Origin of the sequence: Streptomyces turgidiscabies Car8 (genome assembly GCF_000331005.1) — a bacterium.
GTDB lineage: Bacteria > Actinomycetota > Actinomycetes > Streptomycetales > Streptomycetaceae > Streptomyces > Streptomyces turgidiscabies.
Window position 1 is genome coordinate 1 of sequence record NZ_AEJB01000104.1, and the last position, 57,483, is coordinate 57,483.

A 57,483-nucleotide genomic window follows, 5' to 3' on the forward strand; every position below is an offset into this window, starting at 1 on the left:
AGGTCACGGTCCGGGAACCGCTCCACCACGCCAGCCGCCTGCCTGGATACACCGACGGACTGCTGGACGGCGACGCCCCCACGACCGCTTCCGCACCTGGACACCTGCCGAGCTGGTCCGACGGGTCGCCGAGGACGGGGACCGGCACCGCCTCTGCTGTTCCCTCCGGGCACCGATCACCACTACTCCGATACGGACCACATCGTGCTCGGGATGATCGTCGACAAGGCCACCAGCCGTTCGTACCGCACCGAAATCGACCAGCGCATCATTCGGGGCCCCTCGGACTCCGGAACACCCGCCTGCCGGGCTCCTCTCCCTTCAACGCCGGTCCCCACTCCCACGGCTACGAACCAATGAGCAGAGGTGACGGGCCACTTCTCCCGGTCGACTACACCACCGTCAACATGTCCGTTGGCGGCGCCGCCGGTGAGATCATCTCCACCACCGCCGACCTCGACCACTTCTTCCGCGCCCTGCTCAGCGGCGGCCTCCTGCGCCCGGCCGAACTGCGCGAGACGACCGCCGACACCAGCGGCGACGGCTGGGGCCTCGGCTTGGAGACGGCCGCGCTCCCTTGCGGCACAATCGTGGGCCACGGCGGCGGCACGCCCGGCTACCGCACCATCTCCTTCCACACACCCGACGGCTCCCGCCAAGCCACGGTGGACTGGACCGACTGGGGCACCGACGCAGACGCCGGCCCTGCGGCCCTCTCCCTGATGACCGTCGCCCTTTACCCCTTGTAGCCACAACGACCGAGCGTCCCGCACTCCGGAACGAGGTGGCAGTTGGAAATGGCGGAGCCGGACCAGACCAGCTGAGAATTCGCTCTGCCTGACATCTCAGTTGTTCTGGTCGCTGCAGGTCACATTTCCAGTCTCGAAGCCGGATCACTTCAGACGGGACAGCCGGCCGGTAGATGGTGGGCGACGGCCACGCGTTGACCGCCCGCGTCCAGATCACCAACGGCCACTGTTCTGCCAGGTATCCCGCCTGAACAGTCCGGCGGGGGCGATCATCACGCTCGAAGGCGCTCACGGCGCTGTACGACGCCTCCAGAGACCGACGGTATCGCTGGTCTCCCTTTGCCCGTAACCGATGCGACAAAGCACCTCGGCCCTCGACCCACCACAGCCAAGAAGGTGCCGGTCGACCGCCTCAGCGACGGACGCGGTAGCGGATGTGAGTGGCCTCCGGCGTGTCGATCACCCGGATGATCTCCAACTCGATCTGCGACGGCAAGACGTCGAACAGGCGACGGCCATCACCGAGCAGTACCGGGATCTGATGGATCTGCACCTCATCCAGCACCCCGGCCTCAAGCGCCCGTTGCGCCGTGTACGCGCCACGCACCTGTACGTCCTTGTCCCCGGCGGCGGCCTTTGCCTGTGCCATCGCACTTTCGATCCCGTCGGTCACGTAGGTCACCAACGGATAGCCCCAACGGGCGGCGGGGCCGGGCGGGCGGTGGCTGGGCACGAAGATCGGGAGACCACCGTGATCACCGCCCCAGTGATCCATGAGCTCGGCAGTGCGTCGCCCCGCGAGCACCGCACCGGCTGTGTTCCATTCGTCCTGGAATTGCGAGGCCGGTCCGGACAGCAGGCCGGACCCGTCCTCCGGACCGGCCCACTTGTGCAGTCGTTCGCCATCGTCGCCGCCGAGAAAATCGTTTGGATCGGCGATATATCCGTCGAGTGACATCGACATGTCGAGCACTGATGCGGACACTTCGACCTCCTGTGGGTTCGACCCGGAGTGGTTCAACTGTGCGGTAGACCCGGCATGGCGGCATTACTCATCGGGCATCGGCCCGCGCTGTGCGGCGTCTGTTGCGCGGCCTGTCGATGGGGCTGGTCCACGCCGAGACCGCCGAGCTCTACAACGCCGCGGTGTCGGGCCGGAAGCCGGAGCTGCCCCCACAGCTGGAGCAGTACCGCGACTACGCCCGCCGCCGGCGTCAGCTGGCGAACGGCGACCACAAGCATCCCGTCGGCGGTGAGCGGGCCGACCGGTTCTGGGTCGACTACCTCGGCGACGCGCCCTCGACGGCGGTCAGCTCCCGGGTCTGTCGGCGTTCGGCGGACGGCAAACCCACAACGAGCGTCGGCCGCAACCTGCTACCAGGTTTCGGCCGACCGTTTCCCGGGCGGATCCGCCGGCGATGGACGGTTTTGCGCCAACCGGGCCGGAAGGCGGGAGGGTGGGTTGCTCGTCGGGGGACACGGGGCCATGGCTCCGGCTTGTCGGCCCAGGACGATCCGCTCGGCATCAGTCGCTTAGGCTGGTTTCCTGTTGCCGACAAGGAGGCGCAGGGTGCGGCAGCGTGTGCTCGCCGTCCGTCCGAGGGAGGCGTTCGAGTGACAGTTGGCGGCCGGTCGACCAAGCGGCTCCAACGGGGAACTCTCTCCCAGGGGCTCATCGTGGGAACCGCGCTGCGGATCCTCGACGAGGACGGGCCGGACGGGCTGACCTTCCAGCGGCTCGGCAAGGAACTGTCCGCCTCCGCGACCGCGGTCTACCGGTACTTCGCGAGTCGCGACCACATCATGGTCGCCGTCGCGGAGGAGCTGGACAGGATCTCCCTCGAGGGGTACGAGCCGCACGAGTCGTGGACCGAGTCGCTTCGGGACCTGGCGATCCGGGCCTGGAACACCGCGCTGGACCACCCGGCCGCCGCCGCGCTCTGTATGGGCAGAGTCACCCGGGGCGTTCATGAACTGCGGGCCGTCGACGCCCTCCTCGAAGCGTTCCACCGCGGCGGCTGGCGCAGCCGGGCGGCCGTCCTGTGCTACCAGGCGTACTCGAACTTCATCCTCGCCATGGCGAGCAACAACGCCTGGCGGCTCGTCAGCGAGCGGTTCGGCGCGGAGACGAACTGGGTGCAGGAGTACCACCCGGCGGATCCTGACGCGTACCCCTACGCCGAGGCGGCGAAGGAGCACCTGCGCACCGTCGACATGACCGACGTATTCCGCCGGCAGGTCGACATCCTCCTCGCGGCCCTTGAGGCAGAGGCGGCAACGCTCCCGCGCGACTGACACGCGTCAGTCCTCGCGGTCGCCGTCCAGCATTGATCCCGCGGCCGAAAGCGGCGGTGAACCTGGCACGCGGAAAGATAGTTAACGCTATTGACTACGTCGTTCACTTGGCGGCATCCTCTCCCTACCGAGTGCTCCACTGCTCGTTCACATGCGGCGTCCTTCGAGTGCCGCGCGCACCGCCTCCGCCCCGAACTGCTCGCGCTCGTCCCGTCAGATTCCGTGCGACCTGCGTAGAGCGTGACACCCCTCTCCAGGAGCACCCATGCGCCAGACCCGTACCCGCGCGGTCCCCGTGACCGCAGCCGTCGCCATGACGGCCGTACTCGCCGGCTGTACGACCACCGGGGCGACGTCCGCAGACCCGGGCACCGGCGGTACCGCCGGTGCCACGAAGATCCGCACGACGATCGACGTGCCGGCCAGTTTCGACCCGGCCAAGGCGTTGTCCCTGCCGGACTACCTGCTCGCCCGCGACAGCTACGACACCCTCGTACGCAAGGACGACGGAGGGCTCGTCGGCGGGCTCGCCACCGAGTGGAAGAACACGCCGACCTCGGCCGCCTTCACCCTGCGCGCCGACGCGACCTGTGCCGACGGGACGCCGATCACGCCGACGGTCGTCAAGGCATCCCTCGACCGCTTCGTCGACCCGAAGACGGCGGCGCCCGATCTCCCTACGGTCTTCGGCCCCGGCAACACGGTGAAAGTGAGCGCCGACGACGCTGCCAGGACGGTGAAGATCACGCTCGCCAGGCCGTGGGGCGACATGGTCACCGGCCTGTCGGTCGCGAGCACGGGCATCGTCTGCCCGGCGGGACTCAAGGACCTCAAGGCCCTCGCCGCGGGTAAGGCCAAGGGTTCCCAGTCCGGGCCGTACCTTCTTCAGAAGTCCCAGTCGGGTGTCTCGTACTCCTACGCGCTTCGCCCGGAGTACAAGGCATGGCCGGCCTGGCGCACGAAGATCCCCGGCAAGGCCGCCGCGACGATGGAGTACCTGGTCTCGCCCGACCCCACGGCGACCGGCAACCTCGTGACGAGCGGCCAGCTCGACATCGGCAAGATCGACGCCTCGGGCATCCCGCGCTTCGACGGCGTGGCCGGCTACTCCGTGAGCGTCAGCCGGTTCTCCGACTTCTACCTGCTCTTCAACGAGCGACCCGGCACGGTCTTCGCCGATGTCGCCACCCGCCGGGCGGTCGCCCAGGCCGTCGACCGCGCCGCCTTCACCAAGGTCGTCTCGAAGGAGACCGGCGAGCCGTCGACGATGTTCGTGCAGAAGGGCATCCCCTGCAACGATCCCGGCTCCTCCTTCCTCGTGGGGACCGACAAAGCCGCTGCGGGAGCCGTGCTCAAGGGCAAGAAGATCCGTCTCGTCGGCCCCCAGGTCGTCGGCCCGGCCGGCGCCGGGAACCAGTACATCCAGGAGGCGCTGCGGGCCGCGGGCGCGGACGTCACCCTCGCCAACGTCGACGTCGGCACCTGGGTCGGGACCGTGTTCGGCAAGCCCGACGCCTGGGACCTCACGGTCTTCGCCGACCTCAACTTCCTCGGCAGCCTCGCCAACCCGCTCGGCCACTTCGTGGGTCCGACCGTCCAGGAAGGCGGCGGCAACCTCGGCGCGGTCAAGAACCCCGTGGTGAACAAGGCCTTGGCCCAGGGCGCCGAGGCGACGACCGAAGCGGCCCGCTGCACCGCCTACCAGAAGGCCGCCAAGGCACTGATCTCGCAGGCGGACGCGGTGCCGCTGGTCAACGACCCGTTCATCTACGCGCTGCGCAAGGGATTCAGCGCACAGATGCTCGGCGGCTCGCTCGACGACCCCATCCTGCGCGTCACCGGCTGACAGAGAGACAGAGAGACAGAGAGACAAACGGGCAGGCCGTCCGTTCGCGGCGGTAACCCGTGCGGTCGGACCCACGCGGTCCCGCACGGAGGAACTCCCGCTCCGCTCCGACGTCCTGCACCGATACCTCGCACCGTTCCGACAGGAGCCCCCTGGTGATCGACCCATTCAGCACCGCCCAGCAGATCGCCGACCTCATACGCACGAAAGAGGTCAGCCCGGTGGAGGTGGTCGAGACCTACCTCGACCGCATCGAGCGCATAAATCCCGCCGTCAACGCCGTCGTCTGGCTCGACGCCGACGCCGTACGCGCGGCGGCCGTCCGGGCCGAGCAGGCGGTGCTGCGCGGCGATCCGCTCGGCCCGCTGCACGGCGTCCCCGTCCCCATCAAGGACCTCAACTCGGTCGCGGGACAACCCAACACGATGTCCTCGCTGGCGGTCCGGGATATCCCGCAGACGGTCACGGACCCCGACATCCAACTCCTCCTCGATGCCGGCGCGATCCCCCTCGGCCGGACCAACTCGCCGGAGTTCGGCGCGCTGACCGTCTCCGAGAACGCCCGGCACGGCAAGACGCGCAACCCGTGGAACCTGGCGCACACCTCCGGCGGGTCGAGCGGCGGCGCGTCGGCGGCCGTCGCGGCCGGGCTCGCACCGGTGGCGCATGCCTCCGACGGCGGCGGATCGATCCGGGTCCCGGCGTCCGTCACCGGCCTCGTGGGCCTCAAACCGAGCCGGGGACGCGTGCCCGCGCTCGTCCGGGGCTGGGAGCACTCGACGACCGAAGGCGCGATCACCCGCACCGTGCGCGACGCGGCCCTGATGCTCGACGTCATGGGCCGCGCCGACCGGCTCGCCTGGTACAGCGCGCCCGAACCGGGCCGCCCGTACATCGAGGAGATCGGCGCCGATGCCGGGCGGCTGCGGATCGGTCTGCTTCTCGACGCGCCGACCGGGCTGCCGGTCGACGAGGAGTGCCGCACGGCGGCGCTCAAGGCCGCACAGGCACTGCGTGACCTGGGGCACGACGTCGTCGAGGCCCGCCCCAAGATGTTCTCCTACGAGGCGATCATGGGCTTCACCTGGACGATCATCAGTGCCTCCACCTACGCCATCGAGGTCGACGACCCCGGCGCGGTGGACCCCTACATCCGGCGCCGCCGAGAGACGGCCCTGGAGGTCAGCGCGGGTGAGTACGCCCGGACCGCGGCGCGCCTGCAGGCCGAGTCGCGCGACGTGGTCGCCCAGTGGGGCCGGGACTTCGACGTTCTCCTCACACCAACCACGGCCGTCGTGGCGCCGCCGGTCGGCCCCGTGTACGACGAGGCGAACTCCGACCCGGACGGCCCGCGGGTCACCGAGACCCGGATGGTCTCGTTCACCGCGTTCGTCAACATCGCCGGGCTGCCCGCGATCTCGCTGCCCGTCCACACGACCGCGGACGGACTGCCGGTGGGCGCGCAACTCATCGGCGCGCCCTACGACGAGGCCACGCTGCTGCGTCTGTCGGCCCAGCTCGAACCCCGGTTCCGCTGGCACGAGCGGCACCCGGACGACGCGGCACTCGCGGGGGCGTTGTGAGCGCCGGGGCCGCGGTCCCGACCGGACCGCTGACGGCCGCACCCGCCCGGCCCGCCTCCCGGCTGCGGCTGGGCGGCGGCTGGGCCGGGTTCGCCGTCCGACGGGCGGGCGGCCTGCTGATGTCCATGCTGCTGCTCGTCCTCGTGACGTTCCTCATCGTGCCCCTGCTGCCCGGGGACCCGGCCCGCGCGATCGCCGGCACCAACTCGTCCCCGGCGACCCTCGCGGCGATACGCGAACGGCTGGGCCTCGACGAGCCGATGGCGACGCGGTTCGTCCACTACCTCGGCGACATCGGGTCCGGACAGCTCGGCACCTCGTTCCGGTTCAACACCCCGGTCGCGGACATCGTCTCGACCCGGCTGCCGTACACGGTCCAGCTCGTCATCCCGGCCGTCCTGCTCTCCCTGGTCATCGCCGTCCCGCTGGGCATGGCCGTCGGCGTCCTCACCCGTGACGGACGCCGCCGCCGGCTCGGCGTCGTCTTCGGCACGGTCGCCGGGCTTCTGGCGTCGGCACCGGTCTACGTCCTCGCGACCCTGCTCATCGTCGTCTTCTCGATCAGCCTCGGGCTGCTGCCGTCCGGCGGCGCCACGACACCGAGCGCGCTCGTCCTGCCGATAGCCGCGCTCTGCACGGGCCCGGCCTTCGCCATCGCCCGGGTCGTCCGGCAGGAGACGGCCTCCGTGCTCGCCCAGGACTACATGAGGACCGCCCGCGGCCACCGCCTGGGATCCGTACGTCTCCACCTCCGCCACGCGCTGCCCAACCTCGTGACGAGTGTCCTCACCCTGAGCGGTCTCGTCCTCACCTCCCTGCTCGGCGGGACGATCATCCTGGAGAACGTCTTCACCTACCCAGGACTGGGCACCGAGGTCGTCCAGGCGATCATCTACAAGGACTATCCGGTGATCCAGGGCATCATCCTCGTCGTCGGCATGCTCGCCCTGCTCGTCAACCTCCTCGTCGACGTCGTCCTCGGGATCGTCGACCCCCGAACCCTCGAGGGAGGTCGGCGTGGCCACTGAAACGACCGTACGCAGATGGCGCCGCAACCCGTCGCTGCTGGCCGGCGCCGTGATCCTCGGACTGCTCCTCGTCGTGGCCCTCGTGGCCCCGCTGCTGCTGAGCGGCTCCGCCGAGACCCTCACCGACGACACCCGGCTGGGGCCCGGTGCCGGGCATCTCCTCGGCACCGACGCCTTCGGCCGTGACGTCCTCGCCCGGGCGCTCGTCGCGACCCGGCTCACCCTCCTCATGGCCGCCGCCGCCACCGCCGTCTCGTTCGTCGTCGGCGTAGCGATCGGCGCGCTGGTCCACCTGGCACCCGGGTGGCTGCGCGAGACCTGTCTGCGGCTCATCGACTCGGCGGTGGCCTTCCCCTCGCTCGTGCTCGCCCTCGTCATCGCGGCGGTGCTCGGCCCGGGCACGGTGTCCGCGATCACCGCGATCGCCGTCGCCGGTGTCCCCGGGTTCGCGCGATTGACGGCGAATCTCGCCGCGACCGTCGCGGACAAGGACTACGTGCTCACCGCGCGCCTGCTCGGCGTTCCCGGACTGCGCATCCTGGGCCGCCATGTCCTGCCGAACATCAGCGGGCCGCTGCTGGTGCTCCTCAGCTCGAGCTTCACCCTGTCCCTGCTCGACATCAGCAGCCTGTCGTTCGTCGGCCTCGGCGTGCAGAGCCCGCAGTACGACTGGGGCCGGCTGCTCAACGAGGCGCTGCCGTCGATCTTCGCCCAGCCGTCGGTCGTCCTCGCCCCGTCGATCATGCTCATCGTCACCGGTGTGGGCGCCATGCTCCTCGGAGACGGCGTGGCCTCGCTCGTCGACCCGCGAACCCGCGGCGCGGCGCCCGCACCGGCCAAGACGGAGGATGCGGCGGGACCGGCGCCCGAGGCGCTTCAGGCGGCGGGCGGCGCCGGGACAGCGCCCGGCACGGAGCGGGACGGTCTGCTGACCGTCGCAGGGCTGACCGTGCGGGCCGGCGAGCGCACCCTCGTCGACGACGTGTCGTTCTCCATCGGCGCCGGTCAGATCATCGGCCTCGTCGGGGAGTCGGGCTCCGGCAAGTCCACCATCGCCATGGCGGTCGCGGGCCTGCTCCCCCAGAACGTACGGGCGAACGCGTCGTGCCTCACCCTCGGCGACCTCGACCTGCTCGGGACACCGCCGGAGCGACGCCTCGCGACCGAGATCGGCATCGTCTACCAGGACCCGATCGGCACGTTCAACCCCGCGCTGAGGCTCGGCACCCAGCTCACCGAGGTGGCCCGGGTGCATGTCGGGACGCCCCGGCGGCAGGCCGCGCGGGACATGGTCGGCGCCCTGGCCGACATCCACGTCACCGAGCCGGAGCGGCGGCTGCGCCAGCACCCGCACGAGCTCAGCGGCGGCATGCTCCAGCGCGCCTCGATCGCCTCCGCGATGACGACGAAACCGCGGCTGCTCATCGCCGACGAACCGACGACAGCCCTCGACGTCACCGTCCAGGCGGAGGTGCTGCGGCAGTTCCGGCGCATCAACCGCGAGCACGGCACGGCGATGCTGTTCATTTCGCACGACATCGGTGTGGTCGGAGTGCTCTGTGACACCGTCCTGGTGCTCCACGAGGGCCGGGTCGTCGACCGGACGACGGGCGACGACCTGCGCCGGGGGACGGTCACCCACCCCTACACCCGCGCGTTGCTCGCGGCGACGCCCGCCGCGGTCGAGGCCGGGGGAACCCTCAGCGCGGTCCGGTGGACGGCCGACGCGCACGCGGCGCGGCCGAGCGGGTCGCCGTCGGACGACCTTGCCGGAAAAGACGCGGACCGCTCCCCGGCCGCCGAAGGGAGCCGCTGATGTCTGCCACCGCGACCACACCGGACCCGCAGGCGGCCAACTCGCTGCTGCGCGTGGAGGATCTCACCGTCGAGCTCGGCCACGGCGTCGCGGCCCGCAGGGTGCTCAAGGGAGTTTCCTTCGACATTCCCCGGGGCAGCACCCTCGCACTCGTCGGCGAGTCCGGGTCGGGCAAGACGACGCTCGCACGGACACTCGTCGGCGTCCACCGGCCGTCGAGCGGTCGGATCCTCGTGGACGGCGCCCCGCTGCGCACCTCGCGCGGACGGGCGGGAGCCGCGACGGTTCAGATGATTCCGCAGGACCCGTACTCCTCGTTCGACCCCCGGCGCACCGTCGCCCAGTCGCTCGCCGAGGCACTCGATCCGATCCGGGCCAGGGTCGAACCGGTCCGGACCCGGATCGCCGAGCTGCTCGTCCAGGTGAGCCTCGACCCTGACACCATGGACCGCTACCCGCACGAGTTCTCCGGCGGCCAACGCCAGCGGCTGGCGATCGCACGGGCCCTCGCCCCGCGTCCCCGGTTCGTCATCGCCGACGAGATCACCTCGGCCCTCGACCTGACGACCCAGGCCGAGATCCTCAACCTGCTCGCCGATCTACGCCGCCGGCTCTCGCTGACGATGCTGTTCATCTCGCACGACCTGGCCGTCGTCCGGCATGTCAGCGACACGGTCGCGGTCCTGCTGCACGGGGACCTCGTCGAGCTCGGCCCGACCGGAGCCACCTTCGCGAAGCCGAACCACCCGTACACCGCGCGACTCCTCGCGTCCGTCCCGGGCGCCCCGGGGTTCAGCCTCGACCAGGAGCCCGCCACGAGGTGAACCGCCCGTACGCGGCGCGGCTTCTGGCCCACCGATCAGCCCGCCGACCGGCCCGTGCCGGTCGGCGGGCCCATCGGTGTCTGCGCATCCGAAAATTAGAGCGACGTTCAAATTCAAGGATCGATTTGCCGATCCAGCACTTTAACCACAGGTATTTCACCTTTAGAGTGACGCTCTAACGTGAGCGAAGCGAGGAGGTGCCCGCGCCATGAGACTGACTCCCACGGAGCGTGACCGGCTGCTGCTCTTCGGGGCCGCCGAGCTGGCCCGCGCCCGCCGCGCCCGCGGTCTGCGGCTCAACGTGCCGGAGGCGACCGCACTGATCGCGGACACCGTCTGCGAGGCCGCTCGCGACGGTGCCCGGCTCGCGGAGGCCCTCGAGCGCGCCAGATCCGTGCTCGGCCCGGACGACGTGCTGCCGGGTGTCGCGGACATCGTCACCGAGGTGCAGGTCGAGGCGGTCTTCGACGACGGTTCCCGGCTCGCCGTCGTGAGCGACCCGATCGCCGGGAGCCTCGGTGAGCGGGCTCCGGGCGCGCTGCTGCCCGGTCCCGAGCACGCGGAGCCCGAGGCGGCCGTCCGGCTCACGGTCACCAACACCGCCACCGTGCCGGTCTCCGTCACCTCCCACTTCCACTTCTTCGAGACCAACCCGCGGCTCGACTTCGCACGGGAAAGGGCCTACGGGATGCGGCTCGCCGTACCTGCCGGATCATCCGTGCGGATCGGGCCGGGGGAGAGCCTCACGGTCGGGCTGGTGCCCATCGGGGGCGACCGGATCGCCATAGGGTTCGCCGGTCTGGTCGACGGAGCCCTGGACGCACCCGGCGCCCGCGAGGAGGCACTGCGCCGCGCCGCCGCCTGCGGCTACCTCGGCGTACCGGAGACACCTGATCAGGAGGTCGGGCGATGAGCCGCCCAGGAGGCCACCCCGTCGAGGCCCGCGGCCTCAGCCCGTACGAGTACGCCGCCACCCACGGCCCACGTGCGGGCGACCGGATCCGGCTGGGCGACTCCGGCCTGACGATCCGCGTCGAGTCCGACTCCCAGCGCTACGGCGACGAGTTCCTCGCCGGGTTCGGCAAGACCGCCCGGGACGGACTGCACCTCAAGGCGGCCGCCGTCCGGGAGACCTGTGATGTGGTCATCAGCAACGTCGTCGTGATCGACGCGGCCCTGGGAATCCGCAAGGTCTCCATCGGCATCAGGGAAGGCCGGATCTGCTCGGTCGGGCGAGCCGGGAACCCCGACACCCTCGACGGGGTCGACGTCGTCGTGGGCACCGGGACCTCGATCGTGTCCGGCGAGGGGCTCATCGCCACCGCCGGAGCCGTCGACACCCACGTCCACCTGCTGTCGCCTCGGATCATGGAAGCCTCGCTCGCCTCCGGCGTCACCACCATCATCGGGCAGGAGTTCGGGCCCGTGTGGGGCGTCGGGGTCAACTCGCCGTGGGCGCTGCGGCACGCGTTCAACGCCTTCGACGCCTGGCCGGTCAACATCGGCTTCCTCGGACGCGGTTCCTCATCCTCCCCGGCGCCCTTGGTGGAGGCACTCGCCGAGGGCGGCGCGTCCGGCTTCAAGGTGCACGAGGACATGGGCGCCCACACGCGCGCCCTGGACACCGCCTTGCGTGTCGCCGAGGAACACGACGTCCAAGTGGCCCTGCACAGCGACGGGTTGAACGAATGCCTGTCGGTCGAGGACACCCTGCGCGTGCTGGAGGGCCGGACCATCCACGCCTTCCACATCGAGGGCTGCGGCGGCGGACATGTCCCGAACGTACTGAAGATGGCAGGCGTCCCGAACGTCATCGGCTCCTCCACCAACCCCACCCTCCCCTTCGGCCGGGACGCCGTCGCCGAGCACTACGACATGATCGTCTCCGCTCACGGCCTCAGGACCGACCTGCCCGGCGACGCCGCCATGGCCCGCGACCGCATCCGCGCCGGGACCATGGGCGCCGAGGACGTGCTGCACGACCTGGGCGCGATCGGCATCACGTCGTCGGACGCGCAGGGGATGGGGCGGGCCGGCGAGACCGTCCGCCGTACGTTCGCGATGGCCGGGAAGATGAAGGCCGAGCTCGGCGCACCCGACGACCACGACAACGAGCGCGTCCTGCGCTACCTGGCCAAGCTGACGATCAACCCGGCCATCGCGCACGGCCTCGCCCACGAGGTGGGGTCGATCGAGACCGGCAAGCTCGCCGACATCGTGCTGTGGCGGCCGGAGTACTTCGGCGCCAAACCGCAGCTCGTGCTCAAGGCCGGCTTCCCGGCGTACGGCGTCGTCGGCGACCCCAACGCGGCCACCGACACCTGCGAACCCCTCGTCCTCGGCCCGCAGTTCGGGGCCCACGGCGCCACGCCCGCCGACATCTCGGTCGCCTTCGTCGCCCAGGCGGCCCTCGACCAGGGAGGCGACACGATGCCGACCCGGCGCCGCAGGGTCGCCGTACGGGGCACGCGCGGCATCGGGCCGACCGACCTGCGCCTCAACTCCCGTACCGGAGCGGTCGATGTGGACCAGCTCACCGGGCTGGTCACGCTCGACGGAGAGCCGCTGCACTCCGAACCGGCCGAGTCCGTCTCCCTTAACCGCCTGTATTTCCTCTGAACGTCACAGCCTCCAAGGATGACTCATGTCTGCTGCCGCCGACGGCTTCCGCATGCCCGCCGAGTGGACCCCGCACGAGCGCACCTGGATGGCGTGGCCGGGCCCGAACCCGACCTTCGACGAGCCCGAGGACCTCACCGCCGCGCGCGTCGCCTGGGCCTCGGTCGCCCGTACGGTGCGCCGCTTCGAGCCGGTGACGGTGGTGTGCGGCCCCGGACAGTCGGCCGAGGCGCGCGCTCTGCTCGGGCCGGGCGTCGACACGGTCGAGCGGGACCTGGACGACGCATGGATGCGCGACATCGGGCCCACCTTCCTCACCAACGACGCCGGTGAACTCGCCGCCGTCGACTGGACGTTCAACGGCTGGGGCGCCCAGGACTGGGCGCGCTGGGAGCACGACGCGAAGATCGCCGGGTACGTCTCCGGCCTCGCGGGCTCGGTGACGACGTACACCTCGCAACTCGTCAACGAGGGCGGTGCCATCCACGTCGACGGCGAGGGCACGGTCCTGCTGACGGAGACGGTCCAGCTCGGGCCGGAACGCAACCCGGGGTGGACCCGCGAGCGGGTGGAGGCCGAGATCCACGCCCACCTCGGCACCCGCAAGGCGATCTGGCTGCCGCGCGGCCTCACCGCCGACTACCCCCCGAACGGCTTCGGCACCCTCGGCCATGTGGACATCGTCGCCGCGTTCGGCCGCCCCGGTGTGGTGATGGCCCATGTGCAGCCGGACCCGGCCCACCCCGACCACGAGGTGACGCGGGAGGCCGTCGGGCTGCTGAAGGCGCAGACCGACGCGAACGGCCGTCGCCTGGAGGTCGTCGAGGTGCCCGCCCCGACCGTCCTGGAGGCCGACGGCCACTGGGCCGACTACTCCTACATCAACCACTATCTCTGCAACGGCGGCGTCGTCCTGTGCGGCTTCGACGACCCCCGGGACGAGATCGCGGCCGGCATCTTCCGCGGGCTGTTCCCGCGGCGGACGGTGACATTGGTGGACGCGCGGCCGATCTTCGCGGGCGGCGGCGGCATCCACTGCATCACGCAGCAGCAGCCGAGGGCCGTGGTCGGGTAGAACTGACGGGTGAATGTGCTGATCTGCGTCACCCGCGGAACATGGCTGCCCCGGCCGCTGCGGCTCCTGCCCGAGGTACCGACCTGCCCGGAGCACGACGGCCGCAAGTACCCCGACGGCGCCATGGGTGACTTCGACGGGGACGACCGCGGCCCGCTCCGCGCCGGTCCCGCCTCGCGGGAGTTCGGCTGCTGCGGTGCACCGGGGCCTACGGCATGACCGCCCCGGGAGCCCGCCGTCGCACCCCCGCTCCGCCCCGCGAGGACGTGCTCGCCGCCGCCATGGCCATGGTCGCCGAGCACGGTCTGGAGAAACTCACCATGGCGGCGCTCGGCCGTGAGGTCGGGATGAGCAGCGGCCATCTCCTCTACTACTTCCACTCCAAGGACGAACTGCTGCTCCAGGCCCTGGAGTGGAGCGAGGGCCGGCTCGGCGTCGAGCGCAGCCGGCTGCTGACCCGCACCACGTCCGCCCGAGAGCGGCTGGACGCGTACGTCGACCTGTATGTGCCCGACGGCCACCGGGACCCGCACTGGACGCTGTGGCTGGAGGTCTGGAACCGCTCACAGAACGCCGACGACGCGGCCCGCGACCGCCAGGCAGCGATCGAGGGCGCCTGGCATCGTGACCTGGTGGCACTGCTGGCGGAGGGGGTGTCGAGGGGAGAGTTCCCGCCGGTCGACCCGGACCGTTTCGGCGCCAGGCTGCGGGCGCTGCTCGACGGGTTCTCCATCCAGGTGGTGATCGGGCTGCGCGGCACGGACCGGGAACAAGTCATCTGCCACGTACGGGAGTTCCTGGACGACAGCCTCCTCGCGGCCTGCTGAGCCCACGTCCAGGTTGTGGGCAGTACCGAGGGTGACCCTGTCGCGCATGGTGCGTCTGCCTCGCAGGAACCTCCGGCATCGCGGCCGAACCACGCCTTTCCCGCGATCTACATGATCAGCGTCACGTGGTTCCCCACCCGTACGGTCACACTTCCCCGTAGGGATGGTGGTGATGAGCGGATGCCAACAGCAGGGGAAGACCCAACCCCGGGCCTCTCCCTGCCGTTCACATGTCGACAGGCGGCCGTTGGTAGCCCAATTGTTCGGCGTCACGCGAACCTTCCCAGACCTCGACGGTGGCACGGCAATCGCCTGCGGGAGTTCGGCGTTCGGGCAGGACGACGGCGAGCCGCCGGGCGGAGTGGGCCAGGCCGGCGGCTCTGACGGAGGCGTTACCCGCACGGTGATGGCGAACCGCGCGCCGAGCGCCCGGGGCAGGAGTTGACGCCATCGGCGCTGCGGCACGCAGAGTCAGCGCGCATCGCCATGAGTCCACTATGAGTTCACTGGCGGCGCAGGCGAGGGCGGTGCGGATGGTCTTCTGCTCCTGGGGATCAAGGGCGCACAGGTTCACATCCTGTCGTCCCGACGGTGCTCGACGATCCCTGGAAACCACCGAGAGCCTGTGGGGGGCTTTTGGCATGCGCGGGTTCACCCGGTCACCCATGTGAGGCCGTCGTCCGAGGCCGTGAGGCCGCCGGGGTGCAGCGGGGTCTCCTTCTCCAGTGGGCCGCCGAAGACACCCCGTTCCTGAAGGATCGTGCCCTCCTGGAAGACCTGGCGGATCGAGGGGGCCTCGAAGAGCGGATTGCGCAGGCCGTCGGAGTCCGGGAGCCTGCCGACCGCGTGGTCGAGTTCCGAGGCGGTGGCAGTCAGGCGGGCACCCGCCTGCCCTGGCCCGGTGAGGGACGTGTCGCCGGAGGCCAGTCCGCCCACCAGTTCGACGAACGCCTCCATTTCCGTCGCGTCGACGTGGGTGACCTTGCGGGCTTTCCAGAAGTACGACCGTTCGTCCTGGTGCATGTCGTAGAAGGAGACCAGGAACTCGTGGAACAGGCCGTACTCGTGACGGTAGCGCGCTTCGAACTCGTCGAAGAGGCGTTCCTCGTCAAGGGATTCGGCCAGACCGCTGTTGATGGAGCGGGCCGCGAGCAGGGCCCCGTACGTGGCGAGGTGCACTCCGGAGGACAGAACAGGGTCGACGAAGCACGCCGCGTCGCCGACCAGCACCATGCCGGGCCGCCACAGGCGCGACTTCCAGTACGACCAGTCCTTGCGGACCCGCACCTGGTCGTACGGCGCCTCGGTGGCCTGCGCCACTCCGTCCAGGAGACCCCGGACCTCCGGGCAGGAGTCGATCAGCCCGCGCCAGGCCGTCACAGGATCCCGCTGGATCGCGGCGGCGTTGTCCCGGCCGACCACCGCCCCGACGCTGGTGAGATCGTCGCGGAGGGGGATGTACCAGAGCCAGCCCTCGTCGAATGCGGCGCAGAAGATATTGCCGTCATTGGGCTTCGGGAGCCGCTCGCCGCCGGCGAAGTAGCCGAACACCGCGATGTTCCGGAAGAAGTCGGAGTACGTCCGCCTGCCGCCGACCTCGCCGTGGATCCGGCTGCCGTTGCCGGACGCGTCCACGACGTAACGGGCCCGGGCCTCGCGGTACTCCCCGGCGGGCCCCGTCCAATGGACGCCCCGGACGCGCTCCTCGTCGCCGAGCACGCCCTTGACCCGGCAGCCCTCCCGGACGTCGACGCCGACCCGGCGGGCGTTGTCCAGGAGGATCGCGTCGAACCGGGACCGCTCGACCTGGTAGGCGAAGGAGGTCGGGTCGGCCAGCCGGGGTGACAGGGCGAAGGAGAACTGCCAGGGGTCCGGGTTCCGGCCCCAGCGGAAGGTCCCGCCGCGCTTCGTCTTGAAACCGGCTCGTGCGACCTCCTCCTCGACGCCCAGGATGCGGCACACGCCGTGCACGGTGGAAGGGAGCAGCGACTCGCCGATCTGGTACCGCGGGAACGTCTGCTGCTCCAGCAGGAGGACGCGGTGACCCCGCAGGGCGACGGCCGTCGCGGCGGTCGACCCGGCCGGTCCGCCGCCCACGACGATCACGTCGAACTCCTCGGTCTCCTTGGTCTGCACTGACTTCACTGGCCCCACCGTCTTCCCTGACTTCCCTGACTTCCCTGTCTCACGGTCGGGGGTCACCGCTCTCCTTCCGCTGCTGTGTTCGGTGTCGGCGCGGCGCCGATACCGCCGAGGGAACCGATCCAGGCGCGGACGGCCGCCACTGTGGTGGGGGTGTGTTCCCGCATGAACGAGAAGTGGTCGCCGGGGACGTCGACCCGGGTGTGCGGCAGCGGCCAGGAGGTGCGCCACTCGTCCGGGGCCGCGTCCGCCGCCATCGCGGGCGTCGGCCGGGTGGCCCGGATCAGTAGAGTGGGGGTGGCGACCGGCTCCGGCTCCCAGTCCTGGAACATCCGGGTGTACGCGCCCAGCGCGGCCACCCCGGTGTCCTCGTCCCCCGTGAACCGGGTTCCGCCCAGGAGCGGCGCGATCGCGGCGGGCAGGGACAGCAGCCACGACTTGTCGCTGTTGCCGCCGTTGACGAGGTACGTGTCGAGCAGCACTTGTCCGACGGGCGGGTTCCCCATGGCTTCGAGCCGTCGGGTCAGCGCATGGGCGACCGCGCCTCCCGTGCTCACGCCGACGATCACGAAGGGCCGATCGCCGACGTGCGCTCGCAACGTCTCCGCATGTGTCCGGGCGAGCGTGTCCCGGTCGGCCGGCACGGCATGGCCCGCACCGATACCGGGGTGCGGGAGTTCGAGGACTTCCAGTTCACCCTGGAAGTGGGAGTGGAATCCGGCGAATTCACCACCGGGGGCGGCGAAGGGCGGGTGGAAGCCGTTGAGGAAGACGAGTACCGGGCCGGTCTGGGGACCGTCGGCGCGCCGCAGCGGGGGCAGGGCGTGCTCCCGGCCGGCTTCGGGGCCGAAGGTCGGCAGTGCCCAGGAAGCGGTGACCAGCATGTGCATCGCCGCGACCACCTGCCCGGCCTCGCAGACCCGCCGGTAGAGCGAGGAGAGCGTCTGCACGGGCCGGTCCCCCGCGGAAGCACGTGCCGGCTCCGGTGCGTCTGTGTCGTCGGGCAGGTCGTCTGCGACATCGGGCAGGTCGTCCAGTAGGCCGAGTACATGACGGGCCAGATCCTGGGCCGTCGGGTGCTCGAACACCACGGCGGCGGACAGCCTCAGCCGCAGGGCCATGCTCAGCCGGTTGCGGACCTGGACCGCCATCAGGGAGTCGAAGCCCAGCTCGGCGAAGGACTTGCCGGCCGGCAGCGCGTCGGCGTCCGGGTAGCCGAGAACCGTGGCCACGTCGGCGCGCATCAACTCCGCCAGGGCGTCCTCCCGTCGGCCGGCGGCCAGCCCGGCCAGCACCTTGCGCCAGGCGCCCGGCTCCCAGAGCTGCTCCGCGCCGGGCGAGGAGCTGTCACCGGCACCGTCCCCGGTCCCGGCGGCCGGCCTGCGGGGCGGCACGAGCCCGCGAAGCGGCGGCGGCAGAAGCCCCTGTGCGGACCCGAGCGCCGCCCGGTCCAGCAGTACCGGCGCCAGCACGGGTTCGCCCGTGCGCAGCGCCGCGTCGAAGAGGGCCAGGCCCTGCTCCACGGAGAGCGCCCGGAGCACCTCACCGGCCGACCGGTGCGGGACCCTTGCGACCCCATCGGTCCCCCCGGCCATCCCGGCCCCGTGGTCCCACGGTCCCCAGGCCAAGGACACTGCGGGCAGCCCCAGTTGGGAACGGTGTCGGGCCAGTGCGTCCAGGAAGGCGTTCGCCGCCGCGTAGTTGCCCTGCCCGGCGCGGCCCAGCAGACCGGACACCGAGGAGAACAGGACGAACGCCGACAGGTCCAGGTCCCGGGTCAGCTCGTGCAGATGCCAGGCCGCGTCAGCTTTCGGCCGCAGCACGGCCGCCATCCGCCCAGGTGTCAGCGCGGCGAGGACACCGTCGTCCAGCACCCCCGCCGCATGCACCACGGCGGTCAGTGCGGGCGAGCACCCCTTGATCACCTCGGCCAGCGTGGCGCGGTCGGCCGTGTCGCAGGCCACGATCCGTACCTCGGCGCCCAACTCCTCCAGCATGGCTCGCAGTTCCCCGGCATTCGGCGCCTGGGGTCCCTGTCGGCCGATGAGCAGCAGGTGACGTACGCCATGGGCGGTCACGAGATGGCGGGCGATCTCCGAGCCGAGCGCGCCGGTTCCGCCGGTGATCAGGACTGTGCCGTCGGGCCCGAAGCTGCCGCTCCCGGCGGTGGCTTCACCAGCGGCGACCAGTCGTGGGACCGTCAAGTGGCCGTTCCGTACGGCGAGTTGGTCCTCGTCGCTCGCCGCCGCAGCGGGGAGCAGCCGCAGTGACTCCGACCGCTCGTCCACATCGACGAGGACGACACGTCCTGGCAGCTCCGTCTGCGCGGCACGCACCAGCCCCCACACGGCGGCCCCGGCCGGGTCCGGCGCGGAGGCGGTCGCGTTCCGTGTCAGCACGACCAGGCGGGAGCCCGCCGTCCGAGGGTCGTCCTGCCAGTCCTGGAGGGTACGCAGCACCCTGCCGGTCAGCCGGTGCACGGCGGCGAGCGGATCGGCATCCGCCCACGGACCACCGTCGACGGCAGTGACGACCACGGTGTCCGGTTCGGGCGCGTCGGTTCCCACCAGACCGGGGAGCGCCCCGCGCAGGTCCAGCCCGTCCGGCCCGACCAGCGCCCAGCGTCCGCCGGTCACGGGCCGCCGCTCGCCCTGCGGCTCCTCGACGCCGGTCCACTCGGGGCGCAACAGGACCCGGCGCACGGTGTCGGCCGTCGATTCGACCGTCTCGGCGGGGAGTTCACGCGTGGTCATGGACTCCACGTGAGCCACCGGGCGCCCCGACAGGTCGGTCAGAGTGAGGGTGACCGAGTCCGTCCCGCTCGGGACGATCCGTACGCGTACCTCCGACGCGCCCGTCGCGTACAGACGTACACCGCTCCACGCGAACGGCACCCGGACCGTGCCGGAGCCAGGGACCGGGCCCGTCAGCAGCGGGGCGTGCAGGGCCGCGTCCAGCAGCGCCGGATGGATACCGAACCGGTCGGCGTGTGCCGACTCCGCGTCGGGCAGGCGGACGTCCGCGAACATCTCCTCGCCGCGCCGCCAGACCGCCCGTACGCCCCGGAACGCCGGGCCGTAGGAGAGGCCGGCCTCCGCGAGGCTGCCGTACGCTTCGGCGAGGTCGACCTCGGTCGCGTCCTGCGGCGGCCACACCGCAGGTTCCGTCTCGGGCCGGGTGGTGTCCGTGCGGCTCAGGGTGCCTGTGGCGTGCCGGGTCCAGTCGGGCCCGGGGCCGTCCGTGGCGGGCCGGGCATGGATGTCGACCGGGCGCATGCCGGAGTCGTCCGCCGGGCCCACGACGACCCGGACGTGAACGCCCGTGGCCCGGGGCAGGACCAGCGGCGCCAGGACCACGAGTTCGCCGAGCGTGCCGAAGCCGACCTCGTCACCCGCCCGTACGGCCATCTCCACGAGCCCTGTCGCGGGGACCAGCACCCTGCCACCGATCACATGGTCGGCGAGCCACGGGTGTGCGGTGGTGGAGAGCAGACTGGAGAACACCGTCCGGCCGGTGTCCGGCACGGTGAACGCCGGTCCCAGCAGCGGGTGTTGGTGCGGGTCCGTGGGGGCGGGGAGAGCGCTTGGCGCGGCCAGCCAGTACCGCTGGCGTTGGAAGGCGTATGTCGGCAGATCCTCCAGGTGCCGTGCATCGCTGCCCGTGAACACTGCGGACCAGTCGACGGGCGTTCCGCGCACATGGAGGCGGGCCACGGCGGCCGGCAGGCTCTTCGGTTCGGAATCGCCGCCACGAAGGGCGGCGACACACACGGGGGCGGGGCCCTCGCCGTCCGGGCCGCTCAGACAGTCCTCGGCGGCGGCGGTGAGCGCCGCCCCCGGGCCGACCTCCAGGAACGCCGACACCCCGTTGTTCCCGAGCCACCGCACGGCGTCGGCGAACCGCACCGGCAGCCGGGCGTGCCGTACCCAGTACTCCGGCGAGCACAGTTCCCCGGCCTCGGCCGGGCGGCCCGACACAGCTGAGACGACCGGGATCCGTGGCGGCCGGAACGTCAGCCCCTCGGCGACCCGGCGGAAGTCGTCGAGCATCGGTTCCACGAGCGGCGAGTGGAAGGCGTGAGCGACCCGCAGCCGAACGGTCCTGCGACCTCGCGCCTCGAATCCGGCCGACACGGCCAGCACCGCGTCCTCTGCTCCCGAAATCACCACCGAGCGCGGTCCGTTGAGCGAGGCGATAGTCACCTGGCCGTCGAACGCGGGGAGTTCGGCGAGTACCTCCTCCTCCGTCGCGTGCAGCGACACCATCGCCCCACCGCCCGGCAGGGCGTGCATCAACCGGCCCCGGGCCGCCACGAGTTCCGCCGCGTCGGCAAGGTCCAGCACCCCGGCGACATGGGCGGCCGCCAGTTCCCCCACGGAGTGCCCGGCTACGAAGTCGGGGCGCACTCCCCAGGAGTCCAACAGCCGGAACAGCGCCACCTCGAAGGCGAACAGACCGGCCTGGGTGAAGTCCGTACGGTTGAGAAGGGTGGCCTCCGGCGTGCCCGGCATCGCGGACAGCACCGGGTCGAGAGGGTGCTCCAGACGGGCGTCCAGGGCCCGGCATACCTCCTCGAACGCCGAGTCGAAGACGGGGAAGGCCTTACGCAACTCCGCACCCATACGGGCACGTTGAGAGCCCTGGCCGGTGAACAGGAAGGCCGTGCGGACGCCGGGATCGGCGACGGCGCGATCCGTTCCCTTCCCGTCGGCGAGCGCGTCGAGGGCGGTCAGCATCCGCCCCCGGTCGTCGGCCGCGACCATCGCCCGGTGGGCGAGCGGGGACCTCGACACGGCCAGGGAGACACCGACGTCGGTGGGCGAGAGGTCAGGCCGGGACGCCAGATGGACGGCGACACGCCGGGCCTGGGAACGCAGAGCGGCCTCGTCGGCGCCGGACAGCAGCCAGGGCACCGGGACCTGTGGGCCGCGCGGTCCGGTGTCGGGTTGCCGAGGGGGCTCCTCCAGGATCACATGGGCGTTGGTCCCGCTGATGCCGAACGCGGACACCCCGGCTCGGCGTGGCCGGGGGTCCGTCACCGGCCAGGGGCGGGACTCGGCCAGCAGCTCCACCCGGCCCGCCGACCAGTCGACATGGGGGCTGGGTTCGTGCGCGTACAGCGAGCGCGGGAGCCGCTCGTGGCGCATGGCCTGCACCATCTTGATGACCCCGGCGACACCGGCGGCGGCCTGGGTGTGCCCCAGGTTGGACTTGACCGAGCCGAGCCACAGCGGCGGCCGGTCCTCGGCCCGCCCCTGTCCGTAGGTGGCCAGCAGGGCGCTCGCCTCGACGGGGTCACCCAGCGTGGTGCCCGTACCGTGCGCCTCCACCACGTCCACGTCGGCGGCGCCGAGCCCGGCGTCGGTCAACGCGCGGGTGATCAGGCGCTGTTGGGCCTGTCCGTTCGGCGCCGTCAGGCCGTTGGACGCGCCGTCGGAGTTGACTGCCGAACCACGCAGCACCGCCAGGACGGGGTGTCCGTTGCGGCGGGCGTCGGACAACCGCTCCAGCAGCACAAGGCCCACGCCCTCGCCCCAGCCGGTGCCGTCCGCCGAGGCCGAGAACGACTTGCAGCGGCCGTCGGGCGACAGCGCGCGGTGCCGGCTGAAAGCCGCGAACGCCTTGGGCGTCGCCATCACGGTGACACCCCCGGCCAACGCCAGGGAACACTCGCCGGAGCGCAGCGCCCGCGCCGCCCAGTGCAGGGCCACCAGCGAGGACGAGCACGCGGTGTCGAGCGTGATCGACGGCCCGCGCAGGCCGTACACGTAACTGATCCGGCCGGAGGCCACACTGCCCGCCGATCCCAGGGCCAGATGGGCCTCCAGGTCGTGCCTGTCCAGGCGCGTGGAGTAGTCGCCGTGCATCACGCCGACGAACACACCCGTGTCGCTCTCGCGCAGCGCCGCCTGGGGGATGCCCGCCCGCTCCCAGACCTCCCACGAGGTCTCCAGCAACAGCCGCTGCTGCGGGTCCATGGCCAGCGCCTCCCGTGGCGAGATCCCGAACAGGGCCGCGTCGAACTCGGCGGCCCGGTGCAGGAATCCGCCGCTGCGGGTGTACGACGTGCCGACGCGGTCCGGGTCCGGGTCGTAGAGGGCGGCCAGGTCCCAGCCCCGGTCGGTGGGGAAGCCCGAGACCGCGTCCCGTCCCTGCGCCACCAGGTCCCACAGATCCTCCGGGGAGTACACGTCCCCGGGGTAACGGCAGCCCATGGCGACGATCACCACAGGATCGTCCGCTTCCGTCGCGGAGCCGGGGTGCGGCACGGGTACGGGCGCCGGGGTGAAGAGGATGTCGTGCACGTGCCGGGCCAGGGCGTCCGGCGTGGGATGGTCGAAGACCAGTGTCGACGGCAGCCGCAGCCCGGTGGCCTCGCCGAGCTGCTCGATCAGCGTGACGGCTCCCTCGGACGTCAGCCCGAGATCGGTGAACGGGCGGTCGGCGTCGAGCCGTTCGCCCGGTCCGTCGGCGTCGAGCGGTTCGTACGATTCATCGCCGCACACCGACGACGTCTGCGCGAGAACCGCCTCGCGCAGGGCGCGTTCCCTCCCGTCCGGCGGGAGAGCGAGCAGGCGTCGGCGCAGGCCACCGCCGGTCGCGGTCAGGAAGGCCGGGCGGACCTCGGACACCGGTCGGGCCAGGTCCGGCAGGACCGCGTGGCGGGTGATCTTGCCGGACGCCGTACGCGGGACGGCCGCGATCTCGTGGATCTCGGCGGGCAGCTTGTACGCGGCCAGCCGCCTACGGCACGCGGCCAGTATCAGTCGCGGGTCGAACCCGTCCGGCCCCGGAACGACGTACGCCACCGGGACCTCGCCGAGGACGTCGTGCGACCTGCCCACCACCACCGCGTCCCGCACGCCGGGACAGTGCAGCAGGACCTGCTCGATCTCGGTGGGGTGGATGTTCTCCCCGCCCCGGATGATCAGCTCGCTGACCCGGCCGGTGAGGGCGAGATGCCCGTGCGCGACGCGTCGCCCCAGGTCGCCGGTGCGGTACCAGCCGTCCCGCAGCGCGGACGCCGTCGCCTCGGGCCTGCGGTGATAGCCGGTCATCAGACTCGGCCCACGTGCCCAGATCTCGCCCTCGTCACCGTCCGCGACATCGTCGCCGGAGCCCGGATCGACCAGCCGTACGTCCATCCCCGGGACCGGCAGCCCACAGGAACCGTCGACCCTCGGGCCGTCCGGCCGGTTCACCGCGATCATTCCGCAGGTCTCGGTACTTCCGTACGCGTCGAGCAGCGGCGCACCCAGCAGCTCCTCCACCGCCCGCCGCAGGTCCGGAGCGCTCGGGGCGCCCGCCACGACGCACGTCCGCAGAGCGGGCACGGGCGAGGTGTCCCCGGCCGCCGACGCCACCAGCTGGTGGTACACGGCGGGCACCCCGGCCAGGACGGTGTAGGAGCCGCCCAGGGACGCGCGAGGCGTGCGCAGCTCCCTCAACAGGCCTCCAGGAGACAGGAGTTCGCCGGTGATCCGCGCGCTCGCGCCGACCGCCGTGACCCCCAGGATCGCCAGCGAGTGCCCGAAACTGTGGAACAGCGGGAGCGGCCAGAGCAGCCGGTCCTCGGGGGAGAGCCCGAAGACCGGCGCGTAGCAGGCCGCCACCGACCACAGGGCCGCGCGCTGCGTGGACAGCACACCCTTGGGCCGATGGGTGGTGCCGGAGGTGTAGAGCATCCACGCCGGCTCGTCGAGCCCGAGATCGTCGCGGGGCGGCACGGCGAACTCCGCCCCGACCGCCTCCTCGAAGAGGACAGTGCCGACGGGTGCCTCCGACGGCACGGGACCGTTGCCGGTGAGCAGGACGCGCGTACGATCGCCCAGGCACCCCGCGCTGTTCAGACGGGCCAGGTGCGCGCGGTCGGTGACGACGGCCGAGGCCCCGCTGTCCTCCAGTAAATGGGCCAGTTCGGCTTCCGAGGAACGGGGGTTGAGGGGCACACCGACCGCACCCGCCCGGACACCGGCGAGCACGCTCTCCACCATCTCCACACGGTTGCCCAGCAGGATCGCGACCCGGTCCCCGCGCCGCACACCCGCCCCCGCGAGATACGCGGCCAGCCGACCTGTGCGCCGCTCCAACTCCGCGTAGGTGACGTCCCGTTCGTCGTCGGCGTACGCCACCCGCGACGGCGACCTCTCGGCGTGCGCCGTCAGCAGTTCGGGCAGCGGCCGGATCAGCTCGTCGCGCGTCATGTACCCGCCCCTCCGGCGCGTGGCGGCGCACGGCCGTTGTCAATCCCCTTGCAGAGCAACGGTATTGATCGTAAAGCCAGGCCGGCCGGATGATCGGATGATTCGGCAACCGGCGTTGCGCCGTGTCCGTCCGGGCCGATATGTATTTGTACGGTGCGGTGCGGCGTCGTACGGGCCTCCTCACCGGCATCCGCCGTACGCGACCGGATCCTGCTCGCGTGGGCGGTCCTCGCCTGGGTCTGTGCCCTCGCACTGAAGGTGGCCGTCCTCGTCGCCCGCCGCCAGGCGCGGGTGTCGGCCGCGCCGCTGGAGGACCTCTCCCGGCACAGCCTGGCGGTCCCTGACGGCGATCTGAGCGCCCGGGCCGGGCCCAGCGACGTGGCCGAGATCGACCAGGTGGCCCGCACCCACAACGAGATGCTGCACAGCCTCACCGAACTCCTGCGCCACGAAAGAGACTTCACCGCCAACGCCTCACATCGGCTGCACACCCCGCTGACCGGACTGCAGCTCACTCTGGAAGCCGGACCGGCCGAGGACGACGACGCCGGGCCGCGTCCCGTCATCGAGGAGACGCCGGCCACCATCCGGCGCCTGTACGACACGGTGGAGGAGGTGCGAGAGGCCCGGCAGTCGTCCCGGCACACAGCCTCTCGGTACCGTTGCGGACGTGATGGACACGAGTACAGGGAGTGCAGTGGATCTGGTCTACGTTGCAGAGCGAAAGATTCACGGACGATAAACTCCTTCCAGCTGTGATGTGTCCGTGGCGGGCCGAGGTGTCGTAGGGAGAGAGACGATCGCCCGGGACGAGGGCGGCAGCCCTGGCCCGCCTTCCGCCTCGGCAGTGCGCCGGCGCAGGTGTCCTGCGGCGTCACGGTGGGAGTTCTGCACCATGCACCATGATCTGACGCAGGGCCTGGACACGCGGGCCCAACGCGCGTTCCGCTCCGTGATGGTAGAGGTGTTCCAGGAGCCGGACGGCGTCGTTTCCTGTGGCGAGGATCCTGGTGTTGGGCTTGGTGGGGTTCTTGCCCAGGCGGACCGGTCGGCCGTAGCGGCGTCCCCAGTCCTCATCGACCAGATCGTCCAGCAGGTGAGGAGAGATGCCGGCGACTTCTTCCAGTGCGGCGCGGACCGCCTCGGTGACCAGCTCCAGGCGGGTCAGCTCCCGCACCGCGGCCAGGACATGGGTGGAGTCGGTGCGCTGCGTGGTGCGTTCGCGCACCAGGCCGACCTCCTTGAGGCGGGCCAGCGCCAGGTCGAGCAGGCGGTCGGCACGGCCGTCTTCGGCGAGACGGTCGTGGAAGTCGGCCAGCACGCTGTGATGGAAGCCTGGATCGTCCAGCTCCATAGCCAGCGCGTACTTGAAGTCGATGCGGCAGCGAACCGCTTCGGCGGCATGCCGGTCCGACAAGCCGAGCAGGAACTGCAGCACACAGATGGTGGCCAGCTGGGCGGGCGAGGGACCCGGACGTCCATCGCGCGGGTACCAGTCGGTGAAGTCCTCGTCGCACCACAGCCCGTCGAGCCGGTCACGCACCGGGAAACTCCAAGATCCCCGACAGAGTCAAGCTAAGCAGAGTTCTGGACCGCGGTGCAGTCTCAGCTGTCCACCCCGGCTTCCCACTTGCGTCGGCGCAGCATGTGGTCGCTGAAGAGGTGTCGGCTCCGGTCGAGCAATTCACCCACCTCTGCGTCGCCGCACCGCTCGTCCGGCGACGGATGCCAGCGCTGCACTGATTGCGCGGCCCAGGTGCGCAGCTTCATATCCGGGTCCTGGAACAGACCGACGGCCGCTTGTAGCGCCACTGTGCCGCCGCGTGCGTCGAGCAGCCGGAACGCGCCGACGCGGACGTGCCGCGGTCGATCGGTACTGGTGCGCTCCAGTAGCCAGTCGGCGGGCAGTTCCTTGGCCGAGGGCAGCAGGGCGGCGGCGGTCTCGCGGACGACTCCGGCGGCAGGGTCGTCGAGGAGCGGCCGCAACTGCTTCGCATCCGCGCAGCCCAGCGCCCGCAGCCCTGTCACCGCTCGCGCCCGCACTCCGGCCGCCGGGTGCACGAGCAGCGGCCGCAGCAGCCCGGCGTCCGCGCGGTTCCCGCACTCGGCCAGCCCGATGACCGCACCGGGCGGCAACTCGGGGTCGTCCGCTGGAGTACACCGCTCCCGGTACCAGGCCGCCGGGTCAACACCCTGCTGTCGTACGACATACCGGGCACAAGCACGCACGAGCGCGGAACGGTCGCTGAGAAGCGGCTCCGCCTGCGCTGACCGCCCCGCCCGTCTCAGCGCGGTGACGCCGGCCGAACGGACACGCGGGTTGCGGGCGGACAGCAGTGGAGACAGCACACCCTCGTAGGCATCCTCATCCCCCAGAGCCGCGAGCGCCGCTGTGGCACACAGGTCCTGGACCACGGTGTCCTGGTCTCCGGCGGCCGCGCGGGCCAGCTCAGCGGAATGGAGTAGTTGGCCCTTGACGGCAAGCCGGTACGCGAACCGCCGGACGATGCGGTCGGGGTCAGCGAAGAGAACAGCGAGCTGCCCGTGGGATGCCTGGCCCAGGATCTGGCCGAGCACATCGACGCCGAAGGCACCTCTGTCGCGGCGGCCGACGCGGAGGATGAGCGGCGCGAGGTCGAGGGCAGAGTCCACGTTCAGGGCCTCGCGCAGCAACTTCCGGGCGTGCTCGCGCACTGGGCCGACCCAATCGGCGCAGCGGATCACGGTCAACGGCAGCAGGCCGGGGTATCGGACCGACTGACGCACCGCCTCCTGACGGATCCTCCCGTCGCGGTGGCAGAGAGCGAGTGCGAGCCGAGACTCTCCGAGCTGAGTCAGGTCGGCGGGCAGTGGGGCGGAGTGCTCCCACCCCGGCAGGAACTCCGGGCGGTGCCAGGCCACCTCACGCACCGCTGCGTCCAGCGCGAGCCAGTCAGCGGGGTCGGCTACATCAAGCGTGCTGTGAAGCGGCGTACCTCCCGCGAGCCGCGTCGCTGCCGCTGTCCCGTCCTCGATGTCCTCAAGCATTCCCGCCCCTCCCGCAGTCGTACCAGGTGATCGTAGGGGAGGGGTTCGCGCAGGGCGCGCGAAATATGGCCCGTGAGCACCAAAGGCCGCGGTTAGCCACTCTGCCCACCAGAAGCCGAAACGCGGTGACATCACCCCAGCTTCGCTTGCCGCTGGTGACAGGTAGCGCGCCGCATCGGTGACAACCACGGTGCTTTGTCCTACTGAAACCGCAGGCCAGCGGATGCCGGTGGTGACGACTATCGTGCGTCGGCACAAGGGGCGAGCCCAAGCGCAACGGTTACCGCACAGACGCGCCTGTCGTCACCACGGCGGACATCTGTCACACGCGAGGGGTGTACTGGTCCAGGATCGCCCGTAGCCGCTCAAGTTCCCTTGCGTCATGGGCGCCCCGCTTGGGCAAGACATCGAGGCACATGATGTTGGGATCCCGGCTGAGCAGGACAAAGTGTCCTGACGTTTCCCGGTAACCCTGGAAAAAGGGCCATTTCTGGATCAGTGTGGCGTGGTCGTTACGGCAGGTGATCCCGGCCGGAGACACGGTGACACGGTACTCGCCCTGCCATCCGACGAGCCGCTGCACTTGGGCGGCTTGCAGCCGCGGATAACCCCACAGCATCAAGACGACCAGCAGGAGCAAAGCCGTCGAGAGCACGTCGACACTGCCGCGGACGACGGTGGAGACCAACCATTGGCCTACTCCCAGGAGGAAAGTTGCTCCCCGCAGTAGTAGCCCGGTCCTCTTGATCCGCTCACGGACCTGCAGGCCGACCAGAGTGTCGGCGGACTGGGGTCGATACGCCAGTTCAACTACGGTCCGCTCATCCACGACATTGTCATAGGCTTCCGCATGGTTCGTTCCTTGGTCGCTCTGGCCTTCGGCCATGGTTCCTCCCCGGTACATGAGCGACGGTCTTCGACCGGGCTCAGCGTGAACTTAAGTTCGTTATGTTCCGCATGTCTTGTCTACTGAGAGCGCCGGCCATCAAATCGGGAGTCGTGGCCTTTGACGGGCCAGCGCAGTCGACGCTTCGGGAACCGTGTGATTGTTGCAGCCGCAGCCAACCCGAGCGTGACACCGACGGCGGCGGCGAGGGTTGCCGCCCAAGCCGCGTCGAGGGAGCCGGGCAGGACCATGTTGGTGAGGCGGCTCGCTCCCCACATGAGCCCCACTGCCGCCAGTGCGGCCGGCCAACGGTGCCGTACCCCTTCGATGATGTCGTCGATGACATGGAAAAGGAGCATCACCGCCATGGGGTGGGAGCCCCCTAGTTCATCGTCCCAGCCGAATGCGGTGAATCCGGCGCCGACAGCAAGCATCGCCAGCCAGGGTCCCGCCAACCGCCTGACGGGCGTGGGTGGCTGTCGTCTTACACCTCGCGGTATCCAGAAAAACCGTGTGACGCGCGGGTCGACCGCGTATTTCCGCATGACTCGCGTTCCGTCCCCCCGTGGCCGGCTCCTGCCGACGCGCTCAGTACTTGGACGCTCGGGAGGTCGCCATGGTTGTGAAGTGTCACCGGATGGAGCCAGCCTCAGACGGCCAGGCACTTTCGATCTTGCTTACTGGTGACAAGTGACAAGCCGTATGCCTCGCAGGTGGCAACCAGGCTGCTTTGATCGGTCGTATTCACCAGTTCAACCAGCCTTACCGGTGACAACTACCGGGCTTCGGCTCAGTATTCGTGGGCCGTCGTACAGCGCTCTGTCGACGGCCCGCCTTTCTTCCGCGGCGACGAACGCGAGCCCCTGATGAGCACCCCACCGGCCTCTCGCCGGACGCGCCCCGCGAGCCGGTCGACCCCGCGCGCATCGGACGGCGGGTGGTCCGCCGTCGTGCGACGGGGATGACGGCCGCCGGCGTCGCGGCGGCCATCGAGGACGCTCGCTTCCAGCGCGGCAGGACTCGCGGCACGAGCACCTGGCCGACGACGAACGCGGCCACGCGGAGCTCACGGAGTGGGAGCGTATCGCCCAGCTGCTGGCCGACGCCGCCCCGAGAACACGGTCTACGACGCCGGCGTCGACGACGTCGTCCAGGAGGAGCTCGCCGCCGAAGCCGAAGCCGCGGCCGCCCGGGAAGCCGAACAGCGCGAAGCCCAGCGGATCGCCGGACGGGCCGATGAGCTCCAGGCGCTGGGCGAGCTGAGCACGCTTCAGCAGACCGGGCCCCGCGAGGGCGACGAAGCCGTCCGGGACGGACCTACCCGCCGCGCCGGGTCGTATGTGCAGACAGACGTCGACGTTTGGTTCGCCCATGCTCTGGCCGCGCAGCTCGGGCACTACCGCGACCCGGCCGCCGGCCTTCTGCCCGCGCCGGTGCTCGGCCACGCCGCACCGTGCTCGCGAACAACGGGTACGACTGCTGCCCGCCCGCGTCGTGATGTACTTCGTGCTCGCCCTGGCTCTCTTCGAGAAGTCGTCCTACCGTGCGGTATGGGGCAAACTCACAGCGGGACTCGACGGACCGACCGGGGTATGCCCGCATACCTCGTCGCTGCGCGGGCCCGACGCAGGCTGGGTAGCATCCCGATGCGCTGCCTGTTCGAGGTCCTCGCCGGCCCGGTGGCCGACCGGGCGTAGGCCGGCTCCTTCTACCGGGGCCTACGGGTGGTCGCAGTGGACGGCACCACGCTGAGCGTCCCCGATGAGGAAGCGGTGACCTGGCGCTTTCCCAAAAATCGCGGGGTGATGCTCGAGTTCGGCTATCCCCTTCTGCGGCGGGTGACCCTTGCCGAATGCGGCACCCGCGCCCTGATCGGCGCGGCTTTCGGCCCGGACACGACCGGCGAGCTCGGCTACGCGCACCGCCTGCTGCACCACCTGGACGCCTCGATGGTGCTGCTCGCCGACGCGTACTACGACGCGTTCGACTTCCTGGAGGCGGTGACAGGTACCGGCGCGTCGTTCCTGCTGCGTTCGACCCGCAAGCGGTGTCCCACGGTGCGCCGCCCGCTGCCGGACGGTTCCTTTCTGACCACCGTCCCTCCCGGGAAGTACCAGGCCGGGCGCGGCTACGGACGCCTTGAGGTACGGATCATCGAGGCCCGGATGACTGTCACGCTGGCCGACGGCACTCGCCGCACCGAGCTGTGGCGGCTGATGACCAGTCTCATGGACGCCGGACGCTACCCCGCCCGCGAGTTGATCACGCTGTATCACCGCAGGTGGCAGGCGGAGACCTGCTATTTCTCCTTGAAGTCGACCATTCTCGACGGCCGAGTGCTGCGCCCGCGAACCGTCCCCGGCTCGAGCAGGAGGTCTACGCCCTGCTGAGGTCTACCAGGCGTTGGTGCGCATCGCGGCCGACCTGTCGACCGCCCAGCCCGGCCTCGCGGCGGAGCGCATCAGCCGGACCATCCTGTTCAACGCCGGTGCCGACCAGATCGTGGCCGCCCGCGGTATCGCTCCGAGCGGCCCGGTGAGCCTCGTCGGAGCGATCGGCCGCGCCGCCCTGGCCGGCCTCCTGCCCCCGGGACCGCGCTGGCGCCTGAAAGCCCGCGCCCGCAAGCGTGGCAGCAAGTACACATTCACCACGAACAAGCACCCGAGAACATCCCAGGCATACACCCTCGACTTCGAGATGATCAAGGACGGAAACCTTGACAGCACCAACACGTCCCAAACACACCGGTGTTGCACACAGCGGGACGCCACCTTCTTCCACGACACAGACGACGAACTCGACGCCGGGGCCGATAGCCTTGGCCGCCAGGAATTCTGGCCGATCGTCCGCAACTTCCACCCCCAGGAATCCGGGTCTACCAAGATCAGGCGTGGTCACAGCCGCGAAGCGACCTGCCTTGTGACGCTCCGCGAGCGCGCCCCAAGATCTGTGCCAGAGCCCAGAACTCACTGACAAAGCCAGACGGCTATAGCAACCGTGCGGAGGTGCTGATTTCAGAGCCCGTCGAGGCGCCGGAGGTAGGCCCCGGTTGCATGCTGACGGGCGGCCGCTGGTGGTAACTCCCTTCAACCGCGCCTTGCCCATGGCGCCCTCGCGACTCTCGTAGGTTCTCGATGCGTCGTCGATGAGGTGAGGGGCGAATGCCACACCCTGACATCTGTCAGGGACGCGACCTCCCTGGCGCGGTCTACAGTCGAGGCGCTGGCTCGCGAGACCTCTTGGCCGCTACGGCGGCTGGAGTAGGAGCGACGTGAATGCTCCGATCGGGTAACAGCACGGGCGCTAGCCTTCGCCCGCTTGCAGCCACGGCACAACAATTCGCCAGTACCGGAACCCGAAACATTGTCTGAAGTAGTGAAAGAGACCTGTCAGACAATCGATCGACCGTGGAAGCTCATGCCCCCGGCAAAGGGGCTGGCACGTGACCGCTTCAAGCGGCACCGGATCCCGGTAAACACAGGAGGAGACAGTGATCAAAGCAACGTTCGGCCTGTTCGCAGCATGGTGGCTGGGCTCGAGGTAGCGCCGCTCACCAGCGTCGACCAGACCCACGCCCAGGCCCACACCGTCGCCTGCTGCGGCAAGCCGCCCGGCCAGACGTGAGCCGGGCGGCGCGAGTGCCGCCTTGCACCTCGCGTGCCGACAGCCGCCCGCAGGCAAGGCGCCTTTCGACCAGCCGAAGTCGCCTCCATCCGTTGACTCGCACAAGTGAGGAACCCTTCCATGCAGAAAACCGCAAGCAAGCTCCGCCTCGCCGCGGCCGCGTTCAGCGCTGTACTCCTCGCGGGCACAGCGCTCTCCGGAAGTGCCCACGCCGCGCCCCAGGGGAAAGCCGGGGTCAAGGCCTGTGGCTACTACGAGACGCAGACAGACTCGTACTACGGACACTGCGGCAGCACCTGGGTCAAGATCCAGGTCGACATCGACTGGTGGCCGACCGACATCAAGAGGTGCGTCCCGCCGGGCGAGACCCATCTCGGCACGACCGACGAGATCGACAACGCATGGGCCATCGCGGGCACCTGCGGCTAACGAGTTCGTGCCTGGTTGGCGGTGAGACGTCGAGGACTTCCGTGGGGTCAGGGGTTCACATCTGCTGAGCCGATGTCAGGTCCGCGGCCTGCTGATGAGACAGCAGACCGGCGATGGCTTGCACCGTGTCGCTCATATGCTCGCGGCGGCCGAGGTGGCGGGCCAGCGCCCGCCAGTTCTTGAGATGTGCGATGCCGTGCTCGACCCGGATACGGCGTGAGGAATGTGCCTTGCGCTGGCGCTCGTACATCTTCTCGTACCAGTCCGGGGCGTTCTTCTTGAACTTGCGGTGCGGTGGTGTCACTACACGTCCGCCGGTCTGCGCGCCGAGCCCCTGGTAACCGGCATCGGCGAGGATCTCGACCGCGGGCCCACCGGCCAGGAGCCCGACCAGCCCCAACTGGCGTGCGTGGGTGATGTCCGCGCAACTCCCGGGTTTGGTCGGGCTGCGCCACAGCACGCGTCCTTCGCCGTCCGTGACCACCATGGACTTGACGGCGTTCTGCTTGTTCTTCCCGGAGATGAACTTGTCCCGGTCCTTGCGCCCTTGGGCCGGATGCCGGACCCGGATCTCGGTGCCGTCGATGATGCCGGTCTTTCCGGTCCCGCCGAGGTGGTCGATGACTTCGGCCAGAGTCCGCAACCGCACGTCGGGGCTGATGGTGCACCCTCGCTCGGCGAGCAGGAGCCGCACCTCGTTGACGGCCCGGGTGATGGTCGAGCGGTCCACGCCGAACCAGCAGGCCAGCACGTCGTGGGTGGCTCCGTGACGGAGATGGACGAGAGTGGCCAGCAGTCGGTCGACGAACACCAGCCGGTGCTTCGCACCGGCGTCTATGGCCCGCTTCCGCTGCCGGGAGGCAAGCCTCGTCTGGTGGCGTTGATGCCACAACGGGCCGACTTCGGCGACGAGTTCAGCGATCACACCGGCCGTCAGGCACGTGATCCGCCGGTTGCTGATGACCAGTGCACGAGTCGAGTTCCCCACCACACAACCATGATCAACGATCAAGAGCCCGACGTCTCACCGCCAACCATGCACGACCTCGTTAGGTCGTGTTTTAGAACTCGCTGGTCTGTCTCGTTGGTCGTCCGGGGAAGTCGCGGGCGGCCAAGCACATGGTGAGGTCGCGGGCGATGACCCGTCGTTACGGCAGGCGGACCGAACGGCTGCGGTCGACGTTGGCCGCGGTCGGCCTCGGCCTCGGCCTCGCGCTCGCCGGCCGGGCCGGTGCCTGGCTGGCCAGAGTCTTCGGAGCGCCCGTCAAGCGCAGCACGGTGCTACGGCTGGTCGAGGCATCGCCCGCCCCTCAGGTTCCAGACCCACGGGTGGTCGGGGTCGACGAGTACACGACCCGCAAGGGTCGCAACTACGGGACGATCCTCGTCGACGTCGAAAGCCGGCGGCCGGTGGACCCGCTGCCTGACCGGGAGGCATCCAGCCTTGCCGCTTGGCGCGCGCAACGGCCAGGGATCGAGGTGGTCTGCCGCGATCGCGCACCGTTCTTCGGGAGAACGACTCCGTGAGTGGCTCGATGACGTCCGCCAGGATGACCTTCCCAGCCTTCACACCCTCGCCACAGGCATCGACCGCGACGCCGTGATCGCTGGTCTGACCATCCCCTGGAACTCAGGCGTGGTCGAAGGACACGTCAACCGGATCAAGATGCTCAAGCGCCAGATGTTCGACCGTGCCAGCTTCGACCTCCTGCGGAAACGAGTCCTACTCGCTGACTGACTTCTCAGCCTCCGAGCGGAGATCGTGAATCGGGAACGCCGGGGGTGAAGGGTGCTGCTTGCATGTCTCCCCGTGTAGTTCGTCGGACCGCAGTGCCCAGGCGATGGCCTCGTGCGGACCGCAGAAAGAAGGATCAAGGTGGAAGGTGACCCGAGTCCCGAACGGCTTAGACACTGAAAACTCCACCTGGGAGCCGGTCGAATCCATCCCGGCCAGCTCCTGGCGGTAGCCGTGACCATCCAGCCAAACCTCGATGACCGTACGGACGCTGAGTGCGGCAGCTGCGGAGGGAGCCCAACGCTGCATGTCGAACATGTCGAGCAGCGAACCGAAGAATGCCGGAACAAGCCGCTCACGTTCATCGGAGCTGGGGCGCTGATCGCTCTCCACAGTGAAGCCGAGATCAGAACCGATCTCGACACTGATCTGTCCATGCCTGCCATCGCGACGGTGCAGCGCATCCCAGGCCACCGCCCGAAGTACCTCGGTGGGCAGCTCGGGGCTGCCCTGCTCAACCAGAAAGTACATCTTCGGGCGGCGCCGCACATGCTCCACGAAGTCGACCACCCGCAGCGGCTCGACTGTGAACCTCTCCACTCACCCTCCCCATCTCGGCGCTTTTCAGTCAGCCACAGCCGATCATGGCACCCACCACCGCCAAGCTCCGGGCTCCTACTCGTCCGAACGTCGTGACGCACTGTCATAAATCACGGAAACTGAGCCAGAACCCGAGAAGCGACAGCACTCGCGCAAGCCTATGAGGCTGTTGCCTCTCCAGGCAGCCTCTACGAACTACGGGATGCTCCAGCGGTGCGGATGGTTGGGATCGGTGGGGCAAGCGAAGACGTTGAGCGGGCCGGAGTGGCCCACGGTGACCTCGGTGGGGGTTGCGGATCGAAAGGCGGGGCGGTCCCGGTCCTAGCGGTCGGCCGTCGGGTGCCAGTCGCGGCGGAGGAGGCCAAAGACCCAGGTATCGGAGACGTCGCCGTTGACGACGCAGTCTTCGCGGAGGGTGCCTTCGCGGAAGAAGCCGAGCTTCTCCAGAACCCGGGCGGACGCCATGTTGCGGGTGTCGGTCTCGGCTTGGACGCGGTTCAGGTCCAGGGTGTCGAACGCCCACCGCAGGACGGCGTGCGCGGTCTCCGTAGCGTAGCCGTGGCCCCACGCGGCAGCGTCGAAGACGTAGCCCAGGGAAGCGCTGCGGAAGTCCGGGTTCCAGCCGGTCAGGCCGCACCAGCCGATAAACGCGCCGTCGGAGACGCGGTCGACGGCCACCCGCGCTCCTGTACCTTTCTTCTCGATCGTCCGGCAGGTCGCGATGAAGCGCTGCGCGCGGGCCTGTTCGGTCCACGGCGGGGAATCCCAGTAGCGCAGCACGTTGGCGCTGCTGTGCAGCGCGTACAGCGACGTCGCGTCGGCGTCGGTGAACGGCCGCAGCCGCAGGCGGGAGGTGTGCAGCTCGGGAGTGGGCAAGGTCATGCGTTGCATCCTGCCTGGTAATGCTCGCCCCCGACCATCCGTTTTATCCGGACGGTTGGGGCACGTGCGTCCGCGGTGACGTTGACGTCGGACGCGCCGGATGGGCGGTGAGCCCGCAGTACCGTGCCGGCATGGCGAGAGAACAGCGGCCGTACGGGCGCACCTTTGGGACAGTTCGTCAGGCTCTTGGAGCGGACCGTACCGCTGTGGTGATGACGAGTCCGGGCAGCACGAGCGTGACTCCAGCGAGTGTGTAGACCAGCCATGGCGACATCGACGTCCAGTGGTACCAGGCAATGCCGACAACACACCCGCCTGCTACGGCAAGAAGACCACCCACCGCGACGGCAGCCCTGGCCGCCACTTGTACGCGACGGTTCAGATGGATCTCGTCGCGCCAGTGTGCAGGCCACCCGGCCGCCGTGACCCCATTGGGCAGCGGGGTGGGCGGCGGCGGGGCCGGGGGGAGGCGTTTCCACCAGAAGAAAAGGATGGCGACCATGAAGGCGGCGCCGACGCTGTACACGAGTGCGGTGGCCCATCCAGCCACGTGCTGCTCGAGCACGGAGTTGGTGAACCCGTCGGCTGACACGATGACCATCAGCATCGAGAACTGCGCAGCAACCTGGATCAGGCCACGGAAGAAGCGGACTTCACCGTGCTTGTTGCGCTCGTAGGCCGGCAGCAGCCAGGCAAGCGCGACGATCACAATCAGAGCGTCCGCGGCGAGGATGGCCCCGGAGAACAGCTGCTCCGTGATGGCGCGGGTGCACACAAGTTCCCCGGACGTGAGGGCGTACAGGTACGACGCCGTCGCGAGGCCGATGAAGCAGGGCAGGAAGAGTTTCAGGCCGCGTGACGCGTGCCCGTCCCCGCCTGCGGCGTTCTTCTGGCCGATGACGGTGACCAGACCGGCCAGGACGAAGCCCGCCATGATGCCGCAGAAGGCGCTCATCGCCTCCGCCGATGCTATGGAACTCCAGTCGATGCCGTCGGTGCCTAACACGCAGGTGTCGGGAGTGAAGTTGGTCGGCTCACCCGTAAAGGTCATAGCGGCCGATGGTGACATCCCAGAACAGTCTCTACATCTAGGGCGGCGCGAATTGTGACAGTCCGCCTCCCTTGTGGGGCCGCGTAGTGGACATGTAGGGCGACTCCTTACGGGTTCGGGAGGTGAGGTGGGCTGCGAGGGGTGGAGCGCGCGGGAATCGCCGCGCTCACCCGCGCGGGCGAGGCCCGTAGCCGTGTGGTCGAAGATGAGGCGGACCAGGCGAAGGAAGTGGAGGCGGCCCCGGCCGCCGACCCGCGCAGACAGCAGCACCAGTGACCCGGTGCGGGGTGCTGTATGCACCCCGCACCCCGATGCGCACCACCACGCGGGAGGGCGCTGCATGGCGCGCACGCGGTCGGGGGTGAACGGCACCCGGTGCGCACCGCCCGACGGCGAAGTGCGTCACACCGCGCACGACACATCGCGCTGAGTGTGGGCGGTGCGGGCTGGTCAAGGCCGGAAAGTCAGCCGGGCAGAAGCGTTTTGTCGCCAACGATCAGCAATCGGGCCACCTCGTCGTGTGGGTCGGGCTACACAGGTCGGCGGACGGTTGTGTCTGATGGGGGAGGGCTGACCGGATGTTACTGACGATTAACGTGGCGGTTCTGCTGGCGGTCATCATCGTCGTGCGGCTGCGGAGGCGTACGCAGGCCCGCAGCCGGTTCGACGAGAAGCTGACCGTCGCCATCGTGCTGGTCTTCGGCTTGCTGGTCGCCCCCACGGCGTTCGGCCAGGGAATCCTGGATGTCGTTGCTCAGCTGGTGGAAGGCTCCTCTCGGTCGGGCCGCTGAACTACCGCCGGGTGGTGTGGGATCGGCCACGGACGTAGCGTCCGGTCAAGGGGTGGTCAAGGGGTAAAACGAACACCGCAAGGTGGGTGACCAGGTTACGGGCAAGGTGTGATCCCGCAGGGTGGCACCTGTCCCGCACGCGATGGGTGCGTGCGGGAGCTGCCCGCAAGTCCGGCAGCCGGGACACCTACGACGCGAACGGCACGCTGACCAAGGTCACGGACAAGAACCACGGCACGATCACCGTCGACCAGCACGACGAGAGTGGCGAGCACCAGGGCTTCAAACTGACCGAGACCCGCTCGGGCCGCTGGATCGACCTGGTCAAGACGTATCCGAACCAGTGGCAGGCCAAGGACAACGCGGGCCGTACGGCCGTGTTCGACCTGGACGCGGACGGCAACCTCGCCAAGGTGACCGACACCGAGGACAAGGCCACAAGCTACGACTACGACGGCGACGGCCGCGTGACGAAGGTGACGACCCCCGAGAACGCGGTCACCCTCTTCACCTACGACGACTAGAACCGGGTCACCTCCATGCTGCGCGCCACCGGAACCTCCGACAGCGGTCACACCGGCCCCACCTGGCGTTACGACTATTCGGCCGCCACCCCGAAAGAGGCGGGCACGACCACGGTCATCGCCCCCGACAGCGACATGACGCCCTACACGCACAACGCGAACGGCGAGGTCACCAAAGTCACCGACGCCCTCGGCCACTCCCGCCACACCAAGTACACCAACCACCTGGTGCAGACAGCCACGGATGCGATGGGCACAGGCGCGGACGGCACCGGCGGCAACACCACCGCCTACGGCTGGGACAGCCGCAACAACGCCACATCCGCCAAGCTCCCGACGGGGGCGACCGCCTCGGTGAGCGCCTACCAGACGGTCGCGGGCACCGACCTGCCGAACGACTTCACCAGCACGGACGAACGCAAGGACACCTTCAAGTACGACACCAACGGCAACACCATGTCGGTGACCACGTCCGGCAGCGCGGGCGCGGCCCGCGAGTACACGTACAACAAGGCGACCCCGACCTGTGGCGGCTTCGAAGGCCAGCGCTGTACCGCGAAGGACGGCAACGGCAAGGTCACCTCCTTCACCTACGACGGCAAGGACAACCTGGCCAAGGTCGCTGCACCCGCCCCGCTGGGCGACACCACATACACCTACGACGCACTGGGCCGGGTCAAGACGGTCACGGACGGCCGTGGCATCCACACCGTCTACGGGTACGACACCCGCGACCGTGTGAAGGAGGCGTCGTCGACGAACCGCACCGTCAGCTACTCCTACGACGGGGACGGCAACATCGAAACCCGCACGGACGCCTCCGGCACGACGCAGTGGGACTACGACGAACTCAGTCGCGAAAAAGTGCGCACACTGCAGAACGGCGCGCAGACGGCGCTCGCGTACACGCCGGGCGGAGACGTCGACTACTACACCGACCCGACCGGCAAGACCGACTACACCTGGGACAAGGCCGGGCGCCTCGACTACCTGACCGACCCGGCCGGCAAGAAGACCGACTTCGACTACGACAACAACGACAAGCGGACGGAGACGGCCTATCCCGGCGGCACCACCCAGTCGTTCACCCTCGACAAGAGCGGCCGCCCGTCGGCCGTCAAGACGACCTCGGGTACGACGACACTGATAGACCGGACCTACAGCTACGCCAGCGCGGGCAAGGACACCACCAAGATCCGCACCCGCACCGACAACCTCACCAAGCTGAGGACGAGCTACACGTACGACAGTCAGGACCGGCTGTCCTACGCGCTGGAGACCGACTCGGCCGGCGCCCGCACGGCGTCCTGGCTGTACTGCTGGGACAAGGCCGGCAACCTCACCTCCCAGGACGGCACCGCCGCCACCTGCCCCGGCAGCGCGGTGTTCACCTACAACGACGCAAGCCAGCTGACCTCCCAGACCGGCTCCGCCACGCCCTGGTCATGCGACAAGATCGGCAATGAGACCGCCGGCGGACGCACGCTCACCACCGCGCGGACGAACGAGACGTGGACGGACCACAGCCAGCTGTCCCGCAGCGCCCGCAGCCGGTGCGGTAAGGACCGTGCCCGCCGCGAGAGTGGCGACGGTCCGTGCGGTCAGAGCGCTCGTGCGGATACGCATGGACATGGGTGTTCCCCCGTGGATTCAAGGGCGTGGACGTGGATGCCGCAGCGGGGCCTGCTGGTTGGCCCGGGCCTGGTCGGTGCGACACCAAAAGCATCGACGGTCGCAGCAGCCAGGCGCAACCATCCACGGCCGATCCGACACCATGGAACCATCCCATCCCCCCTGACCTGCAGATACATGCAGTGCCTGGGACGGCACGACGGCACCGAGATGGCGGAGTTCTCCAGCCCGTCCAGGAGCGCTCCCGGACGGGCTGGGCTCCCGCCTTTCAGGCCGGTACGCCGCTCGGAGCCAACTGATGGTGGTGGCTTTGAGGGAGACGAAGGTGTGAGGTCTGTGAGGCTCACACCTGTTTTCCTATGACAAGGGACTTGACTGCTTGATCGGTCCCTCACTGCTGTCGATTCCCGCTGCTTCGAAACAACTCCGGCGCGGGGGGGGGCTTGACGCCGGCTGCGTGGCGCGGTGCCATAGAGACGACGATGGAGGGGGTATGGGGTGATCGACGAGAACAGTGACGCCGAGGGCCGGGCGGATGATCGCCCGCGGGGCCCGAGTCCTTCAGGGTTCGAGGACAATTTCTGGCTGGTGGCGCTCGCGCTGATCGTGGTGATTCTCTTCCTGGTCGGTCTCATGGGCGCGGACACCGGGCCCGCGAGCCAGGACGGGTACACCGGCTGGCATTGAACAGGTGAGCGCGAACTGCCCGGTCGCGGTACCGGTGAGCGGCGCCAGGTCCTCGAGGACTGGCTGCGCGAGTACGCCACCGCGGAGGCGGAGGACTTCGTGGTGCGCGCGTGAGCAGGCCCGCGCGGCGCAGGGCTGCACCGCAGGCCAGCACGAACGCCGTCAGAACGCTCCCGGGCGGGACAGCCGGGTTTAGGACGTGTATCGAAATTGACCTGGGGGCATGTTCCAGAATCCTGTAGCTGCTCGTATCGCGGACCTGCGATGGTGTCCGTCATGGATTCCGAGCCGCGCACTGATCTCGCTCGCCACCATGACTCAGGGGGCTGGTTGGCTCGGTTCGCAGATCGGATGCTTGTGGTCTGTCCGCGATGCGAGGGCCGCGCTCTCGTGATCCCCCGGCCTGGCCTTTCCGATCCCAGATACTTCAGCGAGCTCCTGTTCCAGCCGCGTCGTCTGGCTTGCGGCGGGTGTGGTGCCGTCGCCGACTGGAAACCTGAGGTGCAGGGGGCTGGTCTGGTCGGCGCGGTGCTGGGTGGTAGCGAGGATCCGTTCTTCCAGCGGCCTCTGTGGCTGCAGACCCGTTGCGCCGGTCACATCTTGTGGGCCTTTAACGAGGAGCACGTCAACGAGCTGTCCGCCTATGTCAGGGCGCAATTGCGAGAGCGTGGCGGTGTGCGGCCGACGATGTCGATGTTCGCTCGGCTGCCCGCGTGGATGAAGGTGTCGGACAATCGCGCGGAGGTGCTGGCCGACCTGGAGACGCTGCGGGTACTGGCCGAACGGATGGCACCTGCCGACCGCTCCGATGCCGCGCACGGGCACGGTGACCGTCCCAGAGCGCACAGGAGTATGTACTTTCGGGGCGGCCCGTATGAGTCTTGAAGGCCCTTGTCACAGCCATTCGTTGATGGTTGCGATCAGGACGGTTGCCTCGTAGCGGACCGCGAGCTTGTCTTACGAGTTGGTGCGTGATAGCGGGTGAGGTGTGTTGGCCTTGCTCACGGCGGCCTTCAGATGTTGGCGGTGCGGTCGGAGACGAAGCCGGCGATAGCGCGGTAGGTGTCGGGCAGGCGGTCGCGGCGATGTGTCCAGCGGGTCAGTTGTTTCCAGCGTTTGTGGTCGGCGAGGGCGTGTTCGACGGTGATGCGGTCCGAGGAGTGTTCGTGGCGGTCGCGTTCCCACTGCTCGACTCTGCCGGGCAATGCTGCCGGCCGGGGCTTTCTGGGTGGTGTGATGGCTTGGCCGCGGTGGTCGCGGTTCAGGCCGAGGTAGCCGTCGTCCAGGAGGACCTCGACGTCGGGGAAGTGCCGGAAGCAGACGGCGATGCCTTCGTTGCGGGCCGCCGTGGCGTCGTGCATACGCCCAGGTCGCAGGGCATCGGTCCATAACGTGCGGCCTTGCCAGTCGGCAATCACGGTGGCCGCCCACGCGCATACCGACTATGCGCACAGGAAGACCGGCCGCCAGGAGATCACCCCGATCAACCCCGAGCTGGAAGACGCCCTGGAGCCGATTCTCGGGAACACCTACCACCTGCTCGTCTACCAGGAGCAGTTCATGGCGATCGGCCGCCGGCTCGCCGGGTACACCCTGGGCGGCGCCGACCTGCTGCGCCGCGCCATGGGCAAGAAGAAGCCCGAGGTGCTGGCCGCGGAATGGGAGAAGTTCCACGGCGGGATGCGGGACAACGGGTACTCGCAGGAGTCGGTCAAGGCCCTGTGGGAGGTGATGCTGCCCTTCGCCGGGTACGCGTTCAACAAGTCCCACTCCGTGGGCTACGGCCTGGTGTCGTACTGGACGGCCTGCCTCAAGGCGAACTTCCCCGCCGAGTACATGGCCGCCCTGCTCACCTCGGTCGGCGACCACAAGGACAGGGCCGCGATCCACCTCGCCGACGCCCGCACGCTCGGCGTGCGGGTCCTGCCCCCCGACATCAACGCATCCGTCGCGAACTTCACCGCCGTCGGCGAACACGTCCGGTTCGGGCTGCGTTCGGTCCGCAACGTCGGCGAGAAGGTCATCGAATCCCTGGTCGCCACCCGCACGTCGAAGGGCACGTACACATCCTTCCCCGACTTCCTCGACAAGGCCGACCTCGCGGCCCTGAACAAGCGGGCCGTGGAATCGCTGATCAAGGGCGGGGCGTTCGACTCGCTGCACCACACCCGCAAGGGGCTGTCCGCTGTCCACGAAGACGCCATCGACGCGGTCATCCCGGTCAAGAAGCAGGCCGCGATCGGACAGGACGGCCTCTTCGGCGGCCTCGGCGGCACCGACGACCAGCCGTTGTTCGGCCTCGACTTCCCCATCGACGACGAAGAATGGCCGCGCAAGCAACTCCTGGCCGCCGAGCGGGACATGCTCGGCATGTACGTCTCCGCGCACCCCCTGGACGACACCGAGCACATCCTGTCCCGCCACCGGTCCACCACCATCACCGAACTCACCGCGTCCGGCCGCACCGAAGGCGTCGTCACACTCGCCGGCCTCGTCACCCACGTCCAACGCAAGACGACCAAAGACGGCAGGACCTGGGCAGTCGTCTGCCTCGCAGACCGCGACGGCGAGATGGAGATCCTGTACCTCCCCGCCACCTACCCGCTGGTCCAGCACGCGTTGACGCCGGACAGTGTCATTGCCGTCCAAGGCCGCCTCAACGAACGCGACGGGAACGTCAGCCTCGTCGGCCAGGAACTCGCCGTACTGGACATATCGCCCGCCGAGAGAAGCGGGAAGCCACCGTACGGCGATGCGACATACCGCGAGTCCACCTGAGTCCCGCCGAGCCGACATCAGCAGTCGGCGGTTTCCATACCCCGCCCCGCAAGTCCCGCGTCCTTCGGCTCGGGTGGCGGCCTGTCATGGTGGCCAGGATCAGAGCCCGCCAGGGTTGCCCACTGCGCAGGCGAATACTGCAACTCTCGAATACTGACACTTCACCAGTGCTCCCACACCACGGCCGAAGGGCTGATCGGCGGCGTCACCGGCGCCCTGGCCTCGCCGGCCACGCTGCTTCTGGGCCGCTAGGCCGTGTTTTAGAAGGTGCTGGTCTGGTGGGTTGGGCGTCCGGGGAAGTTGCGGGCGGCCAGCCAGACGATGAGGTCGCCTGCGATCCGGTCGATGCTGGTATCGGTGTCGACCTTGTGTTCACGGCGGGTGGTGTCGCGTCGGACGATCTCGTAGCCGCCTTCGTCAGCGACAGCGACGGACACAAACCAGGCTGGGTCGTCCTGGTCGGGCTGGACGACGACGAACGTGTTGTCCTTGTCGTTGAGTTCGCTGATCAATTCGAACAGGGCATCCTCGGACGGGTCGTCGATGTGGTCGCCGTTTTCGCTGTCTGCGCAGTAGTACTTGGCGGCCACTGGACTCTCCCCATGGTGCGCTGTCGGTTCGGGCGCCAGCATGGCACGGCCGGATGGGCCGGCGGCAGGTCACAGCCACTGCTGGACCGCCGCGATCTGAACCGTCGCCTCGAAGCGGACGGCGAGCTTGTCGTATCGGGTGGCCACGGCCCGGTGCTGTTTGAGGCGGCTGATCCCGCACTCGACCGCGTGGCGGGCCTTGTAGTCCTGGCGGTCGAAAGCGGGCGGACGCCCTCCCGTGCCGCCTCGGCGCCTGCGGTTGCGGATCTGGTCGGCCGGCTCGGGGATCGTGCACCTGATCCCGCGTCGGCGCAGGTAGGCGCGGTTGGCTCGCGAGGAATACGCCTTGTCGCCCCGTACCCGCAATGGACGCACCCGCGGGCGTCCGCCGGCGGTGCGGGGCACCCGGATCGCTTCGAGGACCCGCTCGAACTGCGGGCTGTCACCCCGCTGGCCCGCCGTGACCAGCAGCGCCAGCGGCTTCTGCCCCTGCTCACAGGCCAGATGGATCTTCGTGGAGAATCCGCCGCGCGAGCGGCCCAGCCCGTGATCGTCCGGCTCGGTCCGCGTCCCGCCCGCAGGTTCCTTCTGCCCGGCCGTGTCCCGGCGGGCACCGGCAGCATGCTGATGGGCCCGGCAGACCGTGGAATCGACGTTCACCTCCCACACGATCAGACCCGCAGCATCGGCCCGGGCCTGCAGAGCAGTCAAGATCCCAGCCCACACACCCTCACGCTGCCAACGCCTGAACAGCCCGTAGACCGTCTGCCAGTGCCCGTACTCGACCGGCAGATCCCGCCACGGCACACCGGTCCGCACACGCCACCGCACCCCGTCGATCAACAGACGCCGGTTGCGAACCGGACGCCCCAGTCCCCCGACCGGCAACAACGGCTCCAGCACCGACCACTGCTCATCCGAAAGATCCCCACGCCCCACCCCGAGATCATCGCGGCCCGAAGAGGAACTGCGGGGTCACTTCCAAAACACGGCCTAGGACGCGCTCGGGCACCTGCGGCTGATCGCAAGCACCACGCTCCTTTCCACCGCAGTACGCCGCACCCTCGCACTGCGGCTGCATCAGGCTGACGCCGATCACCCCTGGCAGGGGCGCCGCTTCAGTGTGGGCTGGGGCACCCGTGGCGAGCTGGAGTACCACCCGGTGCGCCTCGACCTGGTGGCCGAGCTTCCAGGCCGATACCGCTGTCGACGAGGGCCGTTACCGTCACCCAGTGCGCTTCGCTTCCTGCGGCTTCGGGAAGACCTCACACCGGGCGACGTACCGCCGTTCGACAACTGAGTTCTCGGTTGGCATCCCCTCGTCGGCGACCTCACCCTGTCCTTCGAGACATTCAGCCTGCCCGACGGCAACGACCAGGCCCTGATCACGCATCACGCGCAGCCGGGATCACCGTCCGCGGAGGCCCTGATGAGCTCTTGCTGGCTGGCGCGCGGACGCCACGCGGGCCGGATCGGGCACGTCGGCCCCGTCCGCCTGACGGGACCGCAGAGCGGCCGCATCCGCACCTGGGCACGCCGAAGACCGTCGTGCCGCTTCGACCTGCACCCTTGTCCCTGGGTTCTCCGGTGGCCCGCACGATGACCACCGACGATCCCGCGTCGACCGCGATCAGCAGGGTCAGAAGCCGTTGCGCATCTACGGTCAGCGACGGCGAGCCGAATCCTGAGCTCCCACGCGGTTCATGCTGCTCGGGGCGTTCGCTCATACGGCGGAAGCACGGTGGCGTGTGCACCGAGCCTGCCTTTTCAGGGCTTCGGGTCGGTGGTGTGGGTGTGTCGGTGGTGGGCGTAGTCGCCGGTGTGCTGTTCGGCCCAGTCCTGCAGGTGTTGCAGTGCGGCGGTGACGCCGAGGGCGAGGTCGGTCAGGGCGTACTGCACCGTCGGCGGGCGGCTGGTGTGCACGGTGCGGGTGATCAGTCCACCGCCTTCGAGGTCGCGCAGGGTCTGCGCGAGCATCTTGTCGCTGACGCCGCCGGCCCGCCGGCGCAGCTCGGACCAGCGTTGCGGGCCGTCCATGAGATCCACCAGGACCAGGGCGGCCCACCGGGCGGTGACCAGGTCGAACAGCTGCCTGCCGGGGCAGGCGGGATCGCGGACGTTGCCTCGCGTGCTTTCCTGCACGTGCTCACCTCACCTAAAGGTATGTACTTCCCAGGAGAAAGTAACTCGGTCAGAGTGAGGGAGCCAATCCCTGATCGTCAAGGAGTACTTGTGGTAACCGACGATGCCGTGACCCGCGCCGCGAACACCGTGACCGTGCTCGGCGGCCCTACCGCCCTGATCCGCCTGGCCGGCTGGACGCTGCTGACCGACCCGACCTTCGACGCCGCCGGCACCGAATACCAGGACGGCCCGGTCCTGGTGCGCAAGACCGCCGACCCGGCGCTGAAGCCCGGGGAACTGCCCGCTCTCGACGCCGCCCTGGTCAGCCACACCGGGCATCAGGACAACCTCGACACCATCGGGCGTACGGTGGCCTCCGGTGCCTCGGAGGTGTTCACCACCGCTGCTGGCGCCACCGATCTCGGGGGCGCAGCGGTCGGCCTGGAGCCCTGGCAGACCCGGACCCTGTCGAAGCCGGGCCGTATGCCGCTGAACATCACCGCGGTCCCCGCCCGCCACGGGCCCGTCGGCACCGAGGACATCACCGGTCCGGTCACCGGCTTCCTCCTGCACACCGATGACGGCTCGGCACCGAGTGTGTACGTCTCCGGTGACACCGTCGACCTGGACGCGATGAGCGCCCTGGCCGGCCGGTACCGCGTCGACGTGGCGCTGCTGCACCTGGGCGCGGCCGGCTTCGAGGAGCTCGGTGACATACGACTGTCGCTGACCGCGACCCAGGCCGTCGAGGCCCGCCGCATGCTCGGCGGCCCCCTCGTGGTGGCCGTGCACGCCGAGGGCTGGGCGCACTACACCGAAGACCGCGGCCACGTCCAGCAGGTCTTCGACGCCGCCGGCGTCCCGCTGCGCTGGCCCACCCCGGGCGAGCCCATCACCCTGCCCGCCCCGCACACCCGCTGACACCTCACCCCGTGCCGCCGCCGGTGCACCGGCCCGCTCCTTCTACGCCGCCGGAGACGCGGGAGCGGCTGCGGTCACCGCCCTGCACGAGGGCCTCGCCACCGTGCAGGCCGACACTATCGACGCGCACAACAGCGCCAGCAGCTTCTGAGGCTGACGCCGCGCACCACCAGTCAATGGCTCACAGGGATCGGCCTGTGGCCGACCCGCCCGTCCACAACGAAAGAAAAGAAGAGGAAGAATATGAAACCGGAAGTCGTGCACGAGCGCTTCGCCGAGTACCTCAAGGACCGGGACCTCGACGGACTGGGTTCCCTGTTCGACGAAGACGCCATGTTCGTACCGGGATCGGGACAGGAGCCGGTCTACGGCAGGGAAGGCATCAAGGAAGCGCTGAAGCCCTACCTCGCCTCGCCCAGCACCATGGAGGTGGTGGCCGCGTCGGTCCATCAGAACGGCGACCTGGCGATGGTCCAGGCGTCCTGGCGGATCACGGGTGAGAGCGGCACCGCGGAAGGAAAGGCGGTCGAGGTGATGAGGAGGACGAGCGAGGGCGACTGGGTCTACATCATCGACAACCCCTACGGCGTCTGATTCCCGGCATCCCGGCATCCCGTCGGGCGACGGTTCTCGATGCGGCCGCCGCTTGCTGCCCGGCGTCGATGACACGGTCATGTTCCGGTGTGTCCGGGCGCAGTTGGCTGGTGAGGGTGAGCAGGTCTCCGACATGGCGTTGCGAGATGAAGGCTCCGCTGCCGGCGGTGAACCGCCGGCTTGTGTACCCGAGCCGCGATGGCGAGCTGGTCGGGCCGCCCTCCCCACGGGGAACCGCGGCGTCGCGTGGTGTCCTTTTGGTTGGTGAACGGTGTGGTGGTCATGGGGCCTCCCGTGCCCACGGACTGATCGTCGATCGTGTTGTGACGGGCAGTCTGTGGGCACGGGGGAACGGTGTCACGTGTCCCTTCCGTTCCGTATCGGCTGAGGGATTTACATCCTGGGGTCGGTGCGGTTGGCGGTGTTGTGCGGCTACGGGGCCGTTCCGGCCGGCTCGGGCTCGTGGTCCAGAAGGAGTATCCGGTCCTGTTCCAGCCACGGCTCGTGGTCCATGTGGCCGTTCACCACGCCGCAAAGCACAGTCCGCGAAGCCGTTTGGGGTGATCCGGAGGCTGCTGGGCACCCCGTTCCTGTTGCGCCGGCCCGCCGGCGCCCGCATCGGGCTGTGGCAGTCCGAGAAGGTCCGGGCCCGCCGCAGCTGCGCGCAAGTGCCTGGGGAGGGTCGGCGCCGAGTTCCCCGGCGCACCGGTGTGCTGCATCACCCTCCGCCTGTCCATCCGGTCCGCCCCGGACGGCGGTGGTGGGGCTCGCGGCACCGCCGGCCGTGTCTGCCGGAACCAGTACTACGTGCGCCCGCACCGGTGCATCTACGCCTGGCTCTGTCGGTGAGTCGTGGGTTCTGGCACAGATCTTGGGGAGCGGTCGCGGAGTGTCACTGGGGCAGCACGAGTTGGGTCAGCCCGCAGGACGGTTTGCCGGGACAGTCGAAATTTCCGGGCACTCTCGCGAGCCGTGCTGGCATCGTATGAATCATGGCAGCGATAGACGACACACCCGAGCCTGACAGCCCTGTCCGCAGCGCTTATCCGCCCCTGCTGGAGGCAGCGTGGCTGTATCAGGCGGATCAAGTGTGTCCGGAAGACCTGCCGATGACCGCTGCCCAGGCACTCGCAGTTGGAATGGACACGCCGGCCCTGTGCGAGCTCGCTGGTCTGCCGCGTCATGCGGACCCCCGGGACATCCGTGACACATTTGAGCAGGCTCTTCAAGAATTGGGTATCAAGCTGCCCGATCACCACCTGTCCCGACGATACGCGCTGCGCAGGCTGGCCGCGCGATTCACCGCCGGGGAGGTGGATTGTGGCGTAGCTGACGCGTTTGCTTATTGATCTTGGTTGTGGCCTGGTGTTGCTCAGTTGTATTGAGCGGTAGGTCTGTTCCGTGGGTGGGGTTTATGCGGAGTCGAGTGTCCGGCGCCGGAGGATACGTGGGCTGAACTGGCTGTTTGGTGCTGCGCAGTGAGCTGAGTGGGGCAGCGCTTTTTGCTCAGTGTGGTTGGTGCGCCTGTCGGTGCTGGTGCTGGCCGGTCTTGTGAGGGCTGGGGCGTGCAGGTGCGAGGCCTGGCCCGGGCCCAACGCTGGATCAGGGCACGGGCCGCCTCGTCATCATCGGTCTCCGTCCGCAAACGGACGATGGTGTCCCGCCTCGGTAGCCGGGCCCGGGGGCCCGGGGGGGGCGTTACGCCGGCCAGAGCGGTCATGTCCGGCGTTATCACGGAACCGCGGACCACCCGGCCGGACGGACGCGGGCGTGGCCTCGCCCTCGACCACGGTCCTGGTCCTCTCCGGCCGCCGGTGTTCTCGGCCTTGGGTGTCATTCCCGGTGCCGTGTCAGCGCCTCTCGCACGGCGGTGATGGCGATGCGCTCCTGCTCCAGGCGCAGGTGCGGTCGGTAGGTGCCGGTTCGCAGGTCCTGGTCGAGGCGGGCCTCCTCGGGGGTGAGGTGTGTCAGGCCGCCGCGTGCCTGTGTCTTCTCTTGGCCCCAATGGGACTCGTGGGCGAGGAGGGTGGCGCGGTCCATGAGCAGTGACGTGGTGTGCGGGAAACGTCCTCGGACCTGGTCGAGGATGGCGAAGCCATGGGTGTCGATGTCGCCCCAGTAACAGAGGTCGACATCGTCGAGCCAGGGCAGATGACGCAGCAGGGCGGCGGCGTATCCGGAGCCGAGGATGGCGACGGCGTCGGGGACCGGCGGCAGTGAGAGGTAGGTGATCTCGTTCTCGAGGACGAAGACGGTGCGCACCCCCGGGGACCAGCCGGCCAGTTCCTCGGCGCGGACGGCGAGTTCGCTGAAGGGCAGGGGAGAGGCGCCGAGGTAGCGCAGGCGGATGTAGACGGGCTTGGTGCGGAAGCCGTACCGCGCGACGAGATCGTTTCTCGGTGCGCTGGTGTCGACGCGGCTCTCGGGGAGCACACAGTCGAGGAGTTCGGCGAGGATTCCCTTGTTGGTCTCGATGAACTTGGTGTCCACGCCGGGGACGTCGATCTCGCGCAGGTAGACCGCCTCGGTGTCGTGGTCGCGGATCCAGCACGTGGTGCGCACGAGCCGGTGCCAGTCTGCGGCGTGGGCGAGGACCTTCATGGGGTGGTCGGCCATCCACCGTGCGATGCCGGGATCCTGGTGGGTGGTCTGTTCGTGCAGGGTGTGGAAGTGGTCGACCTGGGTGGTGACGCGGAGCAGTGTCCAGAGGCGGTCGCGGGTGTCGACCCAGGCTCGGGCCGGGACGGTGTTCGAGGGGGTGCCGTTGCGGCCTCCGATGGATTTGGTCTGGATGCGCAGATGCGGGTGTCGGCTGGGGGCCCAGGATTGGGCCCAGGTGAGTGCCTGCTCGTAATGCTGCAGAGCATCGGCTGCGGTCGGGCCCTTCAGTGGCACTCCGATGGGTTCGAAGGGGTGTCCGCCCGCGGCGGCGGTGAGGTAGCGGCCGCTGGTCCACTTGCGGCGCAGGGTTTCCACCACATGCTCGGGGCGGGTCCATTCTGCCGGGGTCACGAGCGCTCCTTCGGGGGCTGGTTCGCCTGCTGGGCTGCTGCCTGCTTGTGGGCGCGGAACTCCTCGATGGTGAGGTTGTTCAGGCGGGAGCGGGTCTTGTCGGGGCGGTCGACGTAGCCGACGCGGGTGACGTGGGGTTCGATGACGTGGAGTTTCTGGAGCGGGGTGACGACGAGGAGTTGCAGGCCCAGGCGCTGGAACAGGTCGAGGGCGAAGTGGGCGGAGGGGTCGTCACCGCGTCCGAAGGCCTCGTCGATGGTGACGAAGTGGAAGGTCTTCGGTTTGGGAGCGGTGGGGTCGATGCGGAACTGGTAGGCGAGGGAAGCCGCGAGGATGGTGTAAGCGAGTTTCTCCTTCTGGCCGCCGGACTTACCGCCGGAGTCGGAGTGGACCTCGTACTCGGCGCCGTCCTCGCGGTTGAGCTCGCTGGCGGAGAAGACGAACCAGCGCCGCACGTCGGTGACCCGGGAGGTCCACTCCTTGTCGAGGCGGGTGTGCTCCGGGCGGCCCTTGAAGCGGTCGAGGAGCGCCTTGACCTGGAGGAACTTCTCTTCGGTGTACACGTCATCGGTGTCGTTCGAGAGCGTTTCGCTGGTGCAGGCGCGCAGGTCGTGCTGGAACTCGCGGACCTCCTTGTTCGGCGTGGGGGCGGCGTTGAGCCGGATGTAGCGGCCCGGGTTGTAGTCGATGCCGCCCAGCGACGTGTTGATCACATCGATACGTTCGCGGATCTGCTGCTCCTGAGCGCCGAGACGGGCCTGGAACGAAGCGATGTCGCGGACGACATTGGTGCGCAGGTACAGGAGGAACTGCTCCTCGAACCGGGGCAGGTCCTCGTCGGTGAGCCGGCTGTGCAACGCGCGGTAGCCGTCGGCGGATTCGACTGTGTTGTCCAGCTCGGCGGTGTGGACCGGGTACCTGCCGCGGAAGGCGGTCATCAGCGCCGCCGCCTGGCTGCCGACGTGGCGCAGGGCGTCGTGGCGGCTGCCGCTGCTGCGCAGCAGACGTGCTTCGGCACGGCGCTCGGCGTCGTCCAGCATCTCCAGGAGTTTGTGCTCGTCGCTGCCGGCTGCGGGCAGGAACTTCCTCAGGGGTTCCTCGTGCTCCGCCATGCCGTCGAGGTCGCACTGCGCGAGGAACGTGGTGGTCCTGCCCAGCAGGCCGGCGATGTGCCGGACGTCTCGGCGCAGACCGCCCAGCTCCTCCTGCCCCGTGGTGAACGTCTTGCTGCTCTGTACGATCTCGTCCTCGGTCCGCCGGAGCTGTGCGGTGAGCTTGTCCAGACCGGCTTCTGCTTCCAGGACGCTCTTCTGCTGCTCGAACTGCTCGATGTCCGCGACGGTGCCCCGCCAGTCGAGTTCCGCATAGGTGTCGACGCTGGCCAGCAGGGTGAGGGCGGCACTGGTTCCGGCGCGGGCCCGCTGCTGCTTCTCGAGTTCCCGGGTGGCTGCGGTGATGTCGGCGCTTTCGCGGGTGAGGCGGGTGGCCTCGGCGAGGAGGGCGTCGAGCTTGGCCTGGTTGCTCCAGCCCAGCACCCAGTTGCGCCGGTCGTCGATGCGGTAGGCGTCGTTCTTCTCGTGGCGACCTCCGCCGCCCTTGACAAGACCCTGCCGGGTGACAGCGGGCCTGGTGGCGCGAGTGAACGCCTCCAGGTCTTCGGCGCACAGGTAGTCGGCACGCGAGCGCAGCCGCGCGGCGAGCCAGTCGCGGGCCCAGATGTCGGACTTGAGCTGCAGTTTGCCGCTCAGCAGGGCGGGGTCGTCCGGCAGCGTGGTGATGGGTGTGTGGGCGGGGACCTGGTAGTAGACCAGTCTGAGGCCCAGGTGACGGCCGTTGACCCAGGCCGAGACGGTGTCGTAGTGGGCGTGGGGGACCAGCAGGGACAGGGCGAACCCGTGCAGTACGCCTCGGCGGCGCCGGCCCACTCGGCTTCGTCGTCGCGGACCTGGATCAGCTCGCCGGCGAACGGCAGGACCTCGTCCAAGACACCCGCGGCGGTGGCGAGTTCGCGGCGCAGGGCCAGCAACTCGGCGGGGATGCTGGAGCGCTGCTGCTGCAGGCTGCTGATCTCGCGCCGCAGCGCTTCGGTCGCGAGGGTGTTGCCGTGGCGCGCGACGGCGAGATCGTCGAGTTTCCCGCGGGCCTGCTGCTCTTGCTCCTCGGCCCGGGAGCGGGCGGTGGAGATCTGGTCGGTCCGCTCACGGAAGGAGGCGGCGTCGGGGACGGGATCCATGCCGGCCTGCGTGAGCCAGGTGCCGTACTCGGTGGCGCGCTTGCGGCGCCGTTCGCGTTCGCGGCCGAGCTCTTCGATCCTGCCGGTCAGGGAGATGAGCTTCTCCCCGCCGACGCCGTCGATACGGCGCCGCAGGCCGTCGGCCGTCCCGCGCAGCTGTTCCAGCTGCCCCTCGCGGGTGGACTGCAGTTCCTCCAGGTCCGCCGCACCGGACATCAGCGCGGTGTGACGTGTCGTGAGAAGCCGGTGGCGGTGCTGGGCGAAGAACGCGGGGACGGCGCTGCGGCGCTTGTCCAGGGTGGTGATCTCTCCCTGGACGGTGTCGTACCGGTCGCATGCCGTCACGATCGGTGTCAGGTCCTCGATCATCCGACGGGCCCGGACGACCTCGTTGTGGCTGGCGGTGAGCGCGTCGAAGTGGGCGACGATCTTGTCGACGGCCGTCTTCGCGTCGAACGGCTCCAGCATCCGCTCGCGGACGAACTCGTCCAGGCTGCCCACGGCCTTCATCGACACCGTCTGGTGGAACAGGTCCAGGGCCTGCAGGCTGGGGATGCCCAGACCTCTCAGCAGTGCCTTGCCGTACTGGGTGTATGTGCTGCCGTGGATGGTGGCCCCGCGCTGTTTCAGCTGCCGGCGCAGGTCGGTGATGTCGGTGCCGAAGCCGGTGAAGTCGGTGTCGACGGACAGTGGTGCCTCGGCGGTGAGGTAGAACCGCTCGGGCTGCCCGGTGCTGGTCGGGGATGTCCAGTAGAAAACCTGGGCGAGCGTGAGGTGGGTGCCGAGGACGTAGTTGGCGAAGACGCCCAGGATCACGCTGTAGGACGTGTGGTCGCGCAGCCCCACGGGGCGGGTGGTGTCCGATGCCTCGACGCGCTCGTTCTTGTGATGGCCGAGGACGTAGGACCGCAGGTCGCGCTCCTTGGCGTCGGCGCCCGCCGCCTTGTTGTAGGCGATCTTGTGGGCGGGCAGAAGCAGCGTGGTGAGCGCGTCGACGAGGGTGGACTTCCCCGATCCCACGCCCCCGGTGAGCAAGGCGCAGTGCCCGTCGATGGTGAAGGTGCAGGTGGTGCGGTGAAAGGTGCCCCAGTTGAGCACTTCCAGACGGGCGAGCCGGTAACCGGGGCCGACGCCGGACGTGCCGGCCGGCTCTGCGGGCGTTGCCTGCCGGGGGATGAACGCTGCCGGGTCGGTGGTGAGGGTCATGTGTCGTCCTTGGCCGTGGTGGAGGCAGCGTCGCGGTAGGTGGCGAGGAGGTCGTTGAAGTCGTTGAGGGCCTGGGCGTCGACCAGGGCCTTGATGTGGCGGCGGACCTCGTAGGCGCCGGTCTGTTTCGTCTGACGCAGTGCCTTGAGGTCGACGAGCTTCTTGATGTGGGCGTCGATCTGGTCGACGAGCTGGGCTTCGTTGCTGCGTGGCGGGAGGAAGCCGCGGACCATCTCGACCAGGTCGTCACGGGTGAGTACCAGGCGCGGGTCGGCGGAGTCGGCGTCGCTGTCCGCGAGCCGTCCGCGCAGCAGGACGAGCATCAGGCTGACGGGGAACGAGAGCCGGTGGCGGGTGACCAGCCGCGGCACCGGGACGCCGTCGTCACGGGAATCGAGCTCCTGCTGCCGGACGTAGGCGTAGCCCTCGGCGCGGTCGATGACGATGTCGAGGCCGATCACGCCGAGGTAGTCGCCGATCGCCGCTGCTGGCTGACGATCTGCTCCCAGACGGCAGGGGCGTCGCCCTGGTAAAGCACGCCCGCTTTCAGCAGGTGGACCACGGGGACGGTCAGGGGGTCGCTCACTGATGCTCCGTCTTTCCGGCGGCGGTGCCGCGTTCGTCGCGTACGAACGTCACGTGCGGCACTCTCGCCTGCGTGTGCCCGGGCACGTGGACGCGCGGGTAGACCAGGAGGTCGGCGCGGTCCGGGTCCACGATCATGTCCAGGCCGGGGTGCTCCACCTGGAAGTAGGCGAGCAGCTCCGCGAGCCCCAGGGCCAGCGGGTGGTCGTCGACGATGGCGGCCAGGTTCGCCTGGCCGCTCGGGCTTGCGGCGACCGCCTCCAGGACATGGCCGGTCAGCGCCTCGGTGTCGACGTGGACGCCGGAGAAAAGCTCGGAGATGTCCACTTCCGCGTCCTCGGACTCCTCCACCGCGGCGGTGTCCAGCTCGATGCGTTCGACGGGCATGTACAGCCGTCGCTCCATCGGCAGCGTCAGATCCGCCTTGGGTACGTCCAGCGTCATGCCGGGCAGGTCGGCTCGGCCTTCCAGGGCGGTGACGTGACGCTGGATGGAGCGCACCAGCGCCAGTACGCGGCGGTCCTCCGCTCGGCTGCGGTCGACCAGGAAGCGGCGCAGCTGCTCGGTCAGCTGCCGGACCGTGTCCTGGGTGTTCTCGGCTGCCTCCAACCAGGCGAAGGGGACCTTCAGCAGGCTCTGGTTGGCCCTGCCGTCCAGTTGCGGCAGCTGGTTGACCTGTTGCAGCAGCTCCCGCAGTTCCTGCTGGCGGCGGGGGGAGAGGAGGTAGTCGAAGAACGCCTGGAAACTCTGTCCCTGATCGGACCGGGCGATCTCGTCGCGGTCCAACAGGAACGCGGCCAGCTGCTCTCCCTTCCCGCCCTCGGCGGTAGCGACCTGGTGGCGCAGCCGTACGTCCAGTTCCCGAAGATTCGCCTCCACTTCGCGGAAGTCCCGCAGGAGTTCGACCGCGGTGCTCTCCACCTGCTGGTAGCGGTCCAGCAGAGCGAGCGGGGACAGCATGTCGACCTCACCGGCGAGCAGCCGGGCGATCTGGGCGTCGATCGCGTCACGCTCCCGGCGCAGTTCGTCGATGCGTGTCTGCGGATCGGTCTCCGTGCCGAACGCCATCTGCCGCAGGAGCGCGACGATGGTGTTCAGGCGGGACTCGGTTCCGATGAACGAACGTGCGGGCAGCTCCCGCACCCAGGCCACCCCCTTCTCGAGCGCCGCAGTCGCGTCGAAATGCGCCTCGTCCTCCCCGGGCGGGTAGTACTTGCGCAGCCAGCCGTTCTTCGTCCACTCCGCCAGATAGACGTCGGCGGACCGGGGAAACGAGCCGGGCTTTTCCTCGTTGAGAAGGTAGAGCCGGTCGTCCAGCCGGGACTCCAGCACGGTCTCCGGCACACCGCGCGCGTTTTCGTCGACGAACACCGTGCCGCAGAACGACAGCACCAAAGCGGCATTGTCCGCACGCAGCAGCACCCACGCCGGATGACGCATGAGCTCTGTGACCTGGTCGAAATCCACACAACCCCCCGATCGCATGCAAAGTCTGTCCTGCCCCGGGCGCGGCAGGTGACGTCACTCTAGAAACCGGCACTGACAAAACCCGGGAAAACGAATGAATTTGCGAATTCAGCGGGAAAGTCCCGCACCCGGGCGTTGACGTCGCACGGGCATCATGCGGCGACGCGGTGTTGGGCGAGTTTGGCCAGCATGACCTGGTTGGCCTCCCACCCGTCTGGGAATTTGGCGCGCACGGAAAGGTGCACCGGGTCCATTGAGGGGTGGCTGTCGAGGAGGTCGGTGATTCCTTCGCGGGCGACGACGATGCATGCCTGCCGGTGACGGGAGGCGAGGACACACAGCCGCCCGGCCTCCAGATGGAAGGCCGTGGCGTCCCGGCGGCCGGACAACGGGTGCACGACGATGACGACTTCGAACTCGCGGCCCTGCAACCGGTTCGCAGTGTCCACCGCCACGCCCCGCGCGGCGGGGTTCCCGGTCCGGGCGAGCGCGGCCCGGACCAGTTCGGCCTGGTCGCGGTGGGCGACGCCGATGGCGATGTCACGGGCGTCCAGGGGCCGTCCGTCCGGGTGGCGCTCGCAGGTGGCGACTGCTCCGCGGATCAGCAGCCGGGCGGCGAGATCGGCGGCGGTCCGGATGGTTTCGTTGTCGGTGCGCGGTACGTGTCTGCGGGGCAGTTCGTGCAGGGCCCAGCCGGTGGTGAACGCCTTGGCGAGGGTCTCGTCCAGGTCGGTGCGGGCGAACCCGGTGGTGCTGAACTCCAGGGCGCGGGTGGCCTCTTCGGTGCCGGCGGTGAAGCGGTTGAAGGGGTAGAACGCCTGGGCGATGGTCGGTGCGGCCGAGGCGGGCAGGCGCCAGGACACCGGCAGCCGGTGCACGGGGATACCGGGGTTGTGTTCCAGCATCACGCTGACGCCGTTCTGCGTCGGGTCGTGCGGCAGCCCGATCCAGCGCTCGGTGCCGACGATTGTGAACGGGTCCAGCTGGCCCGGGTCGCCGACGAACAGACCGCGGTCGAAGTGCTCGACGATCTGCAGCAGCATGTCCGAGCGCATCTGGTAGGCCTCGTCCAGGATTGCCCAGCCGAACGTGGTGGC

General features: G+C 69.4%; 50 protein-coding genes and 3 pseudogenes (1 of these 53 only partly in view). 31 read left to right on the plus strand and 22 right to left on the minus strand.

Annotated features, from left to right (window positions below; translation table 11 throughout):
* The first annotated feature begins 156 nt into the window (after positions 1-156).
* Together STRTUCAR8_RS55570 and STRTUCAR8_RS53205 are read left to right on the plus strand one after the other, a co-directional pair.
* Positions 157-360, plus strand: coding sequence for a serine hydrolase (locus tag STRTUCAR8_RS55570; RefSeq protein WP_422125668.1), 204 nt, complete (start codon positions 157-159; stop codon positions 358-360).
* A pseudogene (locus tag STRTUCAR8_RS53205) lies at positions 291-749 on the plus strand (serine hydrolase); the annotation flags it as partial. The gene STRTUCAR8_RS55570 and the pseudogene STRTUCAR8_RS53205, both read left to right, overlap by 70 nt.
* Positions 750-1,161: 412 nt before the next feature.
* Here STRTUCAR8_RS53205 and STRTUCAR8_RS05785 read toward each other — a convergent pair.
* Positions 1,162-1,734: a dihydrofolate reductase family protein gene (locus STRTUCAR8_RS05785; RefSeq protein WP_006374575.1), complete on the minus strand. Its 573-nt coding sequence runs from the start codon at positions 1,732-1,734 to the stop codon at positions 1,162-1,164.
* An 89-nt stretch (positions 1,735-1,823) separates the two neighbouring features.
* On the opposite strand from STRTUCAR8_RS05785, the gene STRTUCAR8_RS53910 reads away from it, so the two are divergent.
* The 11 genes from STRTUCAR8_RS53910 to STRTUCAR8_RS05840 all read left to right on the plus strand — a co-directional run bounded on the left by STRTUCAR8_RS53910 (position 1,824) and on the right by STRTUCAR8_RS05840 (position 14,662).
* Positions 1,824-3,044: a TetR/AcrR family transcriptional regulator gene (locus STRTUCAR8_RS53910; RefSeq protein WP_006374573.1), complete on the plus strand. Its 1,221-nt coding sequence runs from the start codon at positions 1,824-1,826 to the stop codon at positions 3,042-3,044.
* A gap of 265 nt (positions 3,045-3,309) precedes the next feature.
* Positions 3,310-4,890, plus strand: a complete 1,581-nt coding sequence (locus STRTUCAR8_RS05795) for an ABC transporter substrate-binding protein (protein WP_006374583.1) — start codon at positions 3,310-3,312, stop codon at positions 4,888-4,890.
* Between the two features lie 155 nt (positions 4,891-5,045).
* Positions 5,046-6,473: an amidase gene (locus STRTUCAR8_RS05800; RefSeq protein WP_006374587.1), complete on the plus strand. Its 1,428-nt coding sequence runs from the start codon at positions 5,046-5,048 to the stop codon at positions 6,471-6,473.
* Entirely contained in the window at positions 6,470-7,501 is a 1,032-nt protein-coding gene (locus tag STRTUCAR8_RS05805) for an ABC transporter permease (RefSeq protein ID WP_006374580.1), read from the plus strand. Before STRTUCAR8_RS05800 ends, STRTUCAR8_RS05805 begins: the two co-directional genes overlap by 4 nt.
* Positions 7,491-9,317 carry an ATP-binding cassette domain-containing protein gene (locus STRTUCAR8_RS05810; RefSeq protein ID WP_006374576.1) on the plus strand — a complete coding sequence of 609 codons (1,827 nt, stop codon included), beginning with the start codon at positions 7,491-7,493 and terminating at the stop codon, positions 9,315-9,317. Before STRTUCAR8_RS05805 ends, STRTUCAR8_RS05810 begins: the two co-directional genes overlap by 11 nt.
* On the plus strand, positions 9,317-10,141 hold the full coding sequence (locus STRTUCAR8_RS05815) for an ABC transporter ATP-binding protein (RefSeq protein ID WP_006374565.1): 825 nt from the start codon (positions 9,317-9,319) through the stop codon (positions 10,139-10,141). The genes STRTUCAR8_RS05810 and STRTUCAR8_RS05815 overlap by 1 nt, the downstream gene beginning before the upstream one ends.
* A 208-nt stretch (positions 10,142-10,349) precedes the next feature.
* The gene (gene ureA, locus STRTUCAR8_RS05820; protein ID WP_006374589.1) at positions 10,350-11,054 is read left to right on the plus strand and encodes an urease subunit gamma; all 705 of its coding nucleotides are present in this window, start codon (positions 10,350-10,352) and stop codon (positions 11,052-11,054) included.
* Entirely contained in the window at positions 11,051-12,760 is a 1,710-nt protein-coding gene (locus STRTUCAR8_RS05825; protein ID WP_006374584.1) for an urease subunit alpha, read from the plus strand. The genes ureA and STRTUCAR8_RS05825 overlap by 4 nt, the downstream gene beginning before the upstream one ends.
* Positions 12,761-12,785: 25 nt before the next feature.
* The gene (locus STRTUCAR8_RS05830) at positions 12,786-13,835 is read left to right on the plus strand and encodes an agmatine deiminase family protein (RefSeq protein ID WP_006374549.1); all 1,050 of its coding nucleotides are present in this window, start codon (positions 12,786-12,788) and stop codon (positions 13,833-13,835) included.
* 9 nt (positions 13,836-13,844) lie between these two features.
* On the plus strand, positions 13,845-14,054 hold the full coding sequence (locus tag STRTUCAR8_RS05835) for a hypothetical protein (protein ID WP_006374586.1): 210 nt from the start codon (positions 13,845-13,847) through the stop codon (positions 14,052-14,054).
* A complete protein-coding gene (locus STRTUCAR8_RS05840; protein ID WP_006374574.1) occupies positions 14,051-14,662 on the plus strand; it encodes a TetR/AcrR family transcriptional regulator in 612 nt (203 codons plus the stop codon). The genes STRTUCAR8_RS05835 and STRTUCAR8_RS05840 overlap by 4 nt, the downstream gene beginning before the upstream one ends.
* Positions 14,663-15,313: 651 nt before the next feature.
* Here STRTUCAR8_RS05840 and STRTUCAR8_RS05845 read toward each other — a convergent pair.
* Both STRTUCAR8_RS05845 and STRTUCAR8_RS05850 read right to left on the minus strand, forming a co-directional pair.
* On the minus strand, positions 15,314-16,807 hold the full coding sequence (locus STRTUCAR8_RS05845; protein WP_234372606.1) for a tryptophan 7-halogenase: 1,494 nt from the start codon (positions 16,805-16,807) through the stop codon (positions 15,314-15,316).
* 53 nt (positions 16,808-16,860) lie between these two features.
* Positions 16,861-25,008 carry a type I polyketide synthase gene (locus tag STRTUCAR8_RS05850; protein WP_006374567.1) on the minus strand — a complete coding sequence of 2,716 codons (8,148 nt, stop codon included), beginning with the start codon at positions 25,006-25,008 and terminating at the stop codon, positions 16,861-16,863.
* A 153-nt stretch (positions 25,009-25,161) separates the two neighbouring features.
* Between STRTUCAR8_RS05850 and STRTUCAR8_RS05855 the strand changes: the two genes are divergently transcribed.
* Positions 25,162-25,767, plus strand: a complete 606-nt coding sequence (locus tag STRTUCAR8_RS05855) for a HAMP domain-containing protein (RefSeq protein ID WP_006374569.1) — start codon at positions 25,162-25,164, stop codon at positions 25,765-25,767.
* Positions 25,768-25,882: 115 nt separating this feature from the next.
* Here the strand turns inward: STRTUCAR8_RS05855 and STRTUCAR8_RS05860 are convergent, their stop codons facing one another.
* From STRTUCAR8_RS05860 to STRTUCAR8_RS05875, 4 genes are all read right to left on the minus strand, one after another.
* Positions 25,883-26,551 carry a transposase gene (locus STRTUCAR8_RS05860; protein WP_006374547.1) on the minus strand — a complete coding sequence of 223 codons (669 nt, stop codon included), beginning with the start codon at positions 26,549-26,551 and terminating at the stop codon, positions 25,883-25,885.
* 62 nt (positions 26,552-26,613) lie between these two features.
* Complete coding sequence (locus tag STRTUCAR8_RS05865; protein ID WP_006374599.1) at positions 26,614-28,035, minus strand: HEAT repeat domain-containing protein; 1,422 nt, start codon at positions 28,033-28,035, stop codon at positions 26,614-26,616.
* A gap of 322 nt (positions 28,036-28,357) precedes the next feature.
* Positions 28,358-28,921 (minus strand): YcxB family protein, encoded by a 564-nt coding sequence (locus tag STRTUCAR8_RS05870; RefSeq protein WP_044471696.1) that lies wholly within the window; start codon positions 28,919-28,921, stop codon positions 28,358-28,360.
* Between the two features lie 80 nt (positions 28,922-29,001).
* Positions 29,002-29,355 carry a hypothetical protein gene (locus tag STRTUCAR8_RS05875; RefSeq protein ID WP_234372607.1) on the minus strand — a complete coding sequence of 118 codons (354 nt, stop codon included), beginning with the start codon at positions 29,353-29,355 and terminating at the stop codon, positions 29,002-29,004.
* Positions 29,356-30,418: 1,063 nt separating this feature from the next.
* Here STRTUCAR8_RS05875 and STRTUCAR8_RS55575 point away from each other — a divergent pair.
* From STRTUCAR8_RS55575 to STRTUCAR8_RS05895, 4 genes are all read left to right on the plus strand, one after another.
* Positions 30,419-30,673, plus strand: a complete 255-nt coding sequence (locus STRTUCAR8_RS55575) for a transposase domain-containing protein (RefSeq protein WP_407705473.1) — start codon at positions 30,419-30,421, stop codon at positions 30,671-30,673.
* Positions 30,646-31,311 (plus strand): transposase, encoded by a 666-nt coding sequence (locus STRTUCAR8_RS48155; protein ID WP_006374562.1) that lies wholly within the window; start codon positions 30,646-30,648, stop codon positions 31,309-31,311. The genes STRTUCAR8_RS55575 and STRTUCAR8_RS48155 overlap by 28 nt, the downstream gene beginning before the upstream one ends.
* 16 nt (positions 31,312-31,327) lie before the next feature.
* Positions 31,328-31,894: a hypothetical protein gene (locus STRTUCAR8_RS53210; RefSeq protein WP_006374538.1), complete on the plus strand. Its 567-nt coding sequence runs from the start codon at positions 31,328-31,330 to the stop codon at positions 31,892-31,894.
* Between the two features lie 771 nt (positions 31,895-32,665).
* Positions 32,666-32,974, plus strand: coding sequence for a DUF6355 family natural product biosynthesis protein (locus STRTUCAR8_RS05895; protein ID WP_044471698.1), 309 nt, complete (start codon positions 32,666-32,668; stop codon positions 32,972-32,974).
* A 55-nt stretch (positions 32,975-33,029) separates the two neighbouring features.
* Here the strand turns inward: STRTUCAR8_RS05895 and STRTUCAR8_RS05900 are convergent, their stop codons facing one another.
* Positions 33,030-33,962, minus strand: a complete 933-nt coding sequence (locus STRTUCAR8_RS05900) for a transposase (RefSeq protein WP_234372608.1) — start codon at positions 33,960-33,962, stop codon at positions 33,030-33,032.
* 149 nt (positions 33,963-34,111) lie between these two features.
* On the opposite strand from STRTUCAR8_RS05900, the gene STRTUCAR8_RS53925 reads away from it, so the two are divergent.
* Both STRTUCAR8_RS53925 and STRTUCAR8_RS53930 read left to right on the plus strand, forming a co-directional pair.
* Positions 34,112-34,501: a transposase gene (locus STRTUCAR8_RS53925; RefSeq protein ID WP_234372609.1), complete on the plus strand. Its 390-nt coding sequence runs from the start codon at positions 34,112-34,114 to the stop codon at positions 34,499-34,501.
* 73 nt (positions 34,502-34,574) lie between these two features.
* Positions 34,575-34,712, plus strand: a complete 138-nt coding sequence (locus STRTUCAR8_RS53930) for an ISL3 family transposase (protein WP_006374588.1) — start codon at positions 34,575-34,577, stop codon at positions 34,710-34,712.
* Here STRTUCAR8_RS53930 and STRTUCAR8_RS05915 read toward each other — a convergent pair.
* The 3 genes from STRTUCAR8_RS05915 to STRTUCAR8_RS05925 form a co-directional block, all read right to left on the minus strand.
* Positions 34,698-35,309: an ATP-binding protein gene (locus tag STRTUCAR8_RS05915; protein WP_006374593.1), complete on the minus strand. Its 612-nt coding sequence runs from the start codon at positions 35,307-35,309 to the stop codon at positions 34,698-34,700. The genes STRTUCAR8_RS53930 and STRTUCAR8_RS05915 overlap by 15 nt on opposite strands.
* 321 nt (positions 35,310-35,630) lie before the next feature.
* Positions 35,631-36,191, minus strand: coding sequence for a GNAT family N-acetyltransferase (locus STRTUCAR8_RS05920; protein ID WP_006374598.1), 561 nt, complete (start codon positions 36,189-36,191; stop codon positions 35,631-35,633).
* Between the two features lie 178 nt (positions 36,192-36,369).
* Positions 36,370-37,242 (minus strand): hypothetical protein, encoded by an 873-nt coding sequence (locus STRTUCAR8_RS05925; protein WP_006374578.1) that lies wholly within the window; start codon positions 37,240-37,242, stop codon positions 36,370-36,372.
* Between the two features lie 141 nt (positions 37,243-37,383).
* On the opposite strand from STRTUCAR8_RS05925, the gene STRTUCAR8_RS55065 reads away from it, so the two are divergent.
* The 6 genes from STRTUCAR8_RS55065 to STRTUCAR8_RS05945 all read left to right on the plus strand — a co-directional run bounded on the left by STRTUCAR8_RS55065 (position 37,384) and on the right by STRTUCAR8_RS05945 (position 41,761).
* A complete protein-coding gene (locus tag STRTUCAR8_RS55065) occupies positions 37,384-37,518 on the plus strand; it encodes a hypothetical protein (RefSeq protein WP_267889067.1) in 135 nt (44 codons plus the stop codon).
* A gap of 302 nt (positions 37,519-37,820) precedes the next feature.
* On the plus strand, positions 37,821-38,033 hold the full coding sequence (locus STRTUCAR8_RS05930; RefSeq protein ID WP_006374570.1) for a hypothetical protein: 213 nt from the start codon (positions 37,821-37,823) through the stop codon (positions 38,031-38,033).
* Positions 38,034-38,179: 146 nt separating this feature from the next.
* Positions 38,180-38,557, plus strand: coding sequence for an RHS repeat domain-containing protein (locus tag STRTUCAR8_RS53935; RefSeq protein WP_006374546.1), 378 nt, complete (start codon positions 38,180-38,182; stop codon positions 38,555-38,557).
* Between the two features lie 15 nt (positions 38,558-38,572).
* Positions 38,573-40,552 (plus strand): RHS repeat domain-containing protein, encoded by a 1,980-nt coding sequence (locus STRTUCAR8_RS05935; RefSeq protein ID WP_006374600.1) that lies wholly within the window; start codon positions 38,573-38,575, stop codon positions 40,550-40,552.
* A gap of 135 nt (positions 40,553-40,687) precedes the next feature.
* Positions 40,688-40,876, plus strand: a complete 189-nt coding sequence (locus tag STRTUCAR8_RS05940; RefSeq protein WP_006374579.1) for a hypothetical protein — start codon at positions 40,688-40,690, stop codon at positions 40,874-40,876.
* A 276-nt stretch (positions 40,877-41,152) separates the two neighbouring features.
* Positions 41,153-41,761: a hypothetical protein gene (locus STRTUCAR8_RS05945; RefSeq protein ID WP_044471706.1), complete on the plus strand. Its 609-nt coding sequence runs from the start codon at positions 41,153-41,155 to the stop codon at positions 41,759-41,761.
* A 128-nt stretch (positions 41,762-41,889) separates the two neighbouring features.
* Here STRTUCAR8_RS05945 and STRTUCAR8_RS05950 read toward each other — a convergent pair.
* Positions 41,890-42,300, minus strand: a pseudogene (locus STRTUCAR8_RS05950) (transposase family protein); the annotation flags it as partial.
* Here STRTUCAR8_RS05950 and STRTUCAR8_RS05955 point away from each other — a divergent pair.
* Positions 42,296-43,654, plus strand: coding sequence for a helix-hairpin-helix domain-containing protein (locus tag STRTUCAR8_RS05955; protein WP_006374591.1), 1,359 nt, complete (start codon positions 42,296-42,298; stop codon positions 43,652-43,654). The pseudogene STRTUCAR8_RS05950 and the gene STRTUCAR8_RS05955 sit on opposite strands and share 5 nt — an antisense overlap.
* Positions 43,655-43,914: 260 nt before the next feature.
* On the opposite strand, the gene STRTUCAR8_RS05960 is transcribed toward STRTUCAR8_RS05955, so the two are convergent.
* Together STRTUCAR8_RS05960 and STRTUCAR8_RS05965 are read right to left on the minus strand one after the other, a co-directional pair.
* Positions 43,915-44,286 carry a hypothetical protein gene (locus STRTUCAR8_RS05960; protein ID WP_078507127.1) on the minus strand — a complete coding sequence of 124 codons (372 nt, stop codon included), beginning with the start codon at positions 44,284-44,286 and terminating at the stop codon, positions 43,915-43,917.
* A 27-nt stretch (positions 44,287-44,313) separates the two neighbouring features.
* On the minus strand, positions 44,314-45,183 hold the full coding sequence (locus tag STRTUCAR8_RS05965; RefSeq protein ID WP_006374571.1) for an IS5 family transposase: 870 nt from the start codon (positions 45,181-45,183) through the stop codon (positions 44,314-44,316).
* Positions 45,184-45,556: 373 nt separating this feature from the next.
* Between STRTUCAR8_RS05965 and STRTUCAR8_RS53215 the strand changes: the two are divergent.
* Positions 45,557-45,743: pseudogene (locus tag STRTUCAR8_RS53215) on the plus strand (MmyB family transcriptional regulator); the annotation flags it as partial.
* Between the two features lie 268 nt (positions 45,744-46,011).
* Here the strand turns inward: STRTUCAR8_RS53215 and STRTUCAR8_RS05970 are convergent.
* On the minus strand, positions 46,012-46,386 hold the full coding sequence (locus tag STRTUCAR8_RS05970; protein WP_006374544.1) for a winged helix-turn-helix transcriptional regulator: 375 nt from the start codon (positions 46,384-46,386) through the stop codon (positions 46,012-46,014).
* Between the two features lie 90 nt (positions 46,387-46,476).
* On the opposite strand from STRTUCAR8_RS05970, the gene STRTUCAR8_RS05975 reads away from it, so the two are divergent.
* From STRTUCAR8_RS05975 to STRTUCAR8_RS52340, 3 genes are all read left to right on the plus strand, one after another.
* Positions 46,477-47,289, plus strand: coding sequence for an MBL fold metallo-hydrolase (locus STRTUCAR8_RS05975; protein ID WP_006374553.1), 813 nt, complete (start codon positions 46,477-46,479; stop codon positions 47,287-47,289).
* 243 nt (positions 47,290-47,532) lie between these two features.
* Positions 47,533-47,883 carry a YybH family protein gene (locus STRTUCAR8_RS05980; RefSeq protein WP_006374543.1) on the plus strand — a complete coding sequence of 117 codons (351 nt, stop codon included), beginning with the start codon at positions 47,533-47,535 and terminating at the stop codon, positions 47,881-47,883.
* 992 nt (positions 47,884-48,875) lie between these two features.
* Positions 48,876-49,232: a hypothetical protein gene (locus STRTUCAR8_RS52340; RefSeq protein ID WP_143666387.1), complete on the plus strand. Its 357-nt coding sequence runs from the start codon at positions 48,876-48,878 to the stop codon at positions 49,230-49,232.
* Between the two features lie 484 nt (positions 49,233-49,716).
* Here STRTUCAR8_RS52340 and STRTUCAR8_RS05985 read toward each other — a convergent pair whose 3' ends face one another.
* The 7 genes from STRTUCAR8_RS05985 to STRTUCAR8_RS06005 all read right to left on the minus strand — a co-directional run.
* Positions 49,717-50,895: a Wadjet anti-phage system protein JetD domain-containing protein gene (locus STRTUCAR8_RS05985; RefSeq protein ID WP_006374552.1), complete on the minus strand. Its 1,179-nt coding sequence runs from the start codon at positions 50,893-50,895 to the stop codon at positions 49,717-49,719.
* Positions 50,892-52,007: an SbcC/MukB-like Walker B domain-containing protein gene (locus STRTUCAR8_RS53940; protein WP_319355190.1), complete on the minus strand. Its 1,116-nt coding sequence runs from the start codon at positions 52,005-52,007 to the stop codon at positions 50,892-50,894. Before STRTUCAR8_RS53940 ends, STRTUCAR8_RS05985 begins: the two co-directional genes overlap by 4 nt.
* A gap of 632 nt (positions 52,008-52,639) precedes the next feature.
* Positions 52,640-54,334, minus strand: a complete 1,695-nt coding sequence (locus STRTUCAR8_RS53945) for an ATP-binding protein (RefSeq protein WP_006374556.1) — start codon at positions 54,332-54,334, stop codon at positions 52,640-52,642.
* Positions 54,331-54,795 carry a DUF4194 domain-containing protein gene (locus STRTUCAR8_RS05995; protein WP_006374577.1) on the minus strand — a complete coding sequence of 155 codons (465 nt, stop codon included), beginning with the start codon at positions 54,793-54,795 and terminating at the stop codon, positions 54,331-54,333. Before STRTUCAR8_RS05995 ends, STRTUCAR8_RS53945 begins: the two co-directional genes overlap by 4 nt.
* Entirely contained in the window at positions 54,792-54,920 is a 129-nt protein-coding gene (locus tag STRTUCAR8_RS55070; RefSeq protein ID WP_277814644.1) for a hypothetical protein, read from the minus strand. Before STRTUCAR8_RS55070 ends, STRTUCAR8_RS05995 begins: the two co-directional genes overlap by 4 nt.
* A complete protein-coding gene (locus STRTUCAR8_RS06000) occupies positions 54,917-56,359 on the minus strand; it encodes a DUF3375 domain-containing protein (RefSeq protein WP_241784674.1) in 1,443 nt (480 codons plus the stop codon). The genes STRTUCAR8_RS55070 and STRTUCAR8_RS06000 overlap by 4 nt, the downstream gene beginning before the upstream one ends.
* 179 nt (positions 56,360-56,538) lie before the next feature.
* Positions 56,539-57,483: the 3' portion of an AAA domain-containing protein gene (locus tag STRTUCAR8_RS06005; RefSeq protein WP_006374542.1), read on the minus strand. It continues 405 nt past the right edge of the window; only the last 945 of its 1,350 coding nucleotides appear in the window; the start codon falls outside the window, past its right edge; its stop codon occupies positions 56,539-56,541.

Bases quoted from the DNA above. Each gene is read 5' to 3' on its own strand.
- STRTUCAR8_RS05930 (WP_006374570.1), top strand. From the start codon at position 37,821: ATGTTACTGACGATTAACGTGGCGGTTCTGCTGGCGGTCATCATCGTC.
- STRTUCAR8_RS05920 (WP_006374598.1), bottom strand. From the start codon at position 36,191: ATGACCTTGCCCACTCCCGAGCTGCACACCTCCCGCCTGCGGCTGCGG.
- STRTUCAR8_RS05825 (WP_006374584.1), top strand. From the start codon at position 11,051: ATGAGCCGCCCAGGAGGCCACCCCGTCGAGGCCCGCGGCCTCAGCCCG.
- STRTUCAR8_RS05945 (WP_044471706.1), top strand. From the start codon at position 41,153: ATGGATTCCGAGCCGCGCACTGATCTCGCTCGCCACCATGACTCAGGG.
- STRTUCAR8_RS52340 (WP_143666387.1), top strand. From the start codon at position 48,876: ATGGCAGCGATAGACGACACACCCGAGCCTGACAGCCCTGTCCGCAGC.
- STRTUCAR8_RS05935 (WP_006374600.1), top strand. From the start codon at position 38,573: ATGCTGCGCGCCACCGGAACCTCCGACAGCGGTCACACCGGCCCCACC.
- STRTUCAR8_RS06000 (WP_241784674.1), bottom strand. From the start codon at position 56,359: ATGCGTCATCCGGCGTGGGTGCTGCTGCGTGCGGACAATGCCGCTTTG.
- STRTUCAR8_RS05850 (WP_006374567.1), bottom strand. From the start codon at position 25,008: ATGACGCGCGACGAGCTGATCCGGCCGCTGCCCGAACTGCTGACGGCG.
- STRTUCAR8_RS05980 (WP_006374543.1), top strand. From the start codon at position 47,533: ATGAAACCGGAAGTCGTGCACGAGCGCTTCGCCGAGTACCTCAAGGAC.
- STRTUCAR8_RS53925 (WP_234372609.1), top strand. From the start codon at position 34,112: ATGACCCGTCGTTACGGCAGGCGGACCGAACGGCTGCGGTCGACGTTG.
- STRTUCAR8_RS53945 (WP_006374556.1), bottom strand. From the start codon at position 54,334: ATGACCCTCACCACCGACCCGGCAGCGTTCATCCCCCGGCAGGCAACG.
- STRTUCAR8_RS05795 (WP_006374583.1), top strand. From the start codon at position 3,310: ATGCGCCAGACCCGTACCCGCGCGGTCCCCGTGACCGCAGCCGTCGCC.
- ureA (WP_006374589.1), top strand. From the start codon at position 10,350: ATGAGACTGACTCCCACGGAGCGTGACCGGCTGCTGCTCTTCGGGGCC.
- STRTUCAR8_RS05830 (WP_006374549.1), top strand. From the start codon at position 12,786: ATGTCTGCTGCCGCCGACGGCTTCCGCATGCCCGCCGAGTGGACCCCG.
- STRTUCAR8_RS05865 (WP_006374599.1), bottom strand. From the start codon at position 28,035: ATGCTTGAGGACATCGAGGACGGGACAGCGGCAGCGACGCGGCTCGCG.
- STRTUCAR8_RS05870 (WP_044471696.1), bottom strand. From the start codon at position 28,921: ATGGCCGAAGGCCAGAGCGACCAAGGAACGAACCATGCGGAAGCCTAT.
- STRTUCAR8_RS05895 (WP_044471698.1), top strand. From the start codon at position 32,666: ATGCAGAAAACCGCAAGCAAGCTCCGCCTCGCCGCGGCCGCGTTCAGC.
- STRTUCAR8_RS05840 (WP_006374574.1), top strand. From the start codon at position 14,051: ATGACCGCCCCGGGAGCCCGCCGTCGCACCCCCGCTCCGCCCCGCGAG.
- STRTUCAR8_RS53940 (WP_319355190.1), bottom strand. From the start codon at position 52,007: ATGGCGGAGCACGAGGAACCCCTGAGGAAGTTCCTGCCCGCAGCCGGC.
- STRTUCAR8_RS05925 (WP_006374578.1), bottom strand. From the start codon at position 37,242: ATGACCTTTACGGGTGAGCCGACCAACTTCACTCCCGACACCTGCGTG.
- STRTUCAR8_RS05960 (WP_078507127.1), bottom strand. From the start codon at position 44,286: ATGCTGGCGCCCGAACCGACAGCGCACCATGGGGAGAGTCCAGTGGCC.
- STRTUCAR8_RS05875 (WP_234372607.1), bottom strand. From the start codon at position 29,355: ATGCTTGCTGTCGGCGCCGGATTCACCGCATTCGGCTGGGACGATGAA.
- STRTUCAR8_RS55575 (WP_407705473.1), top strand. From the start codon at position 30,419: ATGTACTTCGTGCTCGCCCTGGCTCTCTTCGAGAAGTCGTCCTACCGT.
- STRTUCAR8_RS05815 (WP_006374565.1), top strand. From the start codon at position 9,317: ATGTCTGCCACCGCGACCACACCGGACCCGCAGGCGGCCAACTCGCTG.